This window comes from Mesorhizobium sp. M1143, from assembly GCF_040318435.1.
In the GTDB taxonomy this organism is placed as follows: domain Bacteria; phylum Pseudomonadota; class Alphaproteobacteria; order Rhizobiales; family Rhizobiaceae; genus Mesorhizobium.
The window spans coordinates 1-44,439 of sequence record NZ_JAMYMJ010000049.1; the positions used below are offsets into that span (position 1 = coordinate 1).

At 62.2% G+C, this 44,439-nt stretch carries 42 protein-coding genes and 2 tRNA genes; 19 read left to right on the forward strand and 25 right to left on the reverse strand.

Features of this window, described 5'->3' with window-relative positions; translation table 11 throughout:
- Positions 1 to 369 (forward strand): hypothetical protein (locus tag NKH35_RS25145; protein WP_352916749.1); only part of this gene is annotated, 369 nt, incomplete at its 5' end.
- A 340-nt stretch (positions 370 to 709) separates the two neighbouring features.
- A complete protein-coding gene (locus NKH35_RS25150; protein WP_352916751.1) occupies positions 710 to 1,471 on the forward strand; it encodes a GNAT family N-acetyltransferase in 762 nt (253 codons plus the stop codon).
- Between the two features lie 23 nt (positions 1,472 to 1,494).
- Here the strand turns inward: NKH35_RS25150 and NKH35_RS25155 are convergent, their stop codons facing one another.
- The 7 genes from NKH35_RS25155 to NKH35_RS25185 all read right to left on the reverse strand — a co-directional run bounded on the left by NKH35_RS25155 (position 1,495) and on the right by NKH35_RS25185 (position 9,015).
- Positions 1,495 to 2,304 carry an MBL fold metallo-hydrolase gene (locus NKH35_RS25155; protein WP_352916753.1) on the reverse strand — a complete coding sequence of 270 codons (810 nt, stop codon included), beginning with the start codon at positions 2,302 to 2,304 and terminating at the stop codon, positions 1,495 to 1,497.
- Between the two features lie 3 nt (positions 2,305 to 2,307).
- Positions 2,308 to 3,096 carry a TatD family hydrolase gene (locus NKH35_RS25160; protein ID WP_352916755.1) on the reverse strand — a complete coding sequence of 263 codons (789 nt, stop codon included), beginning with the start codon at positions 3,094 to 3,096 and terminating at the stop codon, positions 2,308 to 2,310.
- Positions 3,096 to 4,646 carry a methionine--tRNA ligase gene (metG, locus tag NKH35_RS25165; RefSeq protein ID WP_023832184.1) on the reverse strand — a complete coding sequence of 517 codons (1,551 nt, stop codon included), beginning with the start codon at positions 4,644 to 4,646 and terminating at the stop codon, positions 3,096 to 3,098. The genes NKH35_RS25160 and metG overlap by 1 nt, the downstream gene beginning before the upstream one ends.
- A gap of 91 nt (positions 4,647 to 4,737) precedes the next feature.
- Positions 4,738 to 5,793 (reverse strand): DNA polymerase III subunit delta', encoded by a 1,056-nt coding sequence (locus tag NKH35_RS25170; protein ID WP_023668948.1) that lies wholly within the window; start codon positions 5,791 to 5,793, stop codon positions 4,738 to 4,740.
- On the reverse strand, positions 5,790 to 6,464 hold the full coding sequence (gene tmk / locus NKH35_RS25175; protein ID WP_023668949.1) for a dTMP kinase: 675 nt from the start codon (positions 6,462 to 6,464) through the stop codon (positions 5,790 to 5,792). The genes NKH35_RS25170 and tmk overlap by 4 nt, the downstream gene beginning before the upstream one ends.
- Before the next feature lie 72 nt (positions 6,465 to 6,536).
- A complete protein-coding gene (locus NKH35_RS25180) occupies positions 6,537 to 7,703 on the reverse strand; it encodes a D-alanyl-D-alanine carboxypeptidase family protein (protein ID WP_352916757.1) in 1,167 nt (388 codons plus the stop codon).
- Between the two features lie 103 nt (positions 7,704 to 7,806).
- Positions 7,807 to 9,015, reverse strand: a complete 1,209-nt coding sequence (locus NKH35_RS25185) for a septal ring lytic transglycosylase RlpA family protein (RefSeq protein ID WP_352916759.1) — start codon at positions 9,013 to 9,015, stop codon at positions 7,807 to 7,809.
- Between the two features lie 244 nt (positions 9,016 to 9,259).
- Here NKH35_RS25185 and NKH35_RS25190 point away from each other — a divergent pair, with 244 nt between their 5' ends.
- Together NKH35_RS25190 and NKH35_RS25195 are read left to right on the forward strand one after the other, a co-directional pair.
- Entirely contained in the window at positions 9,260 to 9,790 is a 531-nt protein-coding gene (locus tag NKH35_RS25190; protein WP_023728036.1) for an MgtC/SapB family protein, read from the forward strand.
- A gap of 210 nt (positions 9,791 to 10,000) precedes the next feature.
- A tRNA-Ser gene (locus NKH35_RS25195) sits at positions 10,001 to 10,090 on the forward strand.
- 148 nt (positions 10,091 to 10,238) lie between these two features.
- On the opposite strand, the gene NKH35_RS25200 is transcribed toward NKH35_RS25195, so the two are convergent.
- On the reverse strand, positions 10,239 to 10,400 hold the full coding sequence (locus NKH35_RS25200) for a hypothetical protein (RefSeq protein ID WP_023691300.1): 162 nt from the start codon (positions 10,398 to 10,400) through the stop codon (positions 10,239 to 10,241).
- Between the two features lie 186 nt (positions 10,401 to 10,586).
- Here NKH35_RS25200 and NKH35_RS25205 point away from each other — a divergent pair, with 186 nt between their 5' ends.
- Positions 10,587 to 10,778, forward strand: a complete 192-nt coding sequence (locus NKH35_RS25205) for a DUF3606 domain-containing protein (protein WP_023668952.1) — start codon at positions 10,587 to 10,589, stop codon at positions 10,776 to 10,778.
- A gap of 347 nt (positions 10,779 to 11,125) precedes the next feature.
- Here the strand turns inward: NKH35_RS25205 and NKH35_RS25210 are convergent, their stop codons facing one another.
- Entirely contained in the window at positions 11,126 to 11,848 is a 723-nt protein-coding gene (locus tag NKH35_RS25210; protein ID WP_352916761.1) for a hypothetical protein, read from the reverse strand.
- A gap of 431 nt (positions 11,849 to 12,279) precedes the next feature.
- Between NKH35_RS25210 and NKH35_RS25215 the strand changes: the two genes are divergently transcribed.
- The 6 genes from NKH35_RS25215 to rimO all read left to right on the forward strand — a co-directional run bounded on the left by NKH35_RS25215 (position 12,280) and on the right by rimO (position 17,750).
- Complete coding sequence (locus NKH35_RS25215) at positions 12,280 to 12,669, forward strand: sugar 3,4-ketoisomerase (protein ID WP_023730596.1); 390 nt, start codon at positions 12,280 to 12,282, stop codon at positions 12,667 to 12,669.
- Between the two features lie 64 nt (positions 12,670 to 12,733).
- Positions 12,734 to 13,933: an FAD-dependent oxidoreductase gene (locus tag NKH35_RS25220; RefSeq protein WP_352916763.1), complete on the forward strand. Its 1,200-nt coding sequence runs from the start codon at positions 12,734 to 12,736 to the stop codon at positions 13,931 to 13,933.
- A complete protein-coding gene (locus NKH35_RS25225; protein WP_023730594.1) occupies positions 13,934 to 14,860 on the forward strand; it encodes a glycosyltransferase family 2 protein in 927 nt (308 codons plus the stop codon).
- Between the two features lie 111 nt (positions 14,861 to 14,971).
- Entirely contained in the window at positions 14,972 to 15,379 is a 408-nt protein-coding gene (locus NKH35_RS25230; RefSeq protein WP_032889884.1) for a DUF930 domain-containing protein, read from the forward strand.
- Positions 15,380 to 15,637: 258 nt separating this feature from the next.
- The gene (locus NKH35_RS25235) at positions 15,638 to 16,297 is read left to right on the forward strand and encodes a TerC family protein (RefSeq protein ID WP_023668959.1); all 660 of its coding nucleotides are present in this window, start codon (positions 15,638 to 15,640) and stop codon (positions 16,295 to 16,297) included.
- Between the two features lie 139 nt (positions 16,298 to 16,436).
- Positions 16,437 to 17,750, forward strand: a complete 1,314-nt coding sequence (rimO, locus tag NKH35_RS25240) for a 30S ribosomal protein S12 methylthiotransferase RimO (protein WP_023691314.1) — start codon at positions 16,437 to 16,439, stop codon at positions 17,748 to 17,750.
- Between the two features lie 139 nt (positions 17,751 to 17,889).
- On the opposite strand, the gene NKH35_RS25245 is transcribed toward rimO, so the two are convergent.
- From NKH35_RS25245 to NKH35_RS25280, 8 genes are all read right to left on the reverse strand, one after another.
- The gene (locus tag NKH35_RS25245) at positions 17,890 to 18,957 is read right to left on the reverse strand and encodes a BMP family ABC transporter substrate-binding protein (protein WP_023682527.1); all 1,068 of its coding nucleotides are present in this window, start codon (positions 18,955 to 18,957) and stop codon (positions 17,890 to 17,892) included.
- Positions 18,958 to 19,007: 50 nt separating this feature from the next.
- Positions 19,008 to 19,928, reverse strand: a complete 921-nt coding sequence (locus NKH35_RS25250) for an ABC transporter permease (protein ID WP_352916765.1) — start codon at positions 19,926 to 19,928, stop codon at positions 19,008 to 19,010.
- Positions 19,928 to 21,052, reverse strand: a complete 1,125-nt coding sequence (locus NKH35_RS25255) for an ABC transporter permease (protein WP_031193354.1) — start codon at positions 21,050 to 21,052, stop codon at positions 19,928 to 19,930. Before NKH35_RS25255 ends, NKH35_RS25250 begins: the two co-directional genes overlap by 1 nt.
- Positions 21,049 to 22,626 (reverse strand): ABC transporter ATP-binding protein, encoded by a 1,578-nt coding sequence (locus tag NKH35_RS25260; RefSeq protein ID WP_023682524.1) that lies wholly within the window; start codon positions 22,624 to 22,626, stop codon positions 21,049 to 21,051. The genes NKH35_RS25255 and NKH35_RS25260 overlap by 4 nt, the downstream gene beginning before the upstream one ends.
- 216 nt (positions 22,627 to 22,842) lie before the next feature.
- Complete coding sequence (locus NKH35_RS25265; protein ID WP_023682523.1) at positions 22,843 to 23,820, reverse strand: quinone oxidoreductase family protein; 978 nt, start codon at positions 23,818 to 23,820, stop codon at positions 22,843 to 22,845.
- 18 nt (positions 23,821 to 23,838) lie between these two features.
- Positions 23,839 to 24,669 (reverse strand): phosphatidylcholine synthase, encoded by an 831-nt coding sequence (gene pcsA, locus NKH35_RS25270; RefSeq protein ID WP_023682522.1) that lies wholly within the window; start codon positions 24,667 to 24,669, stop codon positions 23,839 to 23,841.
- The gene (locus NKH35_RS25275) at positions 24,666 to 25,280 is read right to left on the reverse strand and encodes a DUF1326 domain-containing protein (protein ID WP_023706821.1); all 615 of its coding nucleotides are present in this window, start codon (positions 25,278 to 25,280) and stop codon (positions 24,666 to 24,668) included. The genes pcsA and NKH35_RS25275 overlap by 4 nt, the downstream gene beginning before the upstream one ends.
- Before the next feature lie 14 nt (positions 25,281 to 25,294).
- The gene (locus tag NKH35_RS25280) at positions 25,295 to 26,182 is read right to left on the reverse strand and encodes a DUF2182 domain-containing protein (RefSeq protein WP_352459009.1); all 888 of its coding nucleotides are present in this window, start codon (positions 26,180 to 26,182) and stop codon (positions 25,295 to 25,297) included.
- Positions 26,183 to 26,277: 95 nt separating this feature from the next.
- Here NKH35_RS25280 and NKH35_RS25285 point away from each other — a divergent pair, with 95 nt between their 5' ends.
- Complete coding sequence (locus tag NKH35_RS25285; protein ID WP_023750694.1) at positions 26,278 to 27,489, forward strand: UbiH/UbiF family hydroxylase; 1,212 nt, start codon at positions 26,278 to 26,280, stop codon at positions 27,487 to 27,489.
- Here the strand turns inward: NKH35_RS25285 and NKH35_RS25290 are convergent.
- Positions 27,466 to 28,428, reverse strand: a complete 963-nt coding sequence (locus NKH35_RS25290; RefSeq protein ID WP_023741221.1) for an AEC family transporter — start codon at positions 28,426 to 28,428, stop codon at positions 27,466 to 27,468. The two genes, NKH35_RS25285 and NKH35_RS25290, sit on opposite strands and share 24 nt — an antisense overlap.
- A 224-nt stretch (positions 28,429 to 28,652) precedes the next feature.
- On the opposite strand from NKH35_RS25290, the gene hspQ reads away from it, so the two are divergent.
- Positions 28,653 to 28,976: a heat shock protein HspQ gene (hspQ, locus tag NKH35_RS25295; protein WP_023668971.1), complete on the forward strand. Its 324-nt coding sequence runs from the start codon at positions 28,653 to 28,655 to the stop codon at positions 28,974 to 28,976.
- Positions 28,977 to 29,057: 81 nt separating this feature from the next.
- Here the strand turns inward: hspQ and NKH35_RS25300 are convergent, their stop codons facing one another.
- Positions 29,058 to 29,681, reverse strand: coding sequence for an invasion associated locus B family protein (locus tag NKH35_RS25300; protein ID WP_023668972.1), 624 nt, complete (start codon positions 29,679 to 29,681; stop codon positions 29,058 to 29,060).
- 260 nt (positions 29,682 to 29,941) lie between these two features.
- On the opposite strand from NKH35_RS25300, the gene NKH35_RS25305 reads away from it, so the two are divergent.
- Positions 29,942 to 31,762, forward strand: coding sequence for an extracellular solute-binding protein (locus tag NKH35_RS25305; RefSeq protein ID WP_352916767.1), 1,821 nt, complete (start codon positions 29,942 to 29,944; stop codon positions 31,760 to 31,762).
- Positions 31,763 to 31,811: 49 nt separating this feature from the next.
- Positions 31,812 to 32,492 carry a DsbA family oxidoreductase gene (locus NKH35_RS25310; protein WP_023750696.1) on the forward strand — a complete coding sequence of 227 codons (681 nt, stop codon included), beginning with the start codon at positions 31,812 to 31,814 and terminating at the stop codon, positions 32,490 to 32,492.
- Positions 32,493 to 32,617: 125 nt separating this feature from the next.
- Here NKH35_RS25310 and NKH35_RS25315 read toward each other — a convergent pair whose 3' ends face one another.
- Complete coding sequence (locus NKH35_RS25315; protein ID WP_023750697.1) at positions 32,618 to 33,052, reverse strand: hypothetical protein; 435 nt, start codon at positions 33,050 to 33,052, stop codon at positions 32,618 to 32,620.
- A gap of 604 nt (positions 33,053 to 33,656) precedes the next feature.
- Between NKH35_RS25315 and NKH35_RS25320 the strand changes: the two genes are divergently transcribed.
- A complete protein-coding gene (locus tag NKH35_RS25320) occupies positions 33,657 to 35,543 on the forward strand; it encodes an ABC transporter ATP-binding protein/permease (protein WP_023691324.1) in 1,887 nt (628 codons plus the stop codon).
- Positions 35,544 to 35,833: 290 nt separating this feature from the next.
- Positions 35,834 to 37,201 carry a magnesium transporter gene (gene mgtE / locus NKH35_RS25325; protein ID WP_352916770.1) on the forward strand — a complete coding sequence of 456 codons (1,368 nt, stop codon included), beginning with the start codon at positions 35,834 to 35,836 and terminating at the stop codon, positions 37,199 to 37,201.
- Positions 37,202 to 37,275: 74 nt separating this feature from the next.
- Here mgtE and gor read toward each other — a convergent pair whose 3' ends face one another.
- From gor to rpiA, 3 genes are all read right to left on the reverse strand, one after another.
- Positions 37,276 to 38,667 carry a glutathione-disulfide reductase gene (gor, locus tag NKH35_RS25330; RefSeq protein WP_352916772.1) on the reverse strand — a complete coding sequence of 464 codons (1,392 nt, stop codon included), beginning with the start codon at positions 38,665 to 38,667 and terminating at the stop codon, positions 37,276 to 37,278.
- Between the two features lie 124 nt (positions 38,668 to 38,791).
- Positions 38,792 to 39,409 carry a DUF2059 domain-containing protein gene (locus NKH35_RS25335; RefSeq protein WP_023668979.1) on the reverse strand — a complete coding sequence of 206 codons (618 nt, stop codon included), beginning with the start codon at positions 39,407 to 39,409 and terminating at the stop codon, positions 38,792 to 38,794.
- The gene (gene rpiA, locus NKH35_RS25340) at positions 39,396 to 40,127 is read right to left on the reverse strand and encodes a ribose-5-phosphate isomerase RpiA (protein ID WP_352916774.1); all 732 of its coding nucleotides are present in this window, start codon (positions 40,125 to 40,127) and stop codon (positions 39,396 to 39,398) included. The genes NKH35_RS25335 and rpiA overlap by 14 nt, the downstream gene beginning before the upstream one ends.
- A 155-nt stretch (positions 40,128 to 40,282) precedes the next feature.
- Between rpiA and NKH35_RS25345 the strand changes: the two genes are divergently transcribed.
- On the forward strand, positions 40,283 to 40,966 hold the full coding sequence (locus NKH35_RS25345) for a phosphoglycolate phosphatase (protein ID WP_023691328.1): 684 nt from the start codon (positions 40,283 to 40,285) through the stop codon (positions 40,964 to 40,966).
- Between the two features lie 128 nt (positions 40,967 to 41,094).
- Positions 41,095 to 41,169 (forward strand) — tRNA-Val (locus NKH35_RS25350).
- Between the two features lie 38 nt (positions 41,170 to 41,207).
- Here the strand turns inward: NKH35_RS25350 and NKH35_RS25355 are convergent.
- Together NKH35_RS25355 and NKH35_RS25360 are read right to left on the reverse strand one after the other, a co-directional pair.
- Positions 41,208 to 41,480 carry a hypothetical protein gene (locus tag NKH35_RS25355; protein ID WP_023706833.1) on the reverse strand — a complete coding sequence of 91 codons (273 nt, stop codon included), beginning with the start codon at positions 41,478 to 41,480 and terminating at the stop codon, positions 41,208 to 41,210.
- Positions 41,481 to 41,728: 248 nt separating this feature from the next.
- Complete coding sequence (locus tag NKH35_RS25360) at positions 41,729 to 43,993, reverse strand: DNA/RNA non-specific endonuclease (protein WP_352916776.1); 2,265 nt, start codon at positions 43,991 to 43,993, stop codon at positions 41,729 to 41,731.
- Positions 43,994 to 44,439: the final 446 nt, after the last annotated feature.

The following is a 44,439-nucleotide window of genomic DNA, read 5'->3' on the forward strand; positions in this document are numbered from 1 at the left end:
GCCCCCCCGCCTTCTTCCTCGCCCGTGCCCCGCGCCAAGCGAACGTCGCCAAAATTCTCCTCGCGGGCAGGGTTCCTTGTCGGCCTCGGCATCACGCCCGTCGCCTTTTTCCTGGCGCTCTATTCGGCCGGAGCCGGGCATGGCGACTATGGGCTGGCGCGACTTCTCTATCCGGTCCCCATGCTGGCAACGCTGTTGACCAACACAGCGATCACCGGCCTTTCCATCGGACTGGCTGCGCTGCAGTTTCCTGCCTATGGGGCATTTGTTGCGGGCGCCGGCGGCTCCAGATGGCTGGCCCTTGGCGTCTTCCATCTTGTTGCAATCGCAGCAGCCTTCGGCGGCCTCCTGGAAAGCTTTTCGGGATGACGCTCCTGTTCGTTATCCCGGCGCGGGCCGGTCGAGCAGGAAGTCGAGGCCTTTGCGAAAGGCGCCATCCCTTGAGAAATGAAGACCACGCCAACTCATTTCGCCACTGCTTCGTCAACGTTCCTCCCGCCAAGCAATCAGAGCCGCCGGCCTGCATCTCAGTCAGCAGGGCGTATATTGGCACGCCGCTAATGGAAGCAGCAGCCACATATGAAAGTCGCATAACATAGATTATGGAACTTGTGCATTAGACTGAAGCTGGAAATTGCTGCGATTTTCACGGGTTTGGCATGATCGACGCGTGTTGCCTTCAGCCGATGGCCAACGCTACGCTGTGTCGATGACGACAGCAAAGCGTGACATCGAAGCGGCGATCGAAGTGTTCGTGCACGGCTTCAGTACCGATAAGAGCCGTTCCTTTCCCTACGAGGCCAGCCGCGTCGGACCCTTGTGGCTGATGCGCGATGCCGAGCGCAAGAATGCACGCGACTACCGTGGCGAAGAATGGATCGTCCATGACGTCGCCGCCGAGGAAGCCGATGCCATCGTGCGGCAGCATGCGCGGCCAAGCTTTGCCGTTTCGGTCGTGATCGCGAATGACGGCCCGGACGAACCGACGCGAACTGCCTACAAGGCGCTCGGCTACCGGCTGCTGCGGACGGAAGGCTTTTTCGTCCAGTCGCTGCGCCAAATTCCAGACCCGCCAGCAATCGTCTCTATCGAACGCGTGAGGACGGCTGAACGCGCTGCACAACTGGGAAAGGTCATACGCAGGCGGCCACTTCCAGACGATCAACTCGGCGACGATGCGCCGTTTCGCCAGTATGTGGCGCTCGATGGCGACGCCATCGTCGGGCGTGTGCGCAGCATAGACGCCGTCGGCGCCACATGGTGCTCGGCAATGTTTGTCGAGCCTTCGCACCGGCGTCGAGGCATCGGCCAGGCGCTGATGGCCAAAATGCTGCATGACGACAAAGCGCATGGGTCGCGGTGCTCAATGCTGTTGGCGACGCGTGCCGGAGCGCTGCTTTATCCCCGCATGGGCTATGAGCGGATTGGAACGCTGCTGATCTTCGCGCCGAAGAACCGAACGTCCTTATAAAGATCTGCTCGTATCATGCTGTCTCATAAAGGAATTTCGCTCACCATGCCGTCATAGGCCGGAGTGACGTTGGCCGGCACCTCAGCCTTGACCGTGGCATAGTCGAGCGGCACATGCATATGCGTCAGCACGGCCTGTTTCGGCGCCAGTTTTTCAATCCAGCCAAGCGCCTGACCGAGCGACAGATGGCTGGGATGGGTATGGTACTGCAAGGCATCGATGACCAGCATGTCCAGGCCGCGCAGCCGCTCGGCGGTGGTATCCGGGAAGTCGCTTATATCGGGGCAGTACGCCAGCCCGCCGATGCGGAAGCCGAGCGAAATGATGTCGCCATGGATCTGCGGCAGCGGCTCAAGGGTGAGGGCACCGCCCTCGCCTTCGATCGTCACCGCCCTTGCGTGATCGATGATGTGCGGCCTGACGATCGGCGGATAGGAACTGCCAAGCGGCGTCTCGAAGCAATAGCCGAACGCTTCGCGCAGCCTGAGCATGGTCGGCTGGTCGGCATGGACATCGATCAGATGGCGCTGCTCGAGCACGTAGCCGCGCAGATCGTCGATGCCGTGGATGTGGTCGGCGTGCGGATGCGTATAGACGACGGCGTCGATGCGCCGGACCGCCGCCATCAGCATCTGCTCACGGAAATCAGGCCCGGTGTCAATGACAACCGTGGTTCTGGCGTCGTTGGCTGCTATCCGCTCGACGAGCGCGGCTGACCGTGTACGCCGGTTTTTCGGATTGGCCGGGTCGCAATTGCCCCAATCGCCGGTGATGCGCGGCGTGCCAGGTGACGAGCCGCAGCCGAGGATGGTGAGGCGCAGCCGGTCGCTCATGCGTCAGAGCCCGGCGGGCCGCGGCATCTTGCCGAACAGCCGGAAGAAGTTCGCCGTCGTCAGCGTCGCGATCTCGGCTTCGCCAACGCCGACCGTCTCCGCCAGCACCTTGGCTGTATGCGCGATATAGGCCGGCTCGTTGCGTTTGCCGCGGAACGGCACCGGCGCCAGATACGGTGCGTCGGTCTCGACCAGCAGCCGGTCATGCGGCACATCGGCTGCGATGGCGCGTAAATCGGCGGAGTTCTTGAAGGTCAGTATGCCCGAGAAGGACACATAGCCACCAAGCGCCACGCCGACCTCTGCCAGCCGTCGCCCCGACGAAAAACAATGCAGGATGAAGGGGAAGGCGCCCTTCCCTGTTTCGTCTTCGAGGATGGCAGCCATGTCGTCATCGGCATCGCGCGAATGGATCACCAGCGGCAGCCCGGTCTCGCGCGCAGCTGCTATATGAGTGCGAAAACCCTGCGCCTGCGCATCGCGTGGCACCTTGTCGTAAAAATAGTCGAGCCCGGCCTCGCCGATCGCCACCACCTTCGGGTGCGCGGACAGGCGCACAAGGTCCTCAGCCGTCACATCCAGCTCTTCGCCGGCATTGTGAGGATGGGTGCCGACCGAGCAATAGATTTCGTCGAAACTCTCGGCAATCTCAAGCACTTGCGCAAACCGCTTCACGCGTGTCGAGATGGTCACCATGTGACCTATACCGGCAGCCTTGGCGCGGGCGACGATGGCGGCCCGCTCCTCGGTGAAATCCGGAAAGTCGAGATGGCAATGGCTGTCGACGAGCATCAGGCGCTCGCCTCAGGGTTTTCGACATAACGCGGAAACACGCCCTCCGGCGCGGGCAGCGCCGTGCCGGGCACCAGCGCATAGTCGGCATGGACATGCGCGAAGTCGCGCGTGTCCGCCGGCACCGCCAGCAGATCGAGCAGCTTGCCGGCCGACCCCGGAATGTAGGGCTGGCACAGCAATGCCACGCGCCGCACCAGTTCGGCGGTCGTCCACAGCACCGTTTCCATGCGCGCCGGATCGGTCTTCTTCAGCGCCCAGGGCGCCTGCGAGGCGAAGTAGCGATCCGCTTCCGCCACAACGCCGAAGATCGCCGCCAACGCGAGATGGATGCCCTGTTCCGCCATCGCCTGGCGCGCGGTACCCAGCGCTTCCACCGCCTGGTCGAGGATCGCGCTGTCGGCTTCGGTCAGCTCGCCGCGATGCGGCACCACGCCGCCGCAGTTCTTGGCGATCATCGACAGCGAGCGCTGCGCCAGATTGCCGAGACCGTTGGCGAGATCGGCATTTGTGCGGTTGACGATCGCGTCATGGCTGTAGCTGCCGTCCTGGCCGAATGGCACCTCACGCAAGAAGAAATAGCGCACCTGGTCGAGGCCGTAATGCTCGACCATGGTGAAGGGGTCTACGACATTGCCGACCGACTTCGACATTTTCTCGCCGCGGTTGAACAGGAAGCCATGCGCGAAGACGCGCTTCGGCAGTTCGATGCCGGCCGACATCAGGAAAGCCGGCCAGTAGACGGCATGGAAGCGGACGATGTCCTTGCCGATAATGTGCGTGGCCGGCCAGTAGCGCCATTGCTCGGCCTTGGTGTCGGGATAGCCGGCAGCGGTGATGTAGTTGGTCAAGGCATCGACCCAGACATACATCACATGCTTGTCGTCGCCGGGCACCGGCACGCCCCAATTGAAGGTCGTGCGCGAGACCGAGATGTCCTTGAGGCCGGACCTGACGAAGCTCATCACCTCATTTCGGCGCTCGGCCGGACCGACGAAATCGGGCTGGCTTTCGTACAGCGCAAGCAATTTGTCCTGATAGGCGGAAAGCCTGAAGAAGTAGCTTTCCTCCTCATTCCATTCGACCGGCGAGCCAAGCGGCTCGCGGCGCACGCCGTCGTCGCCGAGCGTGGTTTCGCTCTCTTCGAAATAGGCTTCCTGGCGGACCGAATACCAGCCACTGTAGCGGTCGAGATAGATGTCGCCATTGGCCGCCATCGCCTTCCAGATCGCCTGGCACGACTCGTAGTGGCGTGGTTCCGTCGTGCGGATGTAATCATCATTCGAGCCGCCCAGGACCTCTGTCATCGAACGGAAGATCGCCGAGTTGCGGTCGGCAAGCGCGAGTGGCGTTATGCCTTCCTTCTCGGCCGTCTGCTGCATCTTGAGGCCGTGTTCGTCAGTGCCGGTGAGGAAGAGCACGTCCTTGCCGTCCAGGCGCTGGAAGCGGGCCAGCGCGTCGGTCGCGATGACCGTATAGGCGTGGCCGATATGCGGCTTGCCGTTCGGATAGAAAATCGGTGTGGTGATGTAGAATGTGTCGCGTGACATGAATGAACCGTCATGAATGTCCGAATTGAGTGTGAGCGGTGGATATCGCATCGAGACGGCGATTGCCATCCCGACCCGAGGCCGGATCCGGTCACATTCGCATTGCGGAATTCAGTCGGTCGATCATGGTCAAGGCGTGCTGCTTCTTGTCGAGATTGTAGGTATCGGTCTCAGATATGGCGTTCAGCGCCTCGTGCCAAGTGTCGGACAGCGTTTTCGCCCGCGCGAGATCCCCGGCCAGCGCGGCTTCACTGGCGCCGGTGGAGAGCAGATCGAGCGCGCGGCGGTTGAAGATGTCGAACTGGATCGCCTGGTCGCGGCCGGCGACGGCCTCGGCAAGGCGATAGGCGCCGGCGATGTCGCTCTTGCCCGACGTGACCAGGGCGTCGAGGGTGCCGGCAATCTCCAGCCCGCCATATTGGGTCAGAAGGATCGCATTGCGGGCGCTGCCCCCTGCCCGTTCCGCTAGTGCCGCGCGCGCAGCAGGATCGGAAGGTGGCGGCGGCTCGACGGTCTCCAGAACACTCATCAGGCTGCCGGCATCGAGCGGCGTCAGCCGCACCATCTGGCAGCGCGAACGGATGGTCGGCAAAAGGCTGCCCGGCGCATGCACGATGAGGATGAACAGCGTGCGGCTCGGCGGCTCCTCGAGGTTTTTCAGCAAGGCATTGGCGGCGTTGGTGTTCATGTCGTCGGCCGGATCGACGATCACCACCCGGTAGCTGCCGTCATGCGAGGTCAGCGACAGGAAGCGGTTGACCTTGCGGATCTCGTCGACGGTGACGACGGTCTTGAAACTCTTGGTCTTGTCGTTCAGCGGCCGGGTCAGGTGCAGCACGCCGGGATGCGCCCCGGTGGCGATCTGGCGAAACAGCGGTGAGGCCGGATCGGGAACGGCAAACGTGTCCGGCGCCTGGTCGAAGGCCGGATGCTTCAACAGATGGTGCGCCAGGTGAAAGGCAAGCGTCGCCTTGCCGATGCCGACCGGCCCGGCAAAGATCAACGCATGCGGCAGTTTTCCCGAGCGATAGGCGGCAGCGAGCATCGCGGCCGCCTGCTCATGGCCGACCAGGCGCAGCGTCTCGGACGGCTCCGGTACACCGTCCAGCGTGTCGTGCTGCTCGGGAGCGATGCGTTCGAAGATCATGCGGGCGCCGCCTGTCGGTTGCGCGCGGGCGCCCTCGCCTCAAGTGCGGCGAACACCACCGCGGTGATGACATCCTCCACCGCAGCGGGAGGCGCCGACGCGTCGATCACGATGCAGCGGTCCGGCTCGGCCGCTGCGATCGCCAGGAAGGCGTCACGGCGGCGCTGGTGGATGTCCAGCGTCTCCTTTTCGAAGCGGTCCGGACCGTCCTCGGCGCCACGCCGCGCGGCGGCGCGCCGCAAGCCCTCGGCGGGGTCAATGTCAAGGATCAGCGTCATGTCCGGCATCATGCCGTTGATGGCGACCTCCTCCAGAGCTTCCATGAAAGCCGGATCGAGGCCGCCGGTGACGCCCTGATAGACGCGCGACGAATCCAGGAAACGGTCGCAAAGCACGATGGAGCCGCGCTCCACCGCCGGCCGGATGACCTGCTCGACATGGTCGGAGCGTGCGGCGGCAAACAGCAGCGCCTCCATCTTCGGCCCGAAAGGCTCGGCGGCGCCGGACAGGAGCACGTGCCTGACCGCCTCGGCGCCGGGTGACCCCCCGGGTTCGCGGGTGAGGAGGACATCGTATTTCTTGGCGCGCATCTTCTGGGCCAGCCGCTCGATCTGCGTCGACTTGCCGGCGCCCTCGCCGCCTTCGAAGGTGATGAAAAATCCGCTTGCCAATCGAAAGGCCTTTGTCCTGCTTTGCGCTGGTGTCTTAGTCCGCGCCCGAGAAAAGGTCCACGCCGCAGGAACTCAACGCAGCCAGCCTACGGCCAGTTCCCTGGCGGCATCAAACGCTCGTTGCGGCAGTGTGCCGACGCCAACCGATTCGGCGGCGAAAAGCGGGGTTTCCTGGCTCAGCGTGTCGCCGATCCAGACGCGCAGCGCGCCGACGGGCTGTCCCTCCTCCACCGGCGCCGATACCGGCCCCTGATAGACGATCCTGGCGGTCAGCTTGTCGCGGTTGGCGATCGGCAGCAGGACGTCGATGGGCGCCTTTGCCTTCAGCGCTACGCTGGATTTGGCGCCGCCGAACACCTGGGCCTCGCCGACCACTTCGTTGCCAGCGAAAATCTCGGTCTTCTCGAAGGAGCGGACGCCCCATTCGAGCAGCTTGCGCGCTTCCTCGGCGCGCTCGCGATCGTTGGCCAATCCGCTCATCGCCGCGAACACCCTGGTTCCGTCATGGCTGACCGAGCCGACAATGCCGAAACCGCCCGCCTCACTCGACCCGACCGCCAGCCCATCGGCACCGATGCCCATGGCCAGCAACGGGTTGCGGTTCTTTTGCGAGATCTTGTTCCAGGTGAAATCGGCCCGGCCGTAATAGAGATAGAGATCCGGATATTCGCGCCATATATGCAGGCCAAGCTGCGCCAGTTCGCGCACCGTCGTCTGCTGGCCGTCGGCCGGCAGGCCAGTCGAATTGACGAATGTCGATTTCGCGAGCCCGATCTGGCGGGCGCGATCGTTCATCTGCGCCGCGAAATTCTCTTCCGAACCGGCCATGCCTTCGGCCAGCACCATGCAGCCGTCATTGGCGGCCTGTATGGTGACCCCCTGGATCAGGTCCTCGACCCGGACCGCCGATTTAAGCTTGGCGAACATGGTCGACGTTCCCGACGGGGCGCCGCCCTTGCGCCAGGCATTCTCCGAGACCACGAAGGTGTCGTCGAGGCTCATGCGCTTCGACTTGATGGCGTTGAAGACCATCTCCATGGTCATCAGCTTGGCCATCGAGGCCGGCGGGATCGGTTGGTCGGCATCCTTGGAAAACAGCACCGTGCCGGTTTCGGCATCGATCATGAAAGCCTGCGTGGCCTTGGTCTCGAAAAGCTGCGCGTTGGCCGGAACCAGCGCGGCAAGCAAGAAGCCAAGGCCAAAAAGCCCGGCAAAAGGGTGGAAAAGGCGAAATCGCATGAAGAGGCTTGACCTGTTAGCCGGCAGAAACTTGCCGCAACGCTATCAGGCTTCTTCCCGGCGGATCAACCGCGCAATCACAAAACCGGCGTGCCTTTGTTGGTCAGTTGCGCACAGCCAGCGCGTCCGGCGCGCCATGCGACCATGCCGCGCGCAAGAGGTCGTCGATATTGCCGTGGCCATCCGGATAGAGATTGACCGCGTACCAGTCATTGCCGTCGAGCTCGGTGCTCTGGATTTCCGTCCTGCCGAAGGGTTTTAGGGCCGCAGCCACCCGCTTTGCCTCGGCGGCATCGTCGAAGGAGCCGGCGGCGACATAGTCGGAAACGGCAGGCGCCGCCTGCGGGTTGGATTTCTTCCACGATTGCAGGATGTCGGCTGGCGACATGCCCTGGTCGTCAAGCGCTGCAAAGACGTCGGCGCGCTGTACGCGCTCATCCGCATAGGAGAGCGAAGCCACGGCAAAGGACGATTCCGGGCGCTGAGGCACGATCGGCCCGAATTCAGGCAGCGTCACATCGCTTGAGGCCGGTGCCTGCATCGACATCACTGGCTGTGTGTCGGAATTCGTCAACTGACCAGGAAACGGCACTACGGCAGGGGGTGCGCCAACAGATAGGCTCGGCGAAGGTCCGTTCATCGCCACCATGACGCCGGTCGGCAAGCCATCGGACGGGTCCGGGCGGTTGTTGCCCGGGCGATAGGAGGCGACCAGATATTGGTCGTCGTCGCCGTCGAGCGGCGCGCGGCCGATATATTCCACTTTGACCCTGGCCGTGCCGACCTTGGCATAGTCGAGCATTTGCGCGGCGCGTTCCGAGACATCGATGATGCGTCCCTCATGATAGGGGCCGCGGTCGTTGACGCGCACGATGACCGAGCTTCCGGTCTCGGTGTTGGTGACACGGGCATAGCTCGGCAGCGGCATGGTCGGATGCGCCGCGGTCAGATGGGTCATGTCGTAGACTTCGCCATTGGCTGTGAGACGACCGTGGAAGGCATCGCCATACCAGGAGGCGAGACCGACCTTGGCGTAGCGCTTGTCTTCCTTAGGGTAATACCACTTGCCGCGCACCTGATAGGGCTTGCCCAACTGGTCGCGGCCGCCGCCGCGCCGCATGTACTGAACGCGCGGGCTGGCCTTCACGCCGTACTCGGTCTCGGCAAAATATTCCTTCGAGCGAGGCTTCTTGTAGACCATGGCTTTCGGCTCGGACTGCGGCGACGCGCACGCGGCCAGCAACGCAGCCGAAAGAGCGCACAACACCAAAGCAGGAGCGCGACGAAGACGCCGATGCGTCGTGGTCTGCATGTTTTCCGATGTCCCCTACCGTCTCGACACAGGCGCCGCTTCTAGAATTTCGGCGGAGCCAGATGAGCAATGCCTGCGACGCGCCAATCCCCATCCCTTGTGCGCAGGAATTGTTTATCAGCGTATTAATCGATTGTGTCCGGAACCGGGCAGGAATGTGGCGGCCAGGTCCCGGGCTGGCCGGGCGCCAGTGAGGAGGCATCCGAGACCTCTGTCCTTTGGAGTCTGGGTGTGAACCTGTGGCATGAAGCGCGGCTGCCTGGAACCGACCGACCCGAGATACGTTCTGCGCCTCATGGATGAATTCATTGAACGTTTCGGGCAACAGACGTGGCTGCCCTTTTCCGTAATTTCAGCCAGGCTTTTGCTCGCGGCCGTCCTTGGCTCCATCGTTGGGATCGAACGCGAATGGCGCAACCGGCCGGCCGGATTGAGGACACACATCCTAGTCTGTGTTGCGACGGCTCTAATTGCCATCCTCACGATCGAGATTACTCATCTTCACGTCTTCGATGGTCAGGAAATCGCCATTGATCCTATCCGCTTGATCGAAGCCACGACTGCCGGCGTGGCATTTCTGGCCGCGGGCTTGATCTTCTTCTCCAAGGGCGAGGTTCAAGGGCTTACCACTGGGGCGGGCATGTGGCTGGCAGGCGCCATAGGCCTGGCGGTTGGGCTCGGGTTCTGGCAGATCGCGGCTTTGGCTACCTTGCTCGCACTTGTCGTGCTGGGTCTTCTGCAACTTGTGCAGGTCGGCAGCAAGGATCGCAATTAGATCCCGGCTCCTTCGAAAACGGGTTCGCAGCTCCGTTCGGGTAACGAACGCCACCCCCTATTATCCATGGCAGCGCCGATGGTTGACTTGGCGATGGGCAACGCTCTAGAGAAATGAACCGCAAGCTGGTCCGGAAGGATAGGTATCATTCGATACCAACTGTCGTTCACTGGGTCGGTTGATGTTCCTAGATGATTGAAAAGTCACGTTGGAGGGATGGCCGAGCGGTTTAAGGCACCGGTCTTGAAAACCGGCGTGGGTGCAAGCCCACCGTGGGTTCGAATCCCACTCCCTCCGCCAGATATTTGGCTACCGTGCTGAATTGCCTCTGTATTTTCAAAGAGGGCCAAATCTTTCCTAAGTTATTCCTAACTTCCTAAAACGAAGAAGCCCTGCCACCGCGAGGCAGCGGGCCAGCGTGAGCGCAAACGTTGCGCCAGCCTCAGGATCAACGTTCGTCCTGGCGATAGAGCCGTTTGGTCGCGCGGTCGCTTTCCATGCGTTCTGCAGGACCACGGTGGCGTCGGGTCATAAGAACGTATGCCATCAATAGGGCCAGCAACAGTGGCCCACCAGCAACGACGATCAACCACATCACACTTTCAAACATGAGGCATCTCCTTCACGTCACAACCGTCAAGGAGAAGAACCGTTCCGTTCAAAGTTACAGCAACACCAGCACCTCCTGCGACTGAGGGCCGTTTTCCCATGTGACCGTTTCGGAAATCCGGGCTCCGCTGCAACAAAAGGCTGCGGCTGCACGTTGCGGTTGATCATTCAACCAGGAGCAAAGCAAATGGCCGACGACAAAACGAAGACGGACTTCCGCGATCGGGACCGCGTCTCTGCCGATGAGGATTATGAAGTCGAGTATTTCGCCACCAAGGCCGGCATCACCCCGCAGCAGGTCAAGGAATTGATCGCGAAGCACGGCAACCGACGCGAGACGCTGGAGCGGGAAGCGAAGGCTCTGGGGAGCGGTAGGTAGGCCGGCATGCCAGAGTACCAGGTGGAAGAGTGGCATGGAGAGGAGTGTGTCTCAACTCAGGCCACGAGCGCCGATGATCCGTTATCTGCGGTAGAGAAGGTCACGGGCCAAAGGGTGTCGCCTAGAGCGCTTCAGGAGCATTGGTTTCGTGTGGTCGATGAAGATGCGCGAAGCACGCATGAATTCAGCCTTGAGCACGGCGGCTCGGCTGGAGATTTCGCAAAATAGCCATGACCAGAATCTCGGACCTGCATTGGGACCAACGCTGCAGATAGGCGAGAAAGGTGCAGCCGCCGGGCGGACCCGACGGCTTATCGTCGATTGGATCGCTGCCGCCGCATGGGGCCTTAAGGCGCGGCCGGCGCCAGCTTGGCGGCTACTTGGTCGATCTTGTCGGCAAGTACGCTATTGGCCCAATCTGTCACCTCAGGGTCAACGGGCTTGTTGGCCATTTGGGCAAGGGCTGCATCGATCGATGGGACGTTGGCAGCGGCAGCTGTGGCGGCGGTCTGAGCAGCGGCCGCATCCTGGGTGGCGTCATCGAGCGCTGCCTGTGCTGCATCGAGGTCGGCCTGCGTCGGGACATCTTCGGGCGGGGTATTCGGGTCAGCCGCTTTCGCATTCAGCGCGTCGAGCGCCGCTTTGGCGTCGGCAACCGCCTGATTAGCGGCATCGAGCGCCGATTGAGCGTTCTTGGCTATTGCCGACTGTGTCACAAAAGCCTGCACGCCAGCGAAGTTCTTGCTCTTGGGGTGCATAAAGGCGTTGGCGTTGCGCTGCAGTGAGTTCAATCGGCCCAGCTTGGCATGGATATTCTTTTCCTTGGACACTGAACCGGTAGCGGCCTTGGCGACCTGGCCCTTGGCGGATGCCGACTTGCCGAGCGAACCGCCGCCTCCGCCATTGCCGCCAGCATTACCGTTTCCTCCGCTATTGCCATTGCCATTGCCGTTACCGTTACCATTGCCATGGCCGTTACCATGGCCGTTGCCACCAGCAGCAGCCAGGGCCGGCGACACCAGAAGCGAGAACACCGCAAATGCAGCAAAAAGGGTCTTTCGGGATGTCATAACTACCTCCGAGATTGCCACCGCCACTAACCGCTATAGCGGGCAACATGAGGAATCGCTAACACAAAGGGTAAACTTGGATATAGCTGTGCTTTCATTGCGACAACGAAGCGGCCGGCCGGCGAAACGCCAACCAGCATAACTCTTTGAAATTGCTGAAGTAGATCACCCTCCTTGGAACCGGCCGGCCTTCCGAACTCAAAGGTCCTAGACCGCTCAGACCAAGGTCTTAAGCCGTGGTTTCGGCCGCGACTCAGAAGTCGTGACGGCGCGGCGACCTTCGGTAGTCGGCACCTATCGGCCTGAGGCCGAGCTCGACATCGATCCGCTGCAGTGTTCCCAAACACCGCCTAAGTGGTTGTATTCCCTGTCTTTTGATATAAGCGCTAGTCTGAGGTAAAATTTCGACCGGCATCTGGCGGGCTTACGTTATGCAGCATCGAACGTTCTTTGGCGGCAAGGTCACCGAGATCCCCACTTCGTTACATAGCGATCCCAGGGGAATGCTGACCGCTATCGAGTTCAGCGGTTACAATTTCCAAGCCGTGCGGGCGTTCGTCGTCACCGCGCCGCGCGGCACGTCGCGGGGGGGACATGCACACGGCTCGGGCCGGCAATTGATGATGCAGCTGTCGGGCGAGATCGGCATCGAATTTCGCTACCAGGAACGGATCGAACGGCTGACGCTCACCGCATCGAACCGCGCGGTGCTGGTCGACGCCCCGGTTTGGGCGCTGCAGACCTATAAAGGCGAGAACCCGTCTTTGCTGGTTTTCTGCGATACCGAATACGACCCTAAAGACTACGTCTCGTATCCCTGATGACAATCGTCAGGAAAGGAGAGGCCGCGATGCGCGCCAGGACATGACAGCGCCTCGCGGTAGAATGGCTATTCTCGGCGCCGGCATCATGGGCGCCAGCCTCGCTCTCATGATGGCCCGCAGAGGCTACGCGGTGTCCCTCTTCGACAAGGAGAGCGAGCCGATGGCCTGCGCCAGCCGTTGGAACGAGGGCAAGATTCATCTCGGCTATCTCTACGGGAACGATCCCTCGCTGCTGACCGCCCGGCATCTGCTTTCGGGAGGACTGTGTTTCGGCAGGCTTGTTTCCGAGCTGATCGGAAGCAATCTGGAAGCGCACACGACCTTTTCGGAAGACCTTTATCTGGTCCATCGCAACTCGGTCGTCGCTGTCGAGGCGCTGGGGGCGATCTTTGAACGTGTGGATGTATTGGTGCGCAGCCACGCTGACGCCACCAGCTACCTTGCCGACGTATCGGCGGCGCGATCGAATCGGCTTTCCAAAACTGAATTGGCCGATGTCACCAACTCGGACCAGATCGTCGGCGGCTTCCAGGTGCCGGAGCGATCCGTCAACACGCGATGGGTTGCCGACCGGCTTTGCGCCGTGCTTCGGAGTGAACCCAACACCAGCTTGCGAATGGCGGCCAAAGTCCTGTCGGCACAGCCGGTGGACGGAATTAACGGGAAATGGCGCGTGGCGGTCGCAGGCGAAAAAAGTGAGGCGTTCGACATCGTCGTCAATTGCCTTTGGGAGGGGCGGCTGGCTGTCGACCGCACGGCCGGCATCGAGCCGGTTCCCGGATGGTCGCACCGCTACAGGCTTTGCCTGTTCGGCCGCACCAGCCAGCCTGTCGATGTGCCGTGCGCGGTCGTCGCCCTTGGCCCGTTCGGCGACATAAAAAACTATGACGGGCGCAACTTCTATCTCTCCTGGTACCCGAGCGGGTTGCTTGCGGAGAGTGGCGTATTGTCGATCGAAACGCCACAAGCGCTCGATGCCGACGCACGACAGCGGTTCATCGGCGACGTTCGCGCCACGCTCACTCGGTTGGTGCCCGTTGTTTCCAGCATGTTCGACGATGCCGAGGAGCTTGAGGTACGCGGCGGCTTCGTGTTTGCGCAAGGGCGTGGTTCGCTCAGCGACCCGAAAGCCACGATCCATCGCCGCGACCAATTCGGGGTCAACCGCCTGGGCAACTACATCTCGGTCGACACAGGTAAATATTCGACGGCGCCGTGGCTTGCCGACAGGCTGGCGCGGCAAATCTGCGGGATCGAGTGAATGGGTGAGACAGAACAGGGCGGCGCGAAGCAGGTAGCGCAGAAACAAGTCCAGCTTCGATCCGGCTGGCGGCCGAAGGTCACGGCGCTGGTGCCGTGCTACAATTCGGCGGCATTCATTTCGCGTACGCTGGACAGCCTCGCCGCGCAGACCTGGGACAATATCGAGATCCTGGTCGGCGAGGACAATTCGACCGACGCGACATTCGAGATCGTTTCAGCCTTCGCCGGCGGCCGCGACGATGTCTGTATCCTGCGCCGGGACAAAAACCTGGGATGGCTGAAGAACTCCAACGATCTGATGGCCAATGCCAGCGGCGAATTGATGTTCTTTGCCTTCCATGACGACGTCATCGATCCAACCTATATCGAGGCGCTGGTGCGGGCGCTCGATGCCAATCCCGCGGCCGTACTGTCGTTCAGCGACGTCGAAGTGATCGAAGTCAGCGGCGAAAGTGCCACGTGGAAGTTCGACCTGCTGGAGGGCTTGCAGGACGGTTTTGCGCGTGGCCGGGCGATGGCGCGCCAGCCGCATGGATGGTGGGTTCCCAATCGTGGGATATTCAGGGCCTGGGCGTTCCACCGTAGCGGCGGGATCAAGCCCAACAGCCAAGGCGAATTCAGCGCCGACTGGACCTGGCTTCTGCATCTGTCGCTGCTCGGCGGCTTTGTCCGCGTGCCGCAAGTGCTCTGCCACAAATACTACCGGGCGGGCAGCATCAGCCGGCGCTGGGACCGCAACAGCACCCAACGAAGGGCCTTGCGGGCGGCGGGGATAAGGGAGGTCTGGCACAGCGAGGCCGGCCTTGCACAAAGAGCCTTCCTCGCTGTCTATATCGCCTTGCGGCCGTGGCGGTGGGTGCCGCGATCGCGAGAAGCGCAAAGACGGCGAAACAGGCAATCGGTGCATGGCAGCCCGGACAAATAAGAATGGCGCCGGGGGCGCGCCAAAACGGCTGCGCCTGCCCCGGCCAACGGCGATTTCCGGGCACATCCGGCTGCCCCAAAATGGCACTCCGGTTGATTTTTCACGTGAGATATGGTCGTTCTCCCGCCCATGAAAAAACTATTCCTTGCGGCGCTGGCCTCGGTGACGCTGGCCTGGCCCGCCCACGCGATGGACGCCGCCCTGCGCGCCGGCCTGCTGAAACTCGACCCGGAGACCCGGCTGGAGCAGAGATGCGACGCCGAAGTGCTCGACCGCATCAGCCATGACGACCACAAGTACAAGGCAGACCGCGTCGTCGCCTACGCCTTCGCGACGCCGGAAATGAAAGCCGATGCCATCCGCAGCCCGGGTGCTGCCTTCCGCAGCAAGGGACAGTGGTACCGGCTGAAGTTCAAATGCGAGACGGCGCCGGACCATATGGAGGTCCTGCAGTTCCGTTACCGCATCGGCGACGAGATTCCGGAAGCCGACTGGGCGAAGTACAATCTCTACGACTGAATTCTCTGTGACCAGAATTCTCTCTGGCAGAAAGACCTTCCCTATTCCCGTGGCTTTCAGCGTCGGTAGAGCGGCTCAGCTTTTTATAGAGCAGCTGACTCACTCTAACTCTTTGTTTTTGCCTGATTTGGGGCGGGAAACCGCTAGGGACTTTTCCTGGAATTGCGCCGGCAGTCTCTTGACGCGCGGGAACCATACACGTTAGGGCGTCGGCATATCCGACGACGAACTCGCCGATACAGCAAGGGGCTCCGGTCGATGGACATTTTCAGCGCTGCAAGCATGACGGCCCTCCTCCAGGTCATCGCCATCGATCTGGTGCTTGCCGGCGACAATGCCATCGTCATCGGCCTTGCCGCCGCCGGCCTGCCGGTCGAGCAGCGCAAGAAAGCCATCCTGATCGGCGTGTTGGCGGCGACTGTGCTGCGCATCCTGTTTGCCGCCGTCACCGTCAAGCTTCTTGCCATTGTCGGCCTGCTGCTGGCCGGCGGCATCCTTTTGTTGTGGGTGTGCTGGAAGATGTGGCGCGAGCTGCGGACGTCGCATGCCGACGAGTTCGAGGCGACCGAGGCGCTCTCCGATTCCGACCTCAACAGCGACAGAACGGTAGGTGGCAAGGCGCCGCGCAAGACGCTCGGCCAGGCGGCCCTGCAGATCGTCGTCGCCGATGTTTCGATGTCGCTGGACAATGTGCTGGCGGTCGCCGGTGCGGCGCGCGATCATTTTCCGGTGCTTGTCATAGGCCTGGTGCTGTCGATCGCCTTGATGGGCTTGGCCGCGAGCTTCATTGCCAAGCTGCTGCACCGCCACCGCTGGATCGCTTATGTCGGCCTGCTGATCATTCTCTACGTCGCGATCGATATGGTCTATCGCGGCGTTGTCGAGGTCTGGCCGCATGTCAGTCCTGTGGTGAGCTGACTCTGCCGGTCCTACAGCTTCTGTATATTACGGGTATCTGCCGGGGGCAGTGGTCGCGTTCGCCGCAGCCGCTGCCCATACCAATGCCGCAATAAGTGTGGTACTGGCCGCCGATCCCGAAAAACCCGGAATGTTTCTCATGTCTGCGCCTCGCGTCAGTTTCGTCAGCCTTGGATGCCCGAAGGCGCTTGTGGATTCCGAGCGCATCATCACGCGCCTGCGCGCCGAAGGCTATGAGATCGCGCGCAAGCATGACGGCGCCGACCTTGTCGTCGTCAACACCTGCGGCTTTCTCGATTCGGCCCGCGACGAATCGCTCAACGCCATTGGTTCGGCGCTTTCGGAAAACGGCCGGGTGATCGTCACCGGCTGCCTCGGCGCCGAGCCGGACGTCATACGAGAGAAGCACCCCAACGTCCTCGCCATCACCGGCCCGCAGGCCTATGAGAGCGTGATGGCCGCGGTGCATGAGGCGGCGCCGCCCAGCCACGATCCCTATATCGACCTTCTGCCGCCGCAAGGCGTCAAGCTGACGCCGCGCCACTACGCCTATCTCAAGATTTCCGAAGGCTGCAACAACCGCTGCACCTTCTGCATCATTCCGGCACTGCGCGGCGACCTCGTCTCGCGCCCGGCGGCCGATGTGCTGCGCGAGGCCGAGAAGCTGGCCAAGGCCGGCGTCAAGGAACTGCTGGTCATCTCGCAGGACACCAGCGCCTACGGCATCGACATCAAGTACCAGACGTCGATGTTCGGCGACCGCGAAGTGCGGGCGAAATTCCTCGACCTTTCGGAGGAGCTGGGCAAGCTCGGCATCTGGGTACGCATGCACTATGTCTACCCCTACCCGCATGTCGCCGATGTCATCCCGCTAATGGCGGATGGAAAAATCCTTCCCTATCTGGACATCCCCTTCCAGCACGCCTCGCCGCAGGTGCTGAAGAACATGCGCCGTCCAGCCCATGGCGAAAAGACGCTGGAGCGCATTCGCGGCTGGCGCGAGGTGTGCCCGGATCTGGCGATACGCTCGACCTTCATCGTCGGTTTCCCCGGCGAGACCGACGAGGATTTCGAGATGCTGCTCGACTGGCTGGACGAGGCCAGGATCGATCGCGCCGGCTGCTTTAAATACGAGCCGGTCCGCGGCGCCCGCTCCAACGATCTCGGCCTCGAACAGGTGCCGCAGGAGATCAAGGAAGCGCGCTGGCATCGCTTCATGCAGCGCCAGCAGAAGATCTCGGCGACGCAGCTGGCCAAGAAGGTCGGCAAGCGCCTGCCGGTGCTGATCGACGAGGCGCATGGCACGTCTGCCAAGGGCCGGACAAAATACGACGCGCCCGAGATCGACGGTTCGGTGCATATCCAGTCGCGCCGCCCGCTGCGCCAAGGCGACATCGTCACGGTCAAGATCGACCGCGCCGACGCCTACGACCTTTACGGCTCGGCGGTTTAGAAAATTACCAAAAAGGGCGCCTCCCGGCGCCCTCGGATTTTTGGCACAGCCCTCGGCGCGGTTTCGCAGTCGAAGCGTGCAGCCCGCGAAATGAAAAAGGGCGCCGCGCGGCGCCCCTTCTCCTTTGCGTTTCCGATATTTACTGCGGCAACTTGTCGTCGACGCCCTTCACATAGAAGTTCATGCCGAGCAGCGTGCCGTCGTCGGCGACTTCGCCGTCCTTGAGCCACGGCGTGCCGTCCTGCTTGGCGACCGGTCCGGTGAAGGGGTTCCAGCCATCTGCGATTTTCTTGGCGGTTGCCTCGGCCATCGCCTTCACATCGTCCGGCATGTTGGTGAAGGGCGCCAGCTTGACGGCGCCGTCCTTGATGCCGAGCCAGACATTGTCCGGCTTCCAGGTGCCGTCGAGCGCTGCCTGAACGCGGCTGATGTAGTACGGCCCCCATTCGTCCGTCAGCGAGGTCAGCTGCGCGTTCGGCGCGAACTTGATCATGTCGGAGGACTGGCCGAAGCCGTGCAGCTTGCGCTCTTCCGCCACCTGCAAGGCAGCGGTGGAATCGGTGTGCTGAACGATGATGTCGGCGCCCTGATCGAACAGTGCCTTGGCCGCGTCAGCTTCCTTGCCCGGATCGAACCAGGAGTTCACCCAGACGATCTTGGCCTTGAAGTTCGGGTTGACCGACTGCGCGCCGAGCATGAAGGAGTTGATACCCATCACCACTTCGGGGATCGGGAAGGAAACGATATAGCCGGCGACCCCTGCCTTCGATTCCTTGGCGGCGATCTGGCCGAGCACATAGCGGCCTTCATAGAAGCGCGCATTGTAGATGCCGAGATTGTCAGCGGTCTTGTAGCCGGTGGCGTGCTCGAACATCACTTTGGGGAACTTCTTGGCGACCTTCACTTCCGGGTCCATGAAGCCGAAAGAGGTGCCGAAGATGATCTTGCAGCCTTCGCGCGCCAGACGCTCGAAAGCGCGGTCGGCATCGGGACCTTCCGAGACGTTCTCGAGATAGGCGGTTTCGACCTTGTCGCCGAGCGCCTTTTCCACCTCGAGGCGGCCCTGGTCGTGCTGGTAGGAATAGCCGAAGTCGCCGATCGGGCCGGTGTAGACCCAGCATGCCTTCAACTTGTCGGCGGCCTGCGCGGACGCCGCCAGTGACATGGCGGCGGTCGTGGTCATCAACGCAATAAGCAGTTTTTTCATTGTGTTACCTCTCTGAGTTTAGCCTTGGAGCTTCCCGTTTGTTTTTGTTGTCAACGATCCGGAACGAATGGCTGCCCCAAGGAAGCCGGCGTGTTCATCATCGTCAGACGCTTGTTGCGCGAGATTAGAACGAGAACCACGACGGTTGCCAGATAGGGCAGAGAAGAAAGCAGCTGCGAAGGCACCGGAATGCCAAATGCCTGTGCATGAAGCTGGCCGATCCACACCGCGCCGAAGATGTAGGCGCCGGCGAGCACGCGCCACGGCCGCCAGGAGGCGAAGACGACCAGCGCCAGCGCGATCCAGCCGCGGCCCGCGCTCATGTTCTCCACCCATTGCGGCGTGTAGACCAGCGACAGATGGCCGCCGGCAAGGCCGGCGCAGGCGCCGCCGAAGATGACCGCGAGATAGCGGTAGCGGATGACCTTGATGCCGAGCGCATGCGCCGATGTGTGGCTGTCGCCGATCGAGCGCAGAGTGAGGCCGGTGCGGGTCTTGAACAGGAACCACATGACGGCCGCCGTCAGCGCGATCGAGATGTAGAAGATCGGGTCCTGGCCGAACAACAGCCTGCCGACCACGGGAATGTCGGTGAGCACCGGAACGTAGAGGTTTGGCAGCCGCTCGCCGGGCTGGCCGACGAAGCTGGTCCCCATCATGCCGGAAAGGCCGAGGCCGAGCAGCGTCAACGACAGGCCGGTCGCCCCCTTATTGGGGGAGAGCGACAGCGTCATCACCGCAAACAGCAGCGAGAACACCGCGCCCATGGCAATTGCCGCCAACAGGCCCATCCAGGGCGATCCCGTGAGATAGCCGGCTCCGAAGCCGCCGACGGCGCCCATGATCATCATGCCTTCGACGCCGAGGTTGAGCACGCCGGAGCGCTCGACCACCAGTTCGCCGATGGCCGCTATTAAAAGCGGCGTCGCCGCCGTGGCGATGGTCAAAAGGATGTTGACGGCGATGTCCATCAGCGGGCTTCCTTCAACTTCGGCGCGGCTTCAAGCTTCGCCGCGCTTTTCGTCAGCGCCATGCCGACCAGACGGATGCGATAGTGGATGAGCGTGTCGCAGCCGAGCACGAAGAACAAAAGCATGCCCTGGAACACGCGTGCCACTTTGTCGGAAATGCCGAGCGCGCTCTGCACCGCCTCGCCGCCGAGATAGGTCAACGCCAGCACCAGGCCGGCGGCGACAATGCCGAGCGGATTGAGCCGGCCGAGGAACGCGACAATAATGGCGGTGAAGCCGTAGCCGGGCGAGATCACCGGCTGGAGCTGGCCGATGGCGCCGGAGACTTCCGAAATGCCGGCAAGCCCAGCCAGCGCGCCTGACAGCAGGAAGGCGAAGAACACCATGCGGTTGAGGCCGAAACCGGCGAAGCGCCCTGCCCTCGGGCTGGAGCCGAGCACGCGGACCTCAAAACCCTTGAGCAGGCGGCTCATCAGCACCCAGATCAGCACGGCTGCAACAAGCGCGAAGACAAAACCCCAATTGGCGCGGCCGGCATCCGGCATCAGTTCCGGCAGGACCGCCGAGTCATTGAACTGGATCGTCTGCGGGAAACCGTGGCCCTGTGGATCGCGCCAGGGGCCGCGCACCAGCCAGTCGAGGAAAAGCTGGGCGACATAGACCAGCATCAGGCTGGTCAGGATTTCGTTGGTGCCGAAGCGCGTCTTCAAGAGAGCCGGGATTGCTGCATAGGCGGCACCGCCGACCATGCCGAACAACAGCATCAGCGGCAGCACCAGCGGGCCTTCGAACCCGGGAAACAGCACCGGAATGGCCGAGCCGAAAATGCCGCCGAGGATGAACTGTCCCTCAGCGCCGATGTTCCAGATGTTGGCCTTGTAACAGACCGACAGGCCGACCGCGATCAGGATCAACGGCGCGGCCTTGATCGCCAGCTCATGCAGCTGCCAGACCTGGCTGATCGGCTCGATGAAATAGATCTCAAATGCGCTCAGCGGGTTGACGCCGAGCAGCGCGAACAGAACCGCGCCGGCGATGATCGTTAGGGCGAAGGCGATGAAGGGCGACAGCGCCGAAAAGAGCATAGAGCGCTGCGGGCGTTTGACGAGTTCGAGGCGCATCATGCCGTCTCCAGACCATGTTCGGCGTGGCCAGGCTCGGCGCCGCCCATCAACAGACCGACCTTTTCGAAAGTTGCCTCGGCGATCGGCAGCGGTTTGGACAATTCGCCATTGTGCATGACCGCGATCGCGTCCGAAATCTCGAACAGCTCATCGAGGTCCTGGCTGATGACCAGAACTGCCGAGCCGCTGCGCGCCAGTTCGATCAGCGCCTGGCGGATGTGGGCGGCGGCACCGGCGTCGACGCCCCAGGTCGGCTGGTTGACGACCATGACGGCAGGGCTGCGGTCGAGTTCGCGACCGACGATGAATTTCTGCAAATTGCCGCCCGAAAGGGCCGCAGCTTCCGGATCGGGCGCGCTCTTGCGCACATCCATCGCCACGATGATGCGCTGGGCGGCGGCATAGACCGCACCGCTTTTGACGGCGCCGCCGGCGCCGACAAAAACCTTGCCGTCGGTGGCGTGCCGCGACAGAAGCAGGTTTTCCGAAAGCTTCATGCGTGGCGCCGCGCCATGGCCGAGGCGTTCTTCCGGCACGAAGGCAGCGCCCATCAGCCGCCGGCCTGTGATCGAGAGCGAGCCGGCATCCTTGCCGCGGATGCGCACGGATGCGGCGTCCTGCTGCAGCACCTCGCCGGAGACGGATTCGAAGAACTCGCCCTGGCCGTTGCCGGCGACACCGGCAATGCCGATCACCTCGCCGGCGCGCACAGTGAGGTTGATATTCTTCAGCGGAATCGAAAACGGCGTTGCCGGCTTGCGGCTGAGGGCGCGGATTTCGAGCAGCGGCTGCGCGGTCTCGATGCCTTCGGCCGGCGCACGCACCACGGCCTTCACCTCGTTGCCGACCATCATGCGGGCCAGCGACGAAGCCGTTTCCTCGCGCGGATTGCAATGGCCGACGACCTTGCCGTGACGCAGCACGGTCGCGCGGTCGCAAATGCGTTTGACCTCTTCCAGCCGGTGCGAAATGTAGAGGATGGATTTGCCCTCGGAGCGCAGGCGCTCCAGCGTCTCGAACAGCTTGTCGGCTTCCTGCGGCGTCAGCACCGAGGTCGGCTCGTCGAGGATGATGAGCTGCGGCGTCTGCAACAGGCAGCGGATGATCTCGATGCGCTGGCGTTCGCCGACCGAGAGATCGCCGACCAGCGAGTCCGGATCGAGCGGCAGGCCATAGCTGAAGGAAAGCGCCCTCGCCTTGGCCGCGATCGAGCTGATCGGTGAGCCGTCATCCAGAGACAGAGCGATATTCTCGGCCGCGGTCAGCGCCTCGAACAGCGAAAAGTGCTGAAACACCATGCCGATGCCGAGCTTCTTCGCCATGCCCGGACTGGTGATCCGCACCGCTTCCCCGTTCCAGAATATCTCGCCGGAATTGGGCTCCAGCGAGCCGAACAGCATCTTGACCAGCGTCGACTTGCCGGCGCCGTTTTCGCCAAGCAGCGCGTGGATCTCGCCCTTGGCGATGTTGAGGTCGATATGATCGCACGCCGTCAGCGTGCCGAATATCTTGGTCAGGCCACGAACCTCAAGCAGGTTCGCTCCATCATGATCTGCACTCACAGTGCCTCCCATCCGGTTCCCGGACATGTTCTGTGTTCCCGCCAACATCGTATGCGCTGGCCGCTCTCGTGCGAAAGCAGCACCCACCTTGAAAGAGCTTCAAGAATTTCAGCGGAAACTCAAGGGGTAAAGATAGACCCGTTTCGCACAACAAACCGACCGACCGGTTTTTCGTGCAAACAGTGCCTGGGCGCCGCGGCAAAGCACTGAAAGGAAGGCAAACCTCCGTCAGGGGATCAGTATTGTCGTACCCGTGGTCTTGCGCCCTTCGAGATCGGCTTGCGCCTTGCCGGCGTCCTTCAGCGCATAGCGCTGGTTGATCTTGATCTCGACCGCGCCGCTCAACACCACATCGAACAATGCCGCGGCGGAGATTTCGAGGTCTTCACGCTTGGCGTTGTAGACGAACAGCGTCGGCCTGGTAGCGAACAGCGAGCCCTTCTGCGCCAGCACCGACATCGAAAATGGCGGGATCGGTCCAGAGGACTGACCGAAAGAGACGAACATGCCGAGCGGCTTCAGACAGTCGAGCGAGGCCGGGAATGTGTCGTTGCCGACCGAATCGTAGACGACGTCACATTTCTTGCCGCCGGTGATGGCGGCGACGCCGGCGACGAAATCCTGCTCCTTGTAGTTGATGACATGGTCGAAGCCATGCGCCTTGGCGAGCTCGATCTTGTCGGTTGAGCTTGCCGTGCCGATCACGGTGGCGCCGAGATGTTTTGCCCATTGTCCCAGGATCAGCCCGACGCCGCCGGCGGCGGCATGAAACAGGATGGTGTCGCCTGCCTTCACCTTGAAGGTCCGGCGCAACAGATACTCCGCCGTCATGCCTTTAAGCATCATGCCGGCGGCCTGTTCGTCGCTGATGCGGTCCGGTACCTTGACCACGCGGTCGGCGGCGACAATGCGCTGTTCGGCATAGGCACCGACATTGACGGCATAGGCGATGCGGTCGCCCGGCTTCAGCCAGTCGATGCCTGCGCCGACCTCGAGAACCACACCTGCCGCCTCGCCGCCCGGGATCAGCGGGAAGCCGCCGGGCGGCGGATAGAGGCCGATGCGGTGATAGACATCGATGAAATTGAGGCCGATCGCGGTGTGCCTGACCAGGATCTGCCCGGCGCCGGGTTGCCCCGGATCGGCGTCTTCATAGGTCAGGACTTCCGGACCGCCATGGGCGTGGATACGGATTGCTTTGGACATTTGTGGGCTTTCCTGCGGTCAGGCTTTCTTAGTGTCCGGCTTGGCGCCGAGTTTGGGGAAGAACTGCATGATACCGCCGATGCAGGCGAGGTAAAGTCCGGTGATGGTGATGCCGACCTTGGTAAAGACGCCGACCTGTTCGCCCAAAACGCCGATCTGGTCGTAGAAGGCGGCAAGGGCCGCCTGCGCCAGCGCCAGCGCACCGAAAGCGCACCAGAGCAGCGTCATGCCAAGATTGATTGGCCGCAGCCGCACCACCCGCACGGGATGGATGAAGTTGATCGGCACGAAGGTCAGGATGCCGGCCGCCACGACGACGCCGAAGGACACCCACTGTCCGGGCTCGATGACGAACAGCGTGAACACGACCATGTTCCAGACCACCGGAAAGCCTTTGAAGAAGTTCTCCTTCGTCTTCATTCCGGTGTCGGCATAATAGATGGCGCTGGACACCACGATGATGGCCGCCGACAGGAACGACAGCCCTTCGCCCATGAAGCCGCGCTGGTAGAGTGCGAAGGCCGGGATCAGCACGTAAGTGACATAGTCGATGATGTTGTCGAGGAGCTCGCCCGACCAGGTCGGCAAAATCTCCTTGACCTCGAGCTTGCGCGCGATCGGCCCGTCTATGCCGTCGACGAACAGCGCCAACCCCAGCCACCAGAACATCGCCGTCCAGCGTTGCTCGCTTGCCGCCACCAGCGACAGGAAAGCCAGGAACGAGCCAGACGCGGTCAACAGATGCACCGAGAATGCCCGCGCCTGCGGCCAGGTGACCTTTTTCTTCGGCCTGGGTATCCGGTCGGTGATCTTTTTGGCGGCGTTTCTGGCCGTTGTGTTCTTGCTCACGGGCCCCGCCAATCCAGTTTGCAGATTTCGGCCGAGCGGCCGGCAAAGTTCCAGTTGCGGCCGAAAGCCCGCATCTTGCTCTTATCGGACCTGGCCACGATGATCTCCGGCGCGATCCAGTATTCCGAGTTGCCGATCACGGTATCCTTCTCGCGATCCTTGCCGGGAATCGGTGTGACCGCCCCGTCGATGATCTTCGGTATCTGGAAAATACGGGTCTTGTCACGCGTCTCGTAGGTGATCGGCACCTGCTCGACGCCGAGGAACTTGCCGACAAGGATCGACAACAGCGCGGTGGTTCCGCCGGCCTTCCCGGTGAAGATCCTGGTCAGCGCTTTCACCGCATAGACGGAGGCTTGCTTGTCGATGAACAGGCCTGCGGTCCAGTTGCCGCGGCTCATATAGCCTGGGATTTCCATGACCAGACCGAGATTGAGGCCGGACAGGTCGACCTCGCCGAAATGGCCTGCGTCGATGCGGAAGCCCGCCCAGGTCTGGCAATAACCCTCCGTCGGCGGATGGCTGCCAAGCGACAGTACGCAAGGACAAAAAACCGTGCAATTGCAGGAGAGTACGAGCTCTCCTTTCATTGCCCAGCCTTGCTCTGCCATGGAATTATCCCCCGTCATGCCGAGACTACTAGCAGGGCGACTGCCCAGACAAGCAGTATCGCACCGGCCACTCGGGTTGGAAGGCTGCCGGTGGTCTGTTTTTCGATCAAGGTGAACAGGCCGATCAGCGCCATCCAGAACACGTTCATCGCGCCGACGGCAAACATCACCAGCATCAGCGCCCAGCAGCAGCCGAGGCACCACAGGCCCTGCTTCAGCCCTAGCCGGAAGATGCCACCCGGCTCCGCGCTCCAGTTGGAAAACAGTGTCGAGAACGGGTTCCGGCATTTTGTCAGGCAGGCCTGCTTGAGGCTGCTGAACTGGTAGAGGCCGGCAACCAGCAGCGCGGCCGCCGCGGCAAGGCCGCTCACCGGATCGAGCAATCGAGCGGAGGACGCAAATGCGTGGACGAGCAACGTCAGCACCGCGAAGCCGATAGAGGCGACAAGCCATGTCGAGAGGTAGCCGGCAACCAGGACCAGCGGGTGGGCCACCGGCTCGCCCTTGATGCGGGCGGTGTCGGCGATTTCACAATAGGTACGGATCATCGGCGCCGCCGACGGCAGCATCGTCGCCACGGCCATCAAAAACCACATCACGATCAGCGCCAGAACCGGTGCGCCGCCGGCATCAAGTGGTGCGGGCGTCAGGCACATGCCGAAGAAGCGGTCGAGGACATCCGGCAGCGGCAGTTGCGGCAGATATCGCAGGACCACATCGCCTGGTACGCCGGGGAGCCGGCCTTCGGCGCCGCGGATCGCCATGGCGCCGAGAATGAACCAGGCGAGCAGAATGCCGCCGGCGATGGCGATGTTGACCGTCAGGCGGGGGCTGCGGGCCAGGCTTGCCGTGGCGCGGCCGGCGCGGTCGAGATGGCTGAAATCGTCCTGCTGGCCGGTCATGACAACCGAATGAGCCTAATCGCCGCGTTGATCAAGCCGCATGGTCTGACCTATATCCATGGGTAGACACCTGCATCGCAAACTGGAAGTCCAATTTGGATCATCGCGAGACAGCACGGATACTGGTAGCCGGCAGCGGCCCTGCCGGACTGATCGCGGCGCTCGGTTTCGCCGAGGCGGGCTTTCCGGTAACCCTGGTCGGACCCGAAGCAGGCGGGCCCGATGGCCGGACCACGGCGCTGATGAACCCTGCTCTCAAGGTTCTCGATCGGCTGGGCGTGCTGGCCGAACTTGCGCCGAAGGCCGCGCCGCTGAAGGTCATGCGCATCGTCGATGCGACCAGCCGGCTGATCCGCAGCCCGGTGGTGACTTTTCGCGCCATAGAGATCGGCGAGGAGCAGTTCGGGCTCAACCTGCCCAATAGTGCGCTGAACCCGACGCTGGCCAAGTCCGTCGCGGCGCATCCCGGCATCGAATGGCTGACGTCGATGGTCGAGAGTTGGCGTCTGGACGCCGATCAGGCGCATGCCGTCTTGACTGATGGTCGCGAAGTCTCGGCCGCGCTTGCGGTCGCTGCCGATGGGCGCCTGTCGCCGGCGCGCGAGGCGGCAGGCATAGTGGCCTCGGTGCGATCCTACCGCCAAGCGGCGCTGGTGCTGAATTTTGGCCATCGCAGCGAACACGGCTTCACCTCGACCGAGTTCCACACAGAGACCGGGCCGTTCACCCAGGTGCCGTTGCCCTGCAACCGCTCCAGCCTCGTCTGGGTGGTGAAACCGGAGACGGCGAAGGACCTCGCCGCACTCGATGACGCGACGCTTTCCGAGCGTGTTGAGCAGCAGATGCAGTCGATGCTGGGCCGGGTGTCGGTCGAGCCCGGCCGACAAATTTACCCGCTTTCTGCGGCATCACCGGGGCGCTTCGCGCAAAACCGGGTGGCGCTGGTCGGCGAGGCTGCACATGTATTCCCGCCGATCGGAGCCCAAGGTCTCAACCTCGGCATCAGGGACATCGAGGATCTGATTGGAATCGCTGGTGAAAATCGCGACGACCCCGGCGCCGCGAAGGCCCTGGCCGCCTATGATTCCAGGCGCCGTCCCGACATTCTGGCGCGTTCCGGCGCGGTCAATCTGCTCAACATGTCGCTGCTTTCGGACATGCTGCCGGCGCAGATGGCACGCAGCGCCGGCCTCAATGTGCTCGGCAGTTTCGCGCCGCTGCGCGCCTTTTTCATGCGCGAAGGCTTGAGGCCGGGCAGCGGCTTTGCGGCGCTTACCGGCGGTTCAGGGAAACAGGTCCGGCGGTAAGATGCCGTGGCGGATCATGTAGAGCAGCCCGGTCACCGTCAGCACCGAGAGGCAGGTGGTGATCAGCACGCTGGCCGAGGCGCGTTGCACCCAGACGCCATATTGCTGGGCGATGACGAAGACGTTGGTTGCGGTCGGTAATGCCGCCAAAAGCACGGCTGAAAAAACCCAGATTTCGGAAAAGTTCCCGATCCAGCTCAGCACGACGTAGCAGAGCGATGGATGCAGGATCAGCTTCAGCGCCGCGATCGACGCCAGCTCATGCGGCACGCGGTTGAGCGGCCGGAGCGCAAGCGTCACGCCCATGGCAAACAGGGCGCAAGGGGCGGCTGCCCGCGAAAGATATTCAAGCAGGCGATCGACCGGCTGCGGTGGGTGAAAGCCGAGATAGGCCGCGCCGACGCCAAGCGCGGTCGCGATGATGAACGGGTGCAGGACGATTTTCCTGACTACGCCGAGGATGAGCCGCCACGGCGATGTCTTGTCGTCGCCCGACAGCGCCATCATCATCGGCGCGATGGCGAAATGCATGATATTTTCGAAGCAGAAGATCAGCGCGACGGGAACCGCCGCTTGTTCGCCGAAGGCGAGCAGCGCCAGCCCCGGCCCCATATAGCCGATATTGCCGTAGGCCGCGGCCAGCGCCTTGATCGTCGACTGGGCGATCTCGCCGCGCGACGCCGTCACCGACCATACGAACATGATCGAGAAGATCGTGTAGGTGGAAAATACCGAGCCGAAGATGAAGCGCCATTCGGTCAACTGTTCGAACGGCGTGCGGGCCAGCAATTGGAAGAACAGGGCAGGAAGCGCGACATAGACGATGAAGGTGTTCATCCAGCCAAGCGCTTCCAGCGGCTGCCTGGTCATGCGCGCGACCAGAAAGCCGATGAAAATCAGCCCGAAGAACGGAAGAACAAGACCGACAATGTCAGACATTTTTGCCCTGGCCCGAAACCCCGGGACCGGGCTAGCCCGTAGCTTCATCGGGCGTCAAGCGCTTCGGCATTGAACTGACACGCCATCTGCGCCAAATAAAGCCTGATCCCAGACCTAAGTCGGGCTCGATTTTTGGCCACGGTGTGTGTAAATTCAAAGCCTTAGAGCGCTCTTCGCACATTCGAGGGGACGCCGGGCGCTCTAGAGGCTTAGTGGTGAGTATGATGAAAACGGCCAAATTTTCGATCGGACAGGTGGTTCGTCATCGGCTGTTTCCGTTCCGCGGCATCATTTTCGATGTCGATCCGCAATTCGCCAACACCGACGAATGGTACGAAGCCATCCCGGCCGACGTGCGGCCGCGCAAGGACCAGCCGTTCTACCATCTGCTCGCCGAGAATTCGGAAACCGAATACATCGCCTATGTCTCCGAGCAGAACCTGCTCGAGGACCAATCAGGTGAGCCGGTCCGTCATCCGCAGATCGGCGAGATGTTCGACAAGCGGCCGGATGGACGCTACGAGCCGAAACGCCAGTCGAGACACTGACATCACCTTGCATCGACGTGACGACAACAAAAAAGCGGGGCATGACCCCGCTTTTTGTCGCTCCGGTATCTGTCCCGGCGATTAGTTGGCGGCTTTGGCCTTGGCCTGCTCGTCCTTGAGCTTCTTGGCGAAGTCCTGGTTGTTCTTGACGACGAAATCCTGAAGTTTTTTCTGCCGATCCTCGATGTCCGACTGCTGCAGCGGCGCGCCGTCAAAGGCGCCGCTGAAGCCGGTCAAGGCAACCTTGATGGGATTTGGCTGACTTTGGAAGTTGATCGAGGTCAGCGTGATCGCCTGTCCCTTCTTGAAGGACGCGACGAGCGCGTCGGTCAGCGGCACTTCGGCAACGCAACGGTCGGCGAAGCAAATGACATAATCCAGCTTCGTCGCCTTGCCGGCGTCTATCTGCAGGGCGATGCCGGGGGGCACCAGGCGACCTGGGGGAACCGTGACCTGGAAGACCTTGCGGTTTACCTTGCCCTTCAACTCGATCAGGCTGACGCCGGTGACGAACTGGCCGTTGCCGGCAGTGATGATGTTCTGGACATTGCAGATGTCGACATCTTCCTGCTTGGTGCAGGCCTTGAACCAACCCTGCGGAATCTGTTGCTGTGCCGAAGCGGTGGGAAGTCCGGCGCCCAGAAAGCCGACCACGCCCGCGGCCAGGACCGAAAGGCGGTATGCGTTGCTGTTCAGGCTCGTCATGTCGTGCATTTCCTCTCAAATGATCCCGGGACCGGCTTCTTCGCGCCGTGTGGTCCTGCTACCTGTTGCCGAATTGAGGCAACAGAATGACTTCGGAGCGCGTGTTACACTGCATGAGCAGCCGAATCCAGCCCGCCGCCTGCAATTCTTGGCCTCGCAATTTGGGTCGTGCGATTTGGGTTGATGTATCTGGCCGGAGCGCCGCGGCGCCATGTTAGGGTGCACTCCGAATCATCAAGCCGCCCAGTAAGGAGACGGTCATGGGCCGCATTCTTGTTTGGCTGATCGCCGCAATTTCGTTCTTCGCCTTTGCACCCGGCGTGGCGATGTCGGAACCGAAACATGCCATCGCCATGCAGGGCAAGCCGGCGCTGCCAGCCGACTACCAGCATTTCGACTACGTCAATCCCGATGCGCCGAAGGGCGGCAACATCACTTACTGCGTCGTCGGCAGCTTCGACAATCTGAACCCGTTCATCCTGAAGAGCCTGCGCACCACGGCGCGCGGCATGCAGGACCTCATTTTCGGCAATCTCGTCTTCGAGCCGTTGATGATGCGCAACTACGACGAGGCCTTCAGCCTCTATGGCCTGCTCGCAGACACAGCCGATATGGATCCCGAGCGCAAGTGGATCGAGTTCCATCTCAACCCAAATGCAAAGTGGTCCGATGGCGACCCGGTGACGCCGGATGACGTGCTGTTCACCTACGATGTCTTCACCGACAAGGGCCGCCCGCCCTACAGGGATCGCATGAGCCTGATCGCCAAGCTCGAAAAGACCGGCGATCACAGCGTGCGCTTCACCTTCAACGACAAGGCCAATCGCGAGACCCCCTTGATCATCGCGCTGACGCCGATCATCCCAAAGCACGCCTTCAACAAGGATACCTTCGACAAGACGACGTTGAAGCCGGTGATCGGCAGCGGTCCCTACATCATCGACAAGGTGCAGCCGGGACAGCGCATCGTGTTCAAGCGCAACCCGAATTACTGGGGCAAGGACATCCCTTCCAAGCGCGGCTTCGACAATTACGACCAGATCACCATCGAGTACTTCCTCAACGCCAATGCCAAGACGGAAGCGTTCAAGAAAGGCATCTGCGCCATTTACGATGAGGGCGATCCGGTCAAGCGCGAGCGCGATATCGATTTTCCCGCCTTTCATCGCGGCGAGGTGATCGCCGAGACCTTCGACACCGGCATACCGCCCGTGGTGACCGGCTTCCTGTTCAACACGCGGCTGGAGAAGTTTTCCAATCCGGAGGTGCGGCGCGCGCTCGGCATGCTCTACGACTTCGAATGGGCCAACAAGAACCTGTTCGGCGGTAAGTACACGCGCACGATGAGCTACTGGCAGAATTCCGAACTTTCCGCGCTCGGCCATCCCGCCAGCGACAGGGAAAAGGCGCTGCTGGCGCCCTACCCCGGCCGCGTGCCGGCCGATGTCATGGACGGCAGCTGGCGCCCGCCGGTGAATGACGGCACCGGCCAGGACCGCAAGGTGATGAAGGTGGCGTTCGACCTGCTGAAGAGCCAGGGCTACGCCGTTAGGGATGGTGTCCTGCTGGACCCAAAGGGAACTCCCTTCGGTTTCGAGATCCTGACGGCCTCGCAGGACGAGGAACGCTTTGCCGCCATTTATCAGCGCTCGCTGGAAAAGATCGGCATCGCGGTGACCATCCGCAGCCTCGAAGCCGACCAGATCCAGTCGCGCAAGCAGCGTTTCGACTTTGAGGTTCTTGTCGGGTCGAGCGGGTTCAGCAACTCGCTGTCTCCCGGTATGGAGCAGAACCTTCGCTGGGGTTCTTCGGAGGCCAAAAGAGAAGGTTCATTCAATCTGGCCGGCGTCGCCGATCCGGCGGTCGACGCGGCGATCGACGCGATGCTGAGAGCACGGACCAAGGAAGACTATGTCGCCGCCGTGCGCGTGCTCGACCGATTGCTGATCTCCGGCAATTACATGGTGCCGATGCAGTACAACGCGCAGCAATGGCTCGCTTACTGGAATTACCTGGATCATCCCAAAAAGACTCCCATATTCGGTTATCAATGGCCGACATGGTGGCGCAAGCCGAACTGAGCGTAGCCGAGATCATGCTCGGTAAAACGCTCGGCTGCAGGAGATCAAGATGAGCGATGACAATTCCATTACCATCGACGTGGTCTCCGACGTCGTCTGCCCCTGGTGCTTCGTCGGCCAGAAGCGGCTGGACAAGGCGATTGCCGCTGCCGGCGACGTCGAGGTTCATGTGCGCTGGCGGCCGTTCCAGCTCGACCCGACCATCCCGCCCGGGGGCAAGGACCGGCGCGAATACATGCTGGCCAAATTCGGCAGCGACGAGCGCATCCGCCAGATGCATGCCCGCATAGAGCCGCTCGGCGAGGCCGAAGGCATCGATTTCGCTTTCGACGCCATCAAGGTCGCCGCCAACACGCTGGACGCGCATCGCGTCATCCGCTGGGCGGGCGCCGCCGGTGAAGCCGTGCAGAACCGGCTCGTGCGCCGGCTGTTCCAGCTGTATTTCGAGGAAGCCGGCAATATTGGCGACCACGCCGTGCTGATCGACGCCGCCCGCGAGGCCGGCATGGACGCCGCCGTGGTCGAGACGCTGTTGCCGACCGATGCCGACGTCGAGGAGGTGCGCACAGAAATCGCCACGGCATCGCGGATGGGGATCACCGGCGTGCCGTGCTTCCTGCTCGAAGGCAAATACGCCGTCATGGGCGCGCAGGACGCCGACACGCTGACTGATGCCATCCGCCAGGTCGCGGCCGCAAAGGCCAAGGGCGAACTGGAAAAGGCCGGCTAGAGCCTGTTCCATCCCGATGGAAATCGGGATGGGCTCTATCTCCTTGTTTGAGCATGATCTCTGGACAAAACGGTTTCCCGTTTGTCCGAGAAAACCGGCAACCACTTTTCGGGATCATGCTCGGGTTATTTCACCGTCACCTTGGCTTTGCTGAGGAAGAATCCGTGGCCGTTGCTGCCCGTGCAGGTCAGTCCCTTGGTTGACGACTGGCAGGTAAACGGCCCTTTGCTCCAGCTGCTTCCGTAAGCCAGCTTCGCCACATCGCTGCAGCAGCCCTGCTCGCCCGGATTCTTGATCAATGTTGCCGGGCCGTTCGGCCCAAGGATCACGGTGACGTAGCTGGGCTCGACGCGCGAACAGCTCAGTTCCGGACCGCCATCCTGTGGCTCGTAGGTGCTGGTGCCGCCCTTCGGCGTGTAGATGCAGCCGATGTTGCCGGACGGCGCATTGAACTCGATTTGCCCTTCGGCGCTTGCCGGAATGGTCTGGCTGCCGGCATGCGCAAGAGGCAGCCAGGCAAAGAGCGTCACGATTGCGGGAACGGCTGCGCTTGCAAGCATTGGGGAGCTTCCTTGTGGGGACCGGACATGCATTGGTGCCGACAGTGCCCGGCAAGGTTCATTCCAGTGCGCTTGATTGTCAAACGGTGTTGAACTGCAGCTAAAAAGCGCGTGCCACCTCATGAACAGTCGCTTTACAGCAGCGACGATCTTGCGTGCCCAACCATGATGGCCGGTGAGATGATTCGGGCGGCCTGGGGCGATCATGGACGGCAATTTTTCGGGCGATCCGGTTAGCGCGCGGTGGGAAAACCGGCCGACGGGCAGGCCTTTTGGTCACAAAGCCGTGTATGAGCCTTCCCTCAGGGAATATATTCGCACATCTGAGCGTTCTCGCAACACATTGAAACAAAGGACAAATTTGACCCAAAGACGGCGATCTCGCAGCACCAACTGTTGCCTCATGGCAACGGCGGGTGGGCTGCTTCACATTCGCCGGGATAAAATTCATAGAAAATGATCAATTGGTGTTACTATCCGTAACAAAACTAAAAAAGGTTTGGGCGGGATTGTGATTCGGGTCGACAGACCGCGACGTTCAATATCGGCACTTTGGAACCGCGACGCCCCCGCCGGGCCGTCGCCCCTGACGCCAGTATCGTCGATGCGGACCTTCTGGGGACTGATGCGGGCCTACTGGTTCTCGGACCGGTGGAGGGAAGCCTGGGCTCTCACCGTCGTCCTCGCACTCATCATAGCCCTGTCGAGCAAGGCGGACGTCTGGTTTACCGTGTTGGCGGGCGAACTGGCAGCCTCAATCGCTTTTTTTCACGACGCCGCGAATACCACGCCCCTTGAATCGGTGCTTACCAATGCCGGCCTGCTTGTCCTGCTGGTCGTGTTCAAGGACATGGGAATCATAGGCGCCTGCAAATTTGTATCGGCGACATTGCATCGCAAATGGCGCGCCTGGTTGAACGCGCGTTTCAATGCGGCGCTGCTCGATACCAACCATACGCACTACCACGCCCAGAATGGCTCGCCAGATGCGCCAGCGCCCGACAACATTGATCAGCGCGTGCAGGAATCCATCAAAGACATGGCGGGCGGCGCCATCGGGCTTGCCCAAGGTGTGTTCGGCGTCTTCACCTCACTTTATTTTGTCGGCGGCGCTTTGCTGGCGAATTCCGTGGAGGTAAAAGGCTTGGATGCCCTCGGCAGCTATGGCAGCGCCGTCCTCGCTCTGCTGGCGGTTGCCATCTACGTGCCGGTCAATACCTGGATCGCGATCAAACTCGGCGGAATGCTGGAGTGGCTCAACGTCAGGATGCAGAAGGCCGAAGGCACCTATCGCAGCGAGCTGATCACTTTGTTGCGCCGCAGTTTCCATGTGTCGGCGTCGCAAGGCGAAGACGTGCAAAAGACGATACATGGACGGCTCTATCTCGATATTGATACCACCTGGTCGAAGCTCAACATCGTCAACACCCTCTATGCGGGATTCGAATCGGTCTACAATTTCGTCGGGGCCAAAGTTGTCGCCTACGGACCTGGTCTGGTGCCGTTCATCCACAACGGCGTCGACCTCAAGGGCTACATAACCGGTTCCGAGCAGGTCAACGCGCTGATCAGCAAATGTTCCTGGTTCATCCATGTCATGCCGAGTCTCGCCACCTTGCGGGCCAACAGCCAGCGCGTCATTGAATTGGCGCACGCCATTGAAAACGTCCAACAGCCGCAGGAATTCTACAGCCAGACCGGCCGTTCCGATTTCCACTATGCCAGCCAGAACCCGGTCTTCGGCCTGACCATCCAGAAGCTTGAACTGGCGCATCAGGGTGAAGACGCCACGCCGTTCCTGAGCGCAGCCAATCTGCGCTTTCGGCGCGGCGAGTGGGCATTCCTCAAGGGCGAATCCGGCTGCGGCAAGACTTCGCTGATCAAGGCGATCAACGGCTTGTGGCCTTATGGCCGCGGCACCATCGTCTTCCCTGACGGTGTGAGGAGCTTCTATGCCGCCCAGGAGGTCAAGCTGCAGCAGGTGTCGCTGAAGCAGCTGGTGTGCCTGCCCGGTTCCGAGGACGACTATGGCGATGCGCAGGTCGCGGCAGCCCTGCACAAGGCCGGCCTCGGCGATTTCATCGAACACATGGCCGATGAAAGCCGCGAGGGAAAGATCTGGGACCAGCTGCTGTCCGGCGGCCAGAAGCAGAAGCTGGTTGTGGCCCGCATCGTGCTGCAGCAACCGGGACTGTTGTTCCTCGACGAAGCGACCGGCGCGCTCGATCCGGATGGCAAGATCGCCTTCCACCAAGCCATCAAGGACAACTGTCCCGATGTCACGGTGATCAGCATCATGCATGAGGCGGTGCCGCCACGTTCGGCCTCGGGCGAGGAATTCTACCATAGCGTGGTCGCGATCGCCGACGGCGTCGCCACCAAGAGGCCGCTTGTTCCGAACCTTCCGCGCGAGCTCACCACCATCCTTACGCAGCCGCGGCCGGTCGAGGACAAATGGATGCGTTTTTCACGCCGGCTGAAGCAGAAATAGCAGCCACGCCGAAGCGCGTTCCGCCACTGGCGGCGGGGCACTCGCTCCCTCCCCCTTCAATAATCATCACAGTCTCGCGATTGGGCCGGCTCCCGGCTGTTTTCCGCCACCCCCGCGATTGACTCGCCAAGATGCGCTCCTATGTTGCGCCCGCTCGCTGAATTCCAACTCGAACCCGCGAGCAGAAAGGTCACCGCGCCATGCCTGGCGACAGTAGTCGAACGCAACCGCCGTCCGCCTCGATGTGACCTCTAACGGCTCACGTCCCGCCGGACGGCAAGGAGTGAGCCATGAACGAATTTACCCCCGTCGTAGCGGGCGACGATGCCGTCGCTATCGCGCGTATCCTTGCCAATGATCACGTCGCCGATGTCGTCGAGGCCCTGAACCGCGAATCTCGCGATACCGCGATAGAACTGCTTTGCGAAATGCCGTTCGAGCGGCTGGTCGAGATCTTCGACCAGCCTGAACTCGACGGCGCCTCCGATCTGGCCGAGGCGCTGCCGCGCGCCAAGGCGTGCAAGCTCCTGACCGCCATGTCGGTCGACCGCGCCGCCGATATCCTGCGCGAACTGGACGAACCGGCGCGCTCCGAGCTGCTCGGCGGGTTGGTCCCGCCGCTGCGGGCAACGCTGCTTTCCATTCTCGGCTATCCCGAAGGCAGCGCCGCCTCGATCATGACGACCGAGTTCGTCAGCGTGCCTTCGGATTGGACCGTTGGCCGCACGCTCGACTACATCCGCAAGGTGGAGCGGACGCGCGAGACCGTCTACGCCATCTACATCGTCGACCCCGAGACGCATGTGCTGGTGCGATCGACCGGCCTGCGCCGGCTGATCACGGGCGAGCCGGACGATCCGATCCTGTCGGTGGCGCCGGATCGCGCCCCGGTGACGGTGACGCCGCTTACCGATCGCGAAACACTGGCGCAGACGATCTCCAAATACGATCTGCTCGCGGTTCCCGTCGTCGACCACGGCAAGATCCTCGGCATCGTTACCATCGACGACATCATCGACACCATGATCGAGGAGACGACCGAGGACGCGCATCGCTTTGGCGGCATGGAGGCGCTCGACGAGCCCTACATGAAGATGAGCTTTCTCGCCATGATCAGGAAGCGCGGCGGCTGGCTGTGCGCGCTGTTCATCTCGGAGATGCTGACCGCCAATGCCATGCAAAGCTATGAAGGCGAACTGGAAAAGGCGATCGTGCTCACCCTGTTCATCCCGCTGATCATGAGCTCGGGCGGCAATTCCGGCTCGCAGGCGACCTCGCTCGTCATTCGCGCGCTGGCGCTGCGCGAGATCGGCCTTCGCGACTGGTGGCGGGTGGCGTTGCGCGAATTGCCCACCGGCCTGGTGCTCGGCGCCATGCTTGGCGTGGTCGGCATCTGCCGCATCGCGCTCTGGCAGTTTATGGGCTTCTACGATTATGGGCCGCATTGGCCGCTGATCGCGGCGACCGTGGGGGCAGCCCTTGTCGGCATCGTCACCTTCGGCTCGCTGTCGGGGTCGATGCTGCCGTTCGCGCTGAAACGGATCGGCTTCGATCCGGCGAGCGCCTCGGCGCCGTTCGTCGCCACGCTGGTCGATGTCACCGGCCTGGTGATCTATTTCTCGGTGGCGCTGGTCATCCTGCGCGGCACTTTGTTGTAATGAGCTTCAGGCCTCCCATCTCGGTGGCAACAGCGGCTGCCATGGGGGGTTCTTCAAGATCGAGCGCGCGGGCGTCAATCGACCCGCACGCCGTTCTTCACGCGGTAGGTAGGCTTGTACATGGTGACCAGTTCCTCCGCTGCCGTCGGGTGGACGGCCATGGTGCGGTCGAAATCATCCTTGGTGACGCCGGCCTTCAGCGGAATGCCGAGCAACTGCGCCATCTCGCCGGCGTCCGGCCCGAGGATGTGCGCGCCGAGCACTTTTCGCGTGGCGCCATCGACCACCAGCTTCGTCAGCATCCTTTCGTCGCGGCCCGACAGCGTGTGCCGCATCGGCCGGAATGTGGCGCGGTAGATTTCGATATCGGAGTAGCGCTTGACGGCATCGTCCTCGGACAGCCCGACGGTGCCGATCTCCGGCTGTGAGAAGACGGCGGTCGGGATGGTGTCGTGGTCGGGCGCGGTCGGATTGCCCTTGAATGCGGTCTCGATGAAACACATGGCCTCGTGGATCGCCACAGGCGTCAACTGCACGCGGTTGGTGACGTCGCCGATCGCCCAGATGTTGTCGATGTTGGTGCGGGAAAAGTCGTCGACGACGATGGCGCCGGTTAAGCCGAGCTCGATGCCGACGCCTTCCAGGCCCATATTCTCGGTGTTGGGGAGGCGGCCGATGGCGAGCATGACCTGGTCGACGGTCAGCACCTTGCCGCCGGTGACCAACGCATCCAGCCTGCCGTCCGGCCGCTTGCGGACCCATTCGGACACGGCGTGGCAGAGGATCTTGATCCCCTTCTTTTCCATGGTTTCGTGCAACATGTGCCGCAGGTCCATGTCGAAGCGTGACAGTATCTCCTTGCCGCGATAGACCAGCGTGGTGTCGACGCCCAAGCCATGGAAGATATTGGCGAATTCGACGGCGATGTAGCCGCCGCCCTCGATCATGATCGCCTTCGGCAGTTGCTTGAGGTCGAAAACCTCATTGGAAAAGATGCAATGCTCGTGACCGGGCAGCGCCGGGTGCGGCGCCGGCCGGCCGCCGGTGGCGATTAGGATCTGGTCGGCGGTGACGGTGCGGTCATCGCCCAGGAGATGCACGACATGCGGGTCGACCAGCATGGCGCGCGAGTGGAACGTCTCGCCGCCGGCGCCTTTCACGTTCTTTTCGTAGATCGCTTCCAGACGGGCGATCTCGCGGTCCTTGTTGGCGACCAGCGTCGGCCAGTCGAAGCTCGCCTCCGGCACCGTCCAGCCATAGCCGGCGGCGTCGGCAAAATGCTCGGGAAATTGCGAGGCATAGACATAGAGTTTTTTCGGCACGCAGCCACGGATGACGCAGGTGCCGCCATAGCGGTATTCCTCGGCGATGCCGACACGCTTGCCGAGCGCTGCCGCCACGCGCGCCGCCCTCACCCCGCCGGAGCCGCCGCCGATGACGAAGAGATCGTAGTCGTAACCGGCCATGCTGCTGTTCCTTGCCCCAAGAAATGTTTGAGACAGGTAGGCTGCATGAAGCCAAAAGAAAAGCCCGGTTTCCACCGGGCTTTCTGGTCCAGCGGCAAGGATGCCGGTGGCGAAATCAGACGTCTTAGTTCTTCGGCGCTTCCGGCTGGTCACCGTCTGCGGGCGCATCGCCGTCGGCAGGTGCAGCGCCATCGGCGGGGGCAGTTGCGTTATCCGGCGCAGGCGCGGCCGGAGCAGCGGCCTTCGCGGCGGCTGCCAGCGTTTCGCCGACCTGCTGGGCGAGATCGCGCGCCAGGCCGTTCTGCCAGATGTCGGCGGCCTTGACCAGTTCGCGCGTCACGTTGGGGCCGTTGTCGAGCAGCTTCTTGCCGGCATCGGAATTGTAGAAGGCGGCGATGTCGGTGAGATCCTTCTCGGAGAACACCTTGGCATAGGCGAGCGCTGCTTCCTTCTCCAGATCGGCACGGCGCGAGGCCAGCGCCAGTGCCTTCTCGCTGACGGTCTTGCCGATCAGCTCCTGCATATCAGGGTTCTTCTGGATGAGCTGCTGCTCGAGCGAGGCCGCTGCTTGCGGCAGGATGTTGTCGAACGAGTCGGTCGCGTGGATTGCCGTGACCGCCGCCCGTGCCGCCTTCAGATGCGATTCCGTGATCTCCTGCGAGAACGCCGGGGAAGAGAAGGCGAAAACGGCCGAAGCCGCCAGAACGGCGCAAAGATTGCGAACCCGGTTATGCAACATCATGATCGGTAGAACTCCCTGGTTTTCGGGCGGCATGGACGGTTTGGATGCCGTCGCCGCCGGCGATGATGGCCGCTGACGCCAGCCCGATGAAAAGACCATGCTCGACCACACCAGGAATGGCATGGAGAGCATTCGAAAGCGCTCTTGTATCCGGAATGCGGCCAAAAGATGCATCGAGGATAAAATGGCCGCCGTCTGTAACAAAAGGCTGGCCCCCCGTCATCCTCAATGTAACCGGGCCGGAAAGGCCGAGACTTTTGGCCGCTGCCGCGACCGCGATTTCGGTCGCGCGCAGGCCGAATTGGTTGACTTCGATCGGCAACGGAAACCGGCCAAGGGTGTCGACCATCTTCGAGCGATCGGCAATGACGATCATGCGCTGAGATGCCGCCGCGACGATCTTCTCGCGCAGCAGCGCGCCGCCGCCGCCCTTGATCAGCGTCAGCGCCGCGTCGATCTCGTCGGCGCCGTCGACGGTGAGGTCGAGCTCGGGCGTTTCGTCAAGCGTCGACAGCGGCACGCCAAGTTCGCGGCAAAGGGCTGCAGTGCGCTCCGACGTCGGCACGCCGATGACGGACAAGCCAATGGCGATCTTTTCGGCCAGCAGCCGCACGAATTCGTCGGCCGTCGTCCCGGTGCCGATGCCGATGCGCATGCCGTCGCTGACATGGGCAAGGGCAGCCCGCGCGGCCTCGACTTTCAACTGCCTCGCATCCATGCTCGCCCCGGGGGTTTGGCTTGGTTCTGATTTTTCTGGATGCGCGCTCCTAGCACTTTTGCCCGCAGGGTCAAAGACTTTGGCTCGCACCGGCTTGCCTGAAAGAAGCGCAGCCGCTATCGCCTGCCTGCAATGCATCAGCCACAGGACAGGCCATGACCCAACCGATCATCGTGTTCGACCTCGACGGGACGCTGATCGACACGGCGCCGGACCTGCTCGACAGCCTCAACCACAGCCTTGCCGCCAGCGAGCTTGCCGCCGTCGATGAAGCCGGCTTCCGGCGTTTTGTCGGCCAGGGCGGACGGGTGATGATCGAGCGCGCGCATACCGCGCAGCAGAAATCGCTGGCAGTGGAGGAGCACGACAGGCTGCTGAAGGTGTTCCTCGACCACTACACACTCAACATCCCCGGCAAGTCGCGCCCCTACCCCGGTGTCGTCGAAGCCATCGCCCGCTTCGAGAAGGCCGGCTATCTGCTCGCCATCTGCACCAACAAATATGAGGCGAATTCGAAAGCGCTGATCGAGGCGCTCGGCCTGACAAAGCATTTCGCCGCGATCGCCGGACAGGACACGTTCGCCTTCCGCAAGCCCGACCCGCGCCATCTGACCGAGACCATCCGGCTCGCCGGCGGCGATCCGCATCATGCGCTGATGGTCGGCGATTCGCAGACCGACATCGACACCGCCAAGGCCGCCGGCATTCCGGTGGTCGCCGTCGATTTCGGCTACACCGACCGCCATGTCAGAGAATTCGAGCCGTCGGCGGTGATTTCGCATTTCGACGCGCTGACGCTCGACCTGGCGGAACGGCTGATTGCAGCTGCGGCCGGCTGAGCGAAACGGACGATTGCGCGGCAGCGCCTGCCCTCGCCCATTTCAGGCATAGAAGGCGGGCGCATCGCCTTGACTTCACAACCCTGCCTCCCTTATATCGCGGCTCGCTTGGCCTTCGGGCAACGAGCGGGCGATTAGCTCAGCGGGAGAGCACACCCTTCACACGGGTGGGGTCGCAGGTTCAATCCCTGCATCGCCCACCATTTTCTTTCCCGGAACAGCACACTCCAAGCCAGCACTCCTAGCAGCTGCAACTCGCCCCTTCCCCACCAAAATTCTTCTGCGCAAAGTTCAACGCGCTTGAGTAGCTCGTGTAGCTCTGGAACTGGCATACATCGGATCCGTTCCGCACCTTCATCTGCTCGAGATCCCAGAACGAAACCTCGATGTGATCGTTGGCGCAGTAGACCGTGTATTTTTCAGGCTCCAGCGCTCGTGCCTTCTGCGCCGGGATGGAGACGGCAGGAATGGAAAGCACGGAAAGTGCAAGCATGATGGCGTGACGTGTGCGCATGTAAAAACTCCGAATGAAAACCAGCCCGTATTATTGCCGCTATCTTGAGGCGCTGCATCACGGCTTTTTGACGAACGACTTCTTTCCGGTGCCCGGCTCGCCGTCAGCTATGTGCTGATCCAGATCTCCGCTGTGTTGGCGCTAATTGGTACCGCTCGGGGGCGCGTGGCCGGCAGCAGGGAGGTCGGCTTGGATTGCGTCCATTCGGTCATGGTGTTCCCTGCAAGGCATCGCAGCGCCGCGCGAGCCTAAGCTTTCTTCTTTCGTCTCCGTGATCCCGCCCGCATTGCAATTTCGCCGCCACGAACCGTTTCGTACTGGTCGGCGTCGACAATCGATTTGTCGAAGATGACGCCGCTCATTTCGGAGATTTCGGTCAGCGGGTACATGGCGCCGATGAACTCGTCGGAGACGGCAAACTCCAGCTCGGTGTCTGACAGATCCTGTTCGAGCACGAAGCCGTAGCTGGCGATGCCGTCACTGACGCGGGCGACCACCACCTTCCAGAAGCGGCGCGGCACTAGCGCGCGAAGGCTGGTGCCTTTGGGACCCTTGCCGGCAAAGGTCCGGTCGTCTTCGGCGAGGACCGGCCCGGCGAAGACGCAAAGCCGCTCGCTGGCCGCCTCCGACAGGACGTGGTTCTCAAGATCGCCCCAGTTCTTCTCGCCGCTGTCGGAGCGGTTGTAGCCTTCGACCTGGGGCGAGCAGTTGGTGACATGGAAGGAGCAGACATTGCCCCTGAGCAGAAGCTCGAACGTGCTGCCCCAGGCCACGTCATCGCGCCTGACGATATGGCCCTTGTCGAAGGCGCCCTGATCCTGGGTGTAGAAGACGTCGGGGATCTGGTACTTGTCGTCGAGCCGCAGATCCGGGAACCAGCGCTCGTTGAACAGGCCGCCGCGCGAATAGTTGCGGCCCTTTTCCGGCTCGCGCAGATTGCTCTCCTCGGTGACGTTGGAGGCGGTGAACAGCGCCAGCCGCCGCTTGGCGTGCATCTTGAGCGAAAAATTCTGGTAGTCGAGTTGCGTGCCGCCGGCCTTGAGCGGCGCCAGCACTGAGAGGTCGGTGGCCTCAGGCATCGGCACAACGACCGGCGCGAGTTTAGTGCCGCCAGAGAGAAATTTCTCGTCGTAGCCCTTATAGCCGGCATAGTCCGCGACCGTTTTGGGAACGAATGCGCCGCCTGGAGGGGTCGGCTTGGCCGCTTCCAGTTCGACCGATTCCGTGACCGCTTCATGGCCAGGCGTTGCGCCGAGCGAGACGGTGATGCGCAACGGCACTTCGAAGGTGACGCTGCCGCCCGGCGAAACGACGACGCCTCCGGATGGAGGCGTCTGGGTGGCGACGCCCGGGATCTGCTGGGCGCCGCCGACTTCAACCAGGTTTACGCCCTCGGCCGGCGACCCACTGTCCGCCTTGTTCCACCATGCGCCCCAATCGTTGGGGCCGCCGCTGGCGGCGCCGGCGAAATTGAGGCCGAGGTCGACGACACGCTGGTCCTTGGCGAGCGCGCCGGTGGGCACGGCGTAGTTGCGCTCGAGATAGCGGCCGGCAAAATGCAGCGCCACGACCTCGCCGGTGGCGAGGTTGATCATGGCGGTGCCGGAGTTGCCGCCAGTGGTCGAGCAATCATGTGTCGCCGCGCTGACGATCTTGCCGAAACTCTCCGTATCGAAGCCGCCCTGCAGCATGCCCGGTTGCAGGCGCTTGACCTGGAAACGATTGCGCATGAGCTCGTTCTGGACATCGACCGCGTTGCGATTGTCGAACGCCGGATAGCCGATGGCGACGACTTCCTGGCGCAGCATATCGCGCGCGTCGGCGACCGCGAGCGACAGCGGCGTGATGTTGTCGGGCAGGCCTTCGACTTCGAGAATCGCCATGTCCCAATAGGGATGGATCATCCGGACATTGCGGATCTTGAAGACGTTTCCTGCCGCCGAATCGCGCTTGAAGTCGATGCCGGCGGCGCGGCCGTTGATGAATTGCACATTGCGGTCGCCAAGGCCGTCCGCAAATATCTGCGCCACATGACGGTTGGTCATCAGCAGGTTGCGGCCGACGACGAAGCCCGTGCCGCCGTAAGGGATATTGGTGTCCCACAACAGTTCGATACGCCCGATCGCCGGCAGGGCGGCTTCGATGCGCTGCTTCAATGCGGCCTCGCTGGTAAGCTTCGTCCACAGCGAATGGCCAGGTGTCGGAGCGCCGTCGAAAGTCAGCGTCGTAAAGGTGCCATCCTTGATGTCATAGACCGGCCGCAACTCCGGGATGATTATGGCTTCCAGATCGGAAAGCTGCTCGGGCGCGACTTCGGCGCCCCGCGCGAGGCTCTCCATGCCAGCGCGCGCCGATTCAAACGCCGCCTCCGTCTTGCCGGCTTCCGCAGGCGCAAGGGATTCCAGAGCGCCGCCTGCCATCGTCTCCACGTTGCCGAGGACTGATTCAGTCCCCTCGCCCCCGGTGACGAGATCGAGATATTGACGGATTCGCTGCTCTCTGCTGACCGGCATAGTCGCCCTCAAAGGTTCTGTCGAAGAAAAGAAATGTATTGCCCCATTTTAGACTGGTGCAATTCTGACTGGCAGGCAAGGAAACAAATCAACTCGCGTCGAAGATGACCGGAGTGCAACGTCGGCATGTCTCTTTGCCGCAGTCGCTCGCGCGATGTATGACGCTCGCATTATTTCAGCGATGCTGTATGTGATCTCCGTCACAGACGCTCACGCTGTTTGCGCCCACCTATCGCAACGGGTGGAAGGGCCATTGCGGCCGCTCGGTTTTACAGAAATTTTATCACCTATCCATTTTTATCAGTTGGCGCCTGCACGCGCGGCTCCGCTAGCCGCGCGTGCCGGCGGCTTTCCGCCCCGCACGGGCCCGGCACGGGGCGCGCCCCCTGCGCCCAGCCGTTTCAAGGCGTAATGGGCAGGGCTGCTACGCGGGCGGTGGCGCGGTG

Coding starts and splice junctions, on each gene's coding strand:
- NKH35_RS25345 (WP_023691328.1), top strand. CDS start 40,283: ATGACCCAACCGATCATCGTGTTCGACCTCGACGGGACGCTGATCGAC.
- NKH35_RS25245 (WP_023682527.1), bottom strand. CDS start 18,957: ATGAAAAAACTGCTTATTGCGTTGATGACCACGACCGCCGCCATGTCA.
- NKH35_RS25355 (WP_023706833.1), bottom strand. CDS start 41,480: ATGCGCACACGTCACGCCATCATGCTTGCACTTTCCGTGCTTTCCATT.
- NKH35_RS25180 (WP_352916757.1), bottom strand. CDS start 7,703: ATGCGATTTCGCCTTTTCCACCCTTTTGCCGGGCTTTTTGGCCTTGGC.
- NKH35_RS25250 (WP_352916765.1), bottom strand. CDS start 19,928: ATGGACATCGCCGTCAACATCCTTTTGACCATCGCCACGGCGGCGACG.
- rpiA (WP_352916774.1), bottom strand. CDS start 40,127: ATGGATGCGAGGCAGTTGAAAGTCGAGGCCGCGCGGGCTGCCCTTGCC.
- NKH35_RS25220 (WP_352916763.1), top strand. CDS start 12,734: ATGGCTATTCTCGGCGCCGGCATCATGGGCGCCAGCCTCGCTCTCATG.
- NKH35_RS25230 (WP_032889884.1), top strand. CDS start 14,972: ATGGTCGTTCTCCCGCCCATGAAAAAACTATTCCTTGCGGCGCTGGCC.
- NKH35_RS25170 (WP_023668948.1), bottom strand. CDS start 5,793: ATGATCTTCGAACGCATCGCTCCCGAGCAGCACGACACGCTGGACGGT.
- rimO (WP_023691314.1), top strand. CDS start 16,437: ATGTCTGCGCCTCGCGTCAGTTTCGTCAGCCTTGGATGCCCGAAGGCG.
- NKH35_RS25160 (WP_352916755.1), bottom strand. CDS start 3,096: ATGCTCGTCGACAGCCATTGCCATCTCGACTTTCCGGATTTCACCGAG.
- NKH35_RS25300 (WP_023668972.1), bottom strand. CDS start 29,681: ATGACGAGCCTGAACAGCAACGCATACCGCCTTTCGGTCCTGGCCGCG.
- NKH35_RS25320 (WP_023691324.1), top strand. CDS start 33,657: ATGCGGACCTTCTGGGGACTGATGCGGGCCTACTGGTTCTCGGACCGG.
- gor (WP_352916772.1), bottom strand. CDS start 38,667: ATGGCCGGTTACGACTACGATCTCTTCGTCATCGGCGGCGGCTCCGGC.
- NKH35_RS25190 (WP_023728036.1), top strand. CDS start 9,260: ATGAAGCGCGGCTGCCTGGAACCGACCGACCCGAGATACGTTCTGCGC.
- NKH35_RS25275 (WP_023706821.1), bottom strand. CDS start 25,280: ATGGCAGAGCAAGGCTGGGCAATGAAAGGAGAGCTCGTACTCTCCTGC.
- NKH35_RS25310 (WP_023750696.1), top strand. CDS start 31,812: ATGAGCGATGACAATTCCATTACCATCGACGTGGTCTCCGACGTCGTC.
- NKH35_RS25185 (WP_352916759.1), bottom strand. CDS start 9,015: ATGCAGACCACGACGCATCGGCGTCTTCGTCGCGCTCCTGCTTTGGTG.
- metG (WP_023832184.1), bottom strand. CDS start 4,646: ATGTCACGCGACACATTCTACATCACCACACCGATTTTCTATCCGAAC.
- NKH35_RS25305 (WP_352916767.1), top strand. CDS start 29,942: ATGGGCCGCATTCTTGTTTGGCTGATCGCCGCAATTTCGTTCTTCGCC.
- NKH35_RS25215 (WP_023730596.1), top strand. CDS start 12,280: ATGCAGCATCGAACGTTCTTTGGCGGCAAGGTCACCGAGATCCCCACT.
- hspQ (WP_023668971.1), top strand. CDS start 28,653: ATGAAAACGGCCAAATTTTCGATCGGACAGGTGGTTCGTCATCGGCTG.
- NKH35_RS25210 (WP_352916761.1), bottom strand. CDS start 11,848: ATGACATCCCGAAAGACCCTTTTTGCTGCATTTGCGGTGTTCTCGCTT.
- NKH35_RS25265 (WP_023682523.1), bottom strand. CDS start 23,820: ATGTCCAAAGCAATCCGTATCCACGCCCATGGCGGTCCGGAAGTCCTG.
- NKH35_RS25315 (WP_023750697.1), bottom strand. CDS start 33,052: ATGCTTGCAAGCGCAGCCGTTCCCGCAATCGTGACGCTCTTTGCCTGG.
- NKH35_RS25150 (WP_352916751.1), top strand. CDS start 710: ATGACGACAGCAAAGCGTGACATCGAAGCGGCGATCGAAGTGTTCGTG.
- NKH35_RS25260 (WP_023682524.1), bottom strand. CDS start 22,626: ATGGGAGGCACTGTGAGTGCAGATCATGATGGAGCGAACCTGCTTGAG.
- NKH35_RS25155 (WP_352916753.1), bottom strand. CDS start 2,304: ATGAGCGACCGGCTGCGCCTCACCATCCTCGGCTGCGGCTCGTCACCT.
- NKH35_RS25225 (WP_023730594.1), top strand. CDS start 13,934: ATGGGTGAGACAGAACAGGGCGGCGCGAAGCAGGTAGCGCAGAAACAA.
- NKH35_RS25290 (WP_023741221.1), bottom strand. CDS start 28,428: ATGTCTGACATTGTCGGTCTTGTTCTTCCGTTCTTCGGGCTGATTTTC.
- NKH35_RS25360 (WP_352916776.1), bottom strand. CDS start 43,993: ATGCCGGTCAGCAGAGAGCAGCGAATCCGTCAATATCTCGATCTCGTC.
- NKH35_RS25235 (WP_023668959.1), top strand. CDS start 15,638: ATGGACATTTTCAGCGCTGCAAGCATGACGGCCCTCCTCCAGGTCATC.
- mgtE (WP_352916770.1), top strand. CDS start 35,834: ATGAACGAATTTACCCCCGTCGTAGCGGGCGACGATGCCGTCGCTATC.
- NKH35_RS25205 (WP_023668952.1), top strand. CDS start 10,587: ATGGCCGACGACAAAACGAAGACGGACTTCCGCGATCGGGACCGCGTC.
- NKH35_RS25335 (WP_023668979.1), bottom strand. CDS start 39,409: ATGATGTTGCATAACCGGGTTCGCAATCTTTGCGCCGTTCTGGCGGCT.
- NKH35_RS25280 (WP_352459009.1), bottom strand. CDS start 26,182: ATGACCGGCCAGCAGGACGATTTCAGCCATCTCGACCGCGCCGGCCGC.
- NKH35_RS25200 (WP_023691300.1), bottom strand. CDS start 10,400: ATGTTTGAAAGTGTGATGTGGTTGATCGTCGTTGCTGGTGGGCCACTG.
- NKH35_RS25255 (WP_031193354.1), bottom strand. CDS start 21,052: ATGATGCGCCTCGAACTCGTCAAACGCCCGCAGCGCTCTATGCTCTTT.